52 protein-coding genes and 1 tRNA gene (2 of these 53 only partly in view) are annotated in these 57,671 nt (G+C 37.2%); 15 read left to right on the forward strand and 38 right to left on the reverse strand.

Annotated elements, in window-relative coordinates:
- The 5 genes from FW768_RS12100 to FW768_RS12120 all read left to right on the forward strand — a co-directional run.
- A protein-coding gene (locus FW768_RS12100; protein ID WP_153395760.1) for an alpha/beta fold hydrolase crosses the window boundary here: on the forward strand, positions 1 to 264 show its final stretch. Its footprint begins 588 nt before the window's first position; the window shows 264 of its 852 coding nt (coding positions 589–852); its start codon lies beyond the left edge, outside the window; its stop codon occupies positions 262 to 264.
- Complete coding sequence (locus FW768_RS12105; RefSeq protein ID WP_153395762.1) at positions 264 to 734, forward strand: RNA polymerase sigma factor; 471 nt, start codon at positions 264 to 266, stop codon at positions 732 to 734. The genes FW768_RS12100 and FW768_RS12105 overlap by 1 nt, the downstream gene beginning before the upstream one ends.
- Positions 724 to 1,317, forward strand: a complete 594-nt coding sequence (locus FW768_RS12110) for a hypothetical protein (protein ID WP_153395764.1) — start codon at positions 724 to 726, stop codon at positions 1,315 to 1,317. Before FW768_RS12105 ends, FW768_RS12110 begins: the two co-directional genes overlap by 11 nt.
- Before the next feature lie 70 nt (positions 1,318 to 1,387).
- Positions 1,388 to 3,172 (forward strand): GEVED domain-containing protein, encoded by a 1,785-nt coding sequence (locus FW768_RS12115; protein WP_153395766.1) that lies wholly within the window; start codon positions 1,388 to 1,390, stop codon positions 3,170 to 3,172.
- Positions 3,173 to 3,285: 113 nt separating this feature from the next.
- A complete protein-coding gene (locus FW768_RS12120) occupies positions 3,286 to 4,161 on the forward strand; it encodes a CPBP family intramembrane glutamic endopeptidase (protein WP_153395768.1) in 876 nt (291 codons plus the stop codon).
- 22 nt (positions 4,162 to 4,183) lie between these two features.
- On the opposite strand, the gene FW768_RS12125 is transcribed toward FW768_RS12120, so the two are convergent.
- Together FW768_RS12125 and truA are read right to left on the reverse strand one after the other, a co-directional pair.
- The gene (locus FW768_RS12125; protein WP_153395770.1) at positions 4,184 to 5,941 is read right to left on the reverse strand and encodes an ABC transporter ATP-binding protein; all 1,758 of its coding nucleotides are present in this window, start codon (positions 5,939 to 5,941) and stop codon (positions 4,184 to 4,186) included.
- Positions 5,942 to 6,462: 521 nt separating this feature from the next.
- Positions 6,463 to 7,194 (reverse strand): tRNA pseudouridine(38-40) synthase TruA, encoded by a 732-nt coding sequence (gene truA / locus FW768_RS12130; protein WP_153395772.1) that lies wholly within the window; start codon positions 7,192 to 7,194, stop codon positions 6,463 to 6,465.
- Positions 7,195 to 7,303: 109 nt separating this feature from the next.
- On the opposite strand from truA, the gene lpxK reads away from it, so the two are divergent.
- The 6 genes from lpxK to FW768_RS12160 all read left to right on the forward strand — a co-directional run bounded on the left by lpxK (position 7,304) and on the right by FW768_RS12160 (position 13,418).
- Complete coding sequence (gene lpxK / locus FW768_RS12135; RefSeq protein ID WP_153395774.1) at positions 7,304 to 8,329, forward strand: tetraacyldisaccharide 4'-kinase; 1,026 nt, start codon at positions 7,304 to 7,306, stop codon at positions 8,327 to 8,329.
- The gene (locus FW768_RS12140) at positions 8,313 to 9,134 is read left to right on the forward strand and encodes a purine-nucleoside phosphorylase (protein WP_153395776.1); all 822 of its coding nucleotides are present in this window, start codon (positions 8,313 to 8,315) and stop codon (positions 9,132 to 9,134) included. Before lpxK ends, FW768_RS12140 begins: the two co-directional genes overlap by 17 nt.
- Positions 9,135 to 9,666: 532 nt before the next feature.
- On the forward strand, positions 9,667 to 10,182 hold the full coding sequence (locus FW768_RS12145) for a TlpA family protein disulfide reductase (protein WP_153395778.1): 516 nt from the start codon (positions 9,667 to 9,669) through the stop codon (positions 10,180 to 10,182).
- Between the two features lie 21 nt (positions 10,183 to 10,203).
- The gene (locus tag FW768_RS12150; protein ID WP_153395780.1) at positions 10,204 to 10,659 is read left to right on the forward strand and encodes a GNAT family N-acetyltransferase; all 456 of its coding nucleotides are present in this window, start codon (positions 10,204 to 10,206) and stop codon (positions 10,657 to 10,659) included.
- Positions 10,660 to 10,811: 152 nt separating this feature from the next.
- Positions 10,812 to 11,903, forward strand: a complete 1,092-nt coding sequence (gene dinB / locus FW768_RS12155) for a DNA polymerase IV (protein WP_153395782.1) — start codon at positions 10,812 to 10,814, stop codon at positions 11,901 to 11,903.
- A 42-nt stretch (positions 11,904 to 11,945) separates the two neighbouring features.
- Positions 11,946 to 13,418: an alpha-amylase gene (locus FW768_RS12160; RefSeq protein ID WP_153395784.1), complete on the forward strand. Its 1,473-nt coding sequence runs from the start codon at positions 11,946 to 11,948 to the stop codon at positions 13,416 to 13,418.
- A gap of 83 nt (positions 13,419 to 13,501) precedes the next feature.
- Here the strand turns inward: FW768_RS12160 and FW768_RS23540 are convergent, their stop codons facing one another.
- The 3 genes from FW768_RS23540 to FW768_RS12170 all read right to left on the reverse strand — a co-directional run bounded on the left by FW768_RS23540 (position 13,502) and on the right by FW768_RS12170 (position 16,137).
- Positions 13,502 to 13,669, reverse strand: coding sequence for a hypothetical protein (locus FW768_RS23540; protein WP_185151971.1), 168 nt, complete (start codon positions 13,667 to 13,669; stop codon positions 13,502 to 13,504).
- Between the two features lie 123 nt (positions 13,670 to 13,792).
- Positions 13,793 to 15,136 (reverse strand): carboxylesterase family protein, encoded by a 1,344-nt coding sequence (locus FW768_RS12165; protein ID WP_153395786.1) that lies wholly within the window; start codon positions 15,134 to 15,136, stop codon positions 13,793 to 13,795.
- Between the two features lie 98 nt (positions 15,137 to 15,234).
- Entirely contained in the window at positions 15,235 to 16,137 is a 903-nt protein-coding gene (locus FW768_RS12170) for a helix-turn-helix domain-containing protein (RefSeq protein WP_153395788.1), read from the reverse strand.
- A gap of 132 nt (positions 16,138 to 16,269) precedes the next feature.
- Between FW768_RS12170 and FW768_RS12175 the strand changes: the two genes are divergently transcribed.
- Complete coding sequence (locus FW768_RS12175; RefSeq protein WP_153395790.1) at positions 16,270 to 16,674, forward strand: cupin domain-containing protein; 405 nt, start codon at positions 16,270 to 16,272, stop codon at positions 16,672 to 16,674.
- Positions 16,675 to 16,707: 33 nt separating this feature from the next.
- Complete coding sequence (locus FW768_RS12180; protein WP_153395792.1) at positions 16,708 to 17,763, forward strand: NAD(P)-dependent alcohol dehydrogenase; 1,056 nt, start codon at positions 16,708 to 16,710, stop codon at positions 17,761 to 17,763.
- Positions 17,764 to 17,971: 208 nt separating this feature from the next.
- Here FW768_RS12180 and FW768_RS12185 read toward each other — a convergent pair whose 3' ends face one another.
- Positions 17,972 to 18,334, reverse strand: a complete 363-nt coding sequence (locus FW768_RS12185; RefSeq protein WP_153395794.1) for a winged helix-turn-helix transcriptional regulator — start codon at positions 18,332 to 18,334, stop codon at positions 17,972 to 17,974.
- Positions 18,335 to 18,508: 174 nt separating this feature from the next.
- Between FW768_RS12185 and FW768_RS12190 the strand changes: the two genes are divergently transcribed.
- Positions 18,509 to 19,387: an NAD(P)H-binding protein gene (locus FW768_RS12190; protein ID WP_153395796.1), complete on the forward strand. Its 879-nt coding sequence runs from the start codon at positions 18,509 to 18,511 to the stop codon at positions 19,385 to 19,387.
- A gap of 72 nt (positions 19,388 to 19,459) precedes the next feature.
- Here FW768_RS12190 and FW768_RS12195 read toward each other — a convergent pair whose 3' ends face one another.
- The 27 genes from FW768_RS12195 to FW768_RS12325 form a co-directional block, all read right to left on the reverse strand.
- Positions 19,460 to 20,746, reverse strand: a complete 1,287-nt coding sequence (locus FW768_RS12195) for an alkaline phosphatase family protein (RefSeq protein WP_153395798.1) — start codon at positions 20,744 to 20,746, stop codon at positions 19,460 to 19,462.
- 80 nt (positions 20,747 to 20,826) lie between these two features.
- Positions 20,827 to 21,672 carry a GNAT family N-acetyltransferase gene (locus FW768_RS12200; protein WP_153395800.1) on the reverse strand — a complete coding sequence of 282 codons (846 nt, stop codon included), beginning with the start codon at positions 21,670 to 21,672 and terminating at the stop codon, positions 20,827 to 20,829.
- A 176-nt stretch (positions 21,673 to 21,848) separates the two neighbouring features.
- Positions 21,849 to 22,595 (reverse strand): T9SS type A sorting domain-containing protein, encoded by a 747-nt coding sequence (locus FW768_RS12205; protein ID WP_153395802.1) that lies wholly within the window; start codon positions 22,593 to 22,595, stop codon positions 21,849 to 21,851.
- A 1-nt stretch (position 22,596) separates the two neighbouring features.
- Positions 22,597 to 23,103 (reverse strand): ankyrin repeat domain-containing protein, encoded by a 507-nt coding sequence (locus FW768_RS12210; RefSeq protein ID WP_231128681.1) that lies wholly within the window; start codon positions 23,101 to 23,103, stop codon positions 22,597 to 22,599.
- Between the two features lie 14 nt (positions 23,104 to 23,117).
- Positions 23,118 to 23,663, reverse strand: a complete 546-nt coding sequence (locus FW768_RS12215) for a YceI family protein (RefSeq protein WP_153395805.1) — start codon at positions 23,661 to 23,663, stop codon at positions 23,118 to 23,120.
- Positions 23,664 to 23,675: 12 nt separating this feature from the next.
- Positions 23,676 to 24,017: a c-type cytochrome gene (locus FW768_RS12220; RefSeq protein ID WP_185151972.1), complete on the reverse strand. Its 342-nt coding sequence runs from the start codon at positions 24,015 to 24,017 to the stop codon at positions 23,676 to 23,678.
- Between the two features lies 1 nt (position 24,018).
- The gene (locus tag FW768_RS12225) at positions 24,019 to 24,861 is read right to left on the reverse strand and encodes a DUF5777 family beta-barrel protein (protein ID WP_153395809.1); all 843 of its coding nucleotides are present in this window, start codon (positions 24,859 to 24,861) and stop codon (positions 24,019 to 24,021) included.
- Positions 24,862 to 24,994: 133 nt separating this feature from the next.
- On the reverse strand, positions 24,995 to 25,645 hold the full coding sequence (locus tag FW768_RS12230; protein ID WP_153395811.1) for a Crp/Fnr family transcriptional regulator: 651 nt from the start codon (positions 25,643 to 25,645) through the stop codon (positions 24,995 to 24,997).
- A 270-nt stretch (positions 25,646 to 25,915) separates the two neighbouring features.
- On the reverse strand, positions 25,916 to 26,221 hold the full coding sequence (locus FW768_RS12235; RefSeq protein ID WP_002976436.1) for a DUF3467 domain-containing protein: 306 nt from the start codon (positions 26,219 to 26,221) through the stop codon (positions 25,916 to 25,918).
- Between the two features lie 88 nt (positions 26,222 to 26,309).
- The gene (gene rpoC / locus FW768_RS12240; protein WP_153395813.1) at positions 26,310 to 30,575 is read right to left on the reverse strand and encodes a DNA-directed RNA polymerase subunit beta'; all 4,266 of its coding nucleotides are present in this window, start codon (positions 30,573 to 30,575) and stop codon (positions 26,310 to 26,312) included.
- Positions 30,576 to 30,697: 122 nt separating this feature from the next.
- Positions 30,698 to 34,519: a DNA-directed RNA polymerase subunit beta gene (gene rpoB, locus FW768_RS12245; protein ID WP_153395815.1), complete on the reverse strand. Its 3,822-nt coding sequence runs from the start codon at positions 34,517 to 34,519 to the stop codon at positions 30,698 to 30,700.
- A gap of 669 nt (positions 34,520 to 35,188) precedes the next feature.
- Positions 35,189 to 37,783, reverse strand: coding sequence for a T9SS type A sorting domain-containing protein (locus FW768_RS12250; RefSeq protein WP_153395817.1), 2,595 nt, complete (start codon positions 37,781 to 37,783; stop codon positions 35,189 to 35,191).
- A gap of 36 nt (positions 37,784 to 37,819) precedes the next feature.
- Positions 37,820 to 39,001 carry a hypothetical protein gene (locus tag FW768_RS12255; RefSeq protein WP_153395819.1) on the reverse strand — a complete coding sequence of 394 codons (1,182 nt, stop codon included), beginning with the start codon at positions 38,999 to 39,001 and terminating at the stop codon, positions 37,820 to 37,822.
- Between the two features lie 120 nt (positions 39,002 to 39,121).
- The gene (locus tag FW768_RS12260; RefSeq protein ID WP_153395820.1) at positions 39,122 to 39,574 is read right to left on the reverse strand and encodes a hypothetical protein; all 453 of its coding nucleotides are present in this window, start codon (positions 39,572 to 39,574) and stop codon (positions 39,122 to 39,124) included.
- Between the two features lie 326 nt (positions 39,575 to 39,900).
- Positions 39,901 to 40,269, reverse strand: coding sequence for a 50S ribosomal protein L7/L12 (gene rplL / locus FW768_RS12265; RefSeq protein WP_072997912.1), 369 nt, complete (start codon positions 40,267 to 40,269; stop codon positions 39,901 to 39,903).
- Positions 40,270 to 40,315: 46 nt separating this feature from the next.
- A complete protein-coding gene (gene rplJ, locus FW768_RS12270; protein WP_153395822.1) occupies positions 40,316 to 40,912 on the reverse strand; it encodes a 50S ribosomal protein L10 in 597 nt (198 codons plus the stop codon).
- A gap of 18 nt (positions 40,913 to 40,930) precedes the next feature.
- Complete coding sequence (rplA, locus tag FW768_RS12275; protein WP_153395824.1) at positions 40,931 to 41,623, reverse strand: 50S ribosomal protein L1; 693 nt, start codon at positions 41,621 to 41,623, stop codon at positions 40,931 to 40,933.
- An 11-nt stretch (positions 41,624 to 41,634) separates the two neighbouring features.
- Positions 41,635 to 42,078: a 50S ribosomal protein L11 gene (gene rplK, locus FW768_RS12280; protein ID WP_153395826.1), complete on the reverse strand. Its 444-nt coding sequence runs from the start codon at positions 42,076 to 42,078 to the stop codon at positions 41,635 to 41,637.
- A gap of 238 nt (positions 42,079 to 42,316) precedes the next feature.
- Positions 42,317 to 43,924 (reverse strand): zinc-dependent metalloprotease, encoded by a 1,608-nt coding sequence (locus tag FW768_RS12285; protein WP_153395828.1) that lies wholly within the window; start codon positions 43,922 to 43,924, stop codon positions 42,317 to 42,319.
- On the reverse strand, positions 43,921 to 44,673 hold the full coding sequence (locus FW768_RS12290) for a hypothetical protein (RefSeq protein WP_153395830.1): 753 nt from the start codon (positions 44,671 to 44,673) through the stop codon (positions 43,921 to 43,923). Before FW768_RS12290 ends, FW768_RS12285 begins: the two co-directional genes overlap by 4 nt.
- A 171-nt stretch (positions 44,674 to 44,844) precedes the next feature.
- Positions 44,845 to 46,473, reverse strand: coding sequence for a T9SS type A sorting domain-containing protein (locus FW768_RS12295; protein WP_153395832.1), 1,629 nt, complete (start codon positions 46,471 to 46,473; stop codon positions 44,845 to 44,847).
- A gap of 143 nt (positions 46,474 to 46,616) precedes the next feature.
- Positions 46,617 to 48,173 carry a tetratricopeptide repeat protein gene (locus FW768_RS12300; protein WP_153395834.1) on the reverse strand — a complete coding sequence of 519 codons (1,557 nt, stop codon included), beginning with the start codon at positions 48,171 to 48,173 and terminating at the stop codon, positions 46,617 to 46,619.
- 168 nt (positions 48,174 to 48,341) lie between these two features.
- A complete protein-coding gene (locus tag FW768_RS12305; RefSeq protein ID WP_185151973.1) occupies positions 48,342 to 49,577 on the reverse strand; it encodes a glycosyltransferase family protein in 1,236 nt (411 codons plus the stop codon).
- 190 nt (positions 49,578 to 49,767) lie between these two features.
- Positions 49,768 to 50,853 carry an IS481 family transposase gene (locus tag FW768_RS12310; protein WP_153391442.1) on the reverse strand — a complete coding sequence of 362 codons (1,086 nt, stop codon included), beginning with the start codon at positions 50,851 to 50,853 and terminating at the stop codon, positions 49,768 to 49,770.
- 110 nt (positions 50,854 to 50,963) lie between these two features.
- Positions 50,964 to 51,632 (reverse strand): hypothetical protein, encoded by a 669-nt coding sequence (locus tag FW768_RS12315; protein ID WP_153395838.1) that lies wholly within the window; start codon positions 51,630 to 51,632, stop codon positions 50,964 to 50,966.
- A gap of 6 nt (positions 51,633 to 51,638) precedes the next feature.
- Positions 51,639 to 52,286, reverse strand: a complete 648-nt coding sequence (locus FW768_RS12320) for a hypothetical protein (protein WP_153395840.1) — start codon at positions 52,284 to 52,286, stop codon at positions 51,639 to 51,641.
- Between the two features lie 10 nt (positions 52,287 to 52,296).
- Positions 52,297 to 52,911, reverse strand: a complete 615-nt coding sequence (locus tag FW768_RS12325; protein WP_153395842.1) for a hypothetical protein — start codon at positions 52,909 to 52,911, stop codon at positions 52,297 to 52,299.
- Between the two features lie 167 nt (positions 52,912 to 53,078).
- On the opposite strand from FW768_RS12325, the gene FW768_RS12330 reads away from it, so the two are divergent.
- Positions 53,079 to 53,327 (forward strand): hypothetical protein, encoded by a 249-nt coding sequence (locus FW768_RS12330; protein ID WP_153395844.1) that lies wholly within the window; start codon positions 53,079 to 53,081, stop codon positions 53,325 to 53,327.
- Positions 53,328 to 53,679: 352 nt separating this feature from the next.
- On the opposite strand, the gene nusG is transcribed toward FW768_RS12330, so the two are convergent.
- The 5 genes from nusG to FW768_RS12355 form a co-directional block, all read right to left on the reverse strand.
- The gene (gene nusG / locus FW768_RS12335; RefSeq protein ID WP_002976412.1) at positions 53,680 to 54,222 is read right to left on the reverse strand and encodes a transcription termination/antitermination protein NusG; all 543 of its coding nucleotides are present in this window, start codon (positions 54,220 to 54,222) and stop codon (positions 53,680 to 53,682) included.
- Positions 54,223 to 54,242: 20 nt separating this feature from the next.
- Positions 54,243 to 54,449 carry a preprotein translocase subunit SecE gene (gene secE, locus FW768_RS12340; protein WP_034723808.1) on the reverse strand — a complete coding sequence of 69 codons (207 nt, stop codon included), beginning with the start codon at positions 54,447 to 54,449 and terminating at the stop codon, positions 54,243 to 54,245.
- A gap of 16 nt (positions 54,450 to 54,465) precedes the next feature.
- A tRNA-Trp gene (locus tag FW768_RS12345) sits at positions 54,466 to 54,536 on the reverse strand.
- A 58-nt stretch (positions 54,537 to 54,594) separates the two neighbouring features.
- A complete protein-coding gene (tuf, locus tag FW768_RS12350; protein ID WP_039369540.1) occupies positions 54,595 to 55,800 on the reverse strand; it encodes an elongation factor Tu in 1,206 nt (401 codons plus the stop codon).
- Between the two features lie 266 nt (positions 55,801 to 56,066).
- Positions 56,067 to 57,671, reverse strand: the 3' portion of a protein-coding gene (locus FW768_RS12355) for an efflux RND transporter permease subunit (protein ID WP_153395846.1). The gene runs 1,494 nt beyond the window's last position; the window shows 1,605 of its 3,099 coding nt (coding positions 1,495–3,099); its start codon lies off the right edge, out of view; its stop codon occupies positions 56,067 to 56,069.

A 57,671-nucleotide genomic window follows, 5' to 3' on the forward strand; every position in this document is an offset into this window, starting at 1 on the left:
ATAAAATCAGACCGGAAAACTTTTGCCGGAATGTATTGTGATTTTTCCAATACGGATTTAAGGGAGAAAATCAAATCCATACAATGCCCTTCCCTTATTTTACTGGAATCTTACTTTATCAATTTCAAACCGGCTATTGAGGGACAGTATAAAAATTTAAAAAATGCTGACTTTCAATATGCATCCAAAGGATTACATTTTATTATGTATGATGATAAAGACTGGTATCTGAATCAGCTGAATAATTTCTTATCTGCGAAATAATGATATTTGAGAATATATACGAACTCTACTGGCAGAAAATATTCCGGCTGTGCATGGGATACATCAATAACGCAGAGCTCGCCCGGGATCTGGCTCAGGAAACGTTTATTATTGTATGGCAGCAGCTTCCGAAATTCAGAAATGAATCCAGCATCGGAACATGGATTTTCAGAATTGCCTCCAATAATTGTCTCCGCCAGATTGAAAAGGAGAAAAAATTCGCTAAAACAGAACTTCCCATAAACCTGGAAGAAAAGAAACAGGAATCTCTGGAACCCCAGATCCAGCTGCTCTACCGGTTTATTTCCGAATTACCGGAAACGGACAGGATCATTATCTCTCTGGAACTTGAAGAAATAAAACAGGTAGAAATTGCCCAGATTACCGGACTCTCAGAATCTAACGTCCGGGTAAAAATTCACAGGATAAAAGAAAAATTAACGCAAAAGTTTAAAGAAAATGGCTACTGATATTGATTTCAAAAATATATGGAAACAACAGGCTTCCAACAAACCCAATATGGAAGAACTCCTTGGCAGACTGAAAAAATTCAGAAATGAAAACCTACGCAGGCTGATTCTTACTAATATTGCCCTGATCGCCACCTGCCTCGGCATTGCATTGATCTGGTTCCGCTACCAGCCTCAAATGATGACTACAAAAATCGGAATCGTACTTGTTATCCTGGCAATGGTTATTTTTCTGCTTGCCTATAACCGAATGTTCATGTTTTTTTACAAAACTGATACTACTCAATCCAACAGTGAGTATCTGCAAAGCCTGTATGCTGTGAAGAATAAGCAGAAGTTTATGCAAACGACTATGCTCAATCTTTATTTCATCATGCTGTTTCTGGGAATCTGTCTGTATATGTATGAATACACTTCATTGATGAAATTTTCTTCCGCTGTATTAGCTTATGGAGCTGTTTTGGCCTGGCTTGGTTTCAATTGGTTCTATATAAGGCCTAAAACGGTAAGAAAACAACAGGAAAAACTGAATGGACTGATCAGCAAATTTGAAGAGCTCAACAATCAGTTTAAAGAATTATAAATCAGGCAGTATTCATTATATGGTATTTTTTATTTATTTTTAAAATTGAAAAATTTAAATCGAAAATACTATGAAAAAATTATTATTTCTTCTTATTTCCGGGGGATTATGCACGAGTTTTTATTCACAGAAGTTGGAATTCCAGGAATGTGGAACGGATGAACTGATGAAAAAGCACTATGAAAGGTTTCCCGAAGAGAAAGCCCGTGATGATGCTTTCAATCTTGAGCTCTCCAAACTGATCAAAAGTGGAAAACTTGCATCCAAATTCAATAAAAATCAAGTCTATGAAATTCCGGTTGTAGTACATGTTGTTGGAGATGGCAGCGCCATAGGAACTCCTAATAATAAATCTGATGCGGATATTATAGCGTGGATTAATTATACCAACGGCGTTTTTGCAGGAAGCTCATCCAGCGGAATGGCAGGAACCAGTGCTGTGCTTCCGGTAAAATTTGTTTTTGCCCAAATAGACCCCAGCTGTAATGCTACCAACGGAATCAACAGAATCAATGCTTCCCATCTTCCGAAATACGTAAGCGGCGGTGTCAACAATGATAATACCACTAATGCTGTAACCGCATCGGACATCACAGCTCTCGGAATGTGGGATACCGGCAAATATTATAACATATATGTCGTAAAAAGACTGGCTTCTAACTCCGGATTACTGAATGGCTTTGCGTATTACCCGGGAGGAACCAATGATTATTCTTTCATGTCGACCAGTGCCTCAGCTGTAAATGCCCAAACTTTGGCCCATGAATTCGGACACGCTTTAGGCCTGCGCCATACCCATGAGGGCTACAATACCTCTACCGGAGACTGCCCAACCAACACAGATTGTACCCTTCAGGGAGATCTTGTATGTGATACTGAGCCGATGAAAAGTCTTTACCACTCTTCTGTTCCCAATACCTGCCAGACCGGGCAGATCAATCCATGCACCAGCCAGGTGTATGCCGGTGGTGAAAAAAATGTGATGGCTTACACGTTCTGTTTCCGAAATTTATTTACACAAGGACAGACAGACCGTGCTACAGCGCAGCTTCTGCAGTACAGACAATCATTAATCAATTCTCCGGTAGCATCTTCAGCAATTCCGGCTAACAGTTCTGTATTAGCCACAGCTTGCGTTCCTGCTTCTATCACCACGCCGGGGAACTTTAATATCGGAGTGACTGGTGTACAATTCGGGAACATTAATAACTATTCTTCTCATTATAAACAGGCAGCTAATAACTTTTATGAAAACTTTACCGGAACGTATTGTTTAGGAACATCAAAAACCACTATTCCATCAGGAACATCTACTGCTCTTACTGTGATGCCGGGCTTAAGTAATCCGCATATCATTAAAGCTTATATTGATTACAATAATGACGGACAGTTCAATGAAACAACTGAATTGGTTCTTAATCAGAGCAACATAAGCAATGGTTCTTCGGCTACAGCTTCCGTAACTCCACCTGCCACTGCAGTACTCAATACTCCGCTAAGAATGAGGGTAATTGGTGATTACAACGGTACAGCAGTTACCGCCTGCTATACTCCAAGATATGGACAGGTAGAAGATTATTCGGTGATTATCAGTCAGAATAATTCATTATCTGCAAAGGATACAGCCAGAAAAAATACGGTTGATATTTTTAAAGATGAGAATTTTGTGTATGTAAGAAGTGATATCAAAATAAATTCTCTGCACATTTATGATGCTTCAGGAAGGCTTCTTACGAATCAAAATGGTATTAAAGCTACAGAATACAGATTCCCGGTCAGTCAAAAGAATAGTATCGTGACTGTAACAGCCGTTCTGGAAGATGGAAAAGTACTGACTAAAAAACTGAAGTTCTAAGACTCATGAACCATTAGATCATTTATAAAAAATAAGTTCTGTGCTGCACAGGACTTATTTTTGTTATTTTCGTCTGTAACAAATTTGTCCTGTGAAAATATAAATAGAAAAAAATGACTCTTCAAAAAACTCAGGCTATATTGACCGATTTTCTATCTTTTTTAAAGAGACCTGATGATATACAACTAAAGCCTCCCCTCAAAGAACGTTACAGGATGATCTTTACCTTATTGTCTTTGGAACTTATCCTCAATCTGACTTTGATTAGCTTTTTAAATTATGGAATACAAAAGTTCATCACTTTAAAAACTGACCGGTTGGAATATAGTGAAACCTTTATATCTTCTATAATCTGGTTTGTCATCATAGTTCCTTTGGCTGAAGAAGCTGCTTTCAGATATATTCTGAGGTATAACAGGCTGTTTTCCAAAATTATTAAAAGAGACAAGTGGAACCGTATATTTCCTTTTGCAGTCTATAGTCTCAGTATCTTCTTCGGCCTCATCCATATTTTCAATTATAATAATGATACGGCTCTTTTTTATATACTATCTCCGTTAATTATTTTCAGCCAGTTATTTGGCGGCTTTATTCTCAGCTTTATCAGGGTAAGGCTAGATTTTTCTTATGCTTATTTTTACCATACGCTTTGGAATTTTCTTTTTATTGTACCCATTCCCTATATCACTTTGCTTTTTACCAATCCACATATGGATACCGGAGCCGGGCAAAGTTATAATCTGGAAATTAAAGAACGTTTATTTTTCAATAAGCAGGATAAGCAATCCATCAAAATAGACTCTTCTGCAGGTAAAATATATAAAATTGAATCTAAACAATATTCATTTCAGCATATTTTAGATACTGTTTATGGCCGTAATACATACTATACTGATGATTTTCTCCTTGACATGAAATTCAGATCCCGAAACGGTGTTTCGAAGGAGGATTTTAAAAAGATCCTGGAAAAGGAATATGACATTGAATAGAGTCGAATTAATGTATTCCCGTTTATGCTTCTTTTTCTTCTTCCAACTCTACTTCGTGACGCAGCTGGGCTTTGTATAGAGTGGCATAATATCCGTTCTTATCAAGAAGTTCCAGATGTTTTCCCTCTTCCACAATTTTCCCATGTTCCATGACGATGATCTTATCTGCTTTTTCAATGGTTGAAAGCCTGTGTGCAATAATAATGGAAGTTCTGTTTTTCGTGATTTTTTCAGTAGCCCGCTGGATTAGTTTTTCACTTTCATGATCAATAGATGATGTTGCTTCATCCAAGATAAGAATTTTAGGATCAGACAGGTAGGCTCTGAGGAAAGATAAAAGCTGTCTCTGCCCTAAAGATATAGAAGAACCTCTTTCACTCACAACATACTCATACCCGCCCGGAAGTTGTTCAATAAACTGATCCACTTCAATTTCTTTTGCACCTGCCTTTATTTTTTCCAGTGTAATGCTACTGTCTCCAAAGGCAAGATTTTCAAAAATACTTCCATGGAACAGGAAAACATCCTGCAATACGACCCCGATGTGACTTCTCAGGTTATACAGTTCATAATCTTTCAGATCTACATTATCAATCAGGATCTTTCCGGAATTGATATCATAAAGCCTTGTAATTAAGCTGATGATGGTAGATTTTCCAGCTCCCGTAGCTCCTACAATCGCCACCGTTTCTCCCGGATTTACTTTAAAATCGATCCCTTTCAATACTTCCTGTTTTTCATCGTAGGCAAAGTGTACCTTCTGGAACTCTATTTTTCCGTCAAAATGGTCTTTTTTCACGGTCCCAGTATTCGGCATTGAATTCTCTTCATCCATCAGTCCCAGTACTCTTTCCGCACCTACAATACCTCGCTGGATATTATTAAAACGGTCAGCAATCTGCCTTAAAGGACGAATCAGCATAGAAATATACTGAATAAAAGCAATCACTACCCCGGCACTTATTGTAATATATCCTCCATAGAACAGAATAAATCCGATGAAAAGTGACGAAATAAGTTCTACCACAGGGAAAAATAATGAGAAAATAAAAACAGTCCTTAAAAGGGCTCCTTTCAGGGTAATATTGATATCATCAAACTTTTTAAATTCTGATTCCTGTCTGTTGAAAACCTGAATAATAGACATCCCTGCAAGCCTTTCTTGAACAAAAGAGTTCTGATTAGATGTCCAGTTTCTCTCATCTCCGAAAGCCTTTTTCAGCCTTTTCTGGAAAAATCGGGTAATCACTACCATTAAAGGAAGAATTGCCAGGGTGATATAGCTCAGATGTACATTGGTACTGAACATCATCACCAGAACAAAAATAATTCTGAGGATATCCCCAAAAACCATCAGAAATCCATCTGTATATACTGTAGCAATAGTTTCCACATCCCCTACAGCACGTGTTACCAGCTGTCCGATAGGAGTTTTATCAAAAAAAGAAGTCTTGAAATAGATTAGCTTGGCGTATAACCTCTGTCTTATATCACGGATAACATTCTGAGAAATATAGTTGGAAAAATAGACCAGAAAAAAGTTCAGAACAGTTTCTGCAAATACCAGCCCTACCAATATATAAATATGTTTCATCATCAAAGCTTTGTCTTTAAGCTTGGTAATGTCATTATCCACCACTTCCATGGTAAGATAAGGTCTATAGGTAGAAACGATGGATAGTATAACGGAAATTACTAATGTAAGGATGAACCAGGAACGGAATTTCATCCCGATAAAGAACAGCCTCCTTATAATCCCCCAAGTATCTTGTTTTTTCATTGTTCGAATTGAAGAAAAGAATTAAAAATTCTATGCAAAAATAAGACTTTATAATTTGTCTGCCTTTACAACTTCAGCAAATCCTCATAGAAAATTTTAGATAGGCATCATTTACAATATGAATAGTTTTGGCTTTTTCCGGATTTCCTACCTTAGATTGACTCCGGCCTGAAAATGTGATTCGTTAATCTATAATCTTCAATATGCTGGTTTGTTCAGCGAATCTTCTTCCAGCGTCTGCCAAAGTACCATCCGACTAGTAAAGCCACAATAGCAGAAAAAATCCAGCCCAGAATATTCACCAGAGTGAATGAATGGAAATCAATATCCTGCGAATAGTGATTGGGATCCTGTATGACACCTGCTATTCCGTACGTAAGACCAAATATAAACTGTAGCCCGAAACACAGAGCAATTCCTAAAAAACCATAAAGCCATTTCTTCTTTCCGAAACGGGCTGCCAGCTTCTCGTAATAAAAAATATGGCTACAGCAATAAGTCCAGAAATCATAGATTTGGGTTTAAAATTCGTATCCTACATCCACCAGATAGAGCCCATGTCCTGGAGCAGAGGTTCCTGCGGCATTACGGTTTTTATCTTCAATAACTTTACGCAGATCTTCCGGCTTTATTTTTCCGGTACCAATCTCCACCATGGTTCCAACGATAGCCCGGACCATATTTCTAAGGAAACGATTCGCCGAAACCGTAAATTTCAGTTCTGTCCCGTTCTGCTCCCACTCCGCTTTGTAGATCTTACAGATATTGGTTTTATTATCAGTTTTCAACTTGGCAAAACTTGTAAAATCTTCATATTCAAAAAGAATCTTACAGGCTTCATTCATTTTATTAATGTCAAGAGGTCTTTTCCAGTGCTGCCATGCCGACTCTTGGGTAAAAGGATTTTTAGCAAGGGAAATATAATATTCGTAGGTTCTGTAAGTAGCATCAAAACGTGCATGGAAATCATCCTGTACGAGAAAGATTCTTTTCACCGCAATATCAGGAGGCAGGAAGCTGTTCAACTTGTGCGGAAGATTTTCGTCCAGCACTTTTTCTGTGTCAAAATGGGCAAATATTTTTTTAGCATGAACTCCGGTATCTGTTCTTCCGGCTCCTGTGGTTTTAATTTCTTCCCTCAGAATCGTGGAAAGTGCTTTCTCCAGCTCTTCCTGTACAGAAACAGCGTCCGGCTGTATCTGATAGCCGAAATAATTTTTTCCGTTGTAAGAAAATTCTATAAAGTATCTCAATGTATTTCAATAACTCCACAAAAATACTTTAATTTCACGAAATAATTGTTGAAAAGTCTTTGAGAATCTTGCATCAAATCCCTGCAAAAATTCCTATTTTTGCAATCGTATGAAAAGATGGTACCTTTATCCTTTCTCCCTTGGTTATCATTTGGTAACGGGTATCCGAAACACAATGTATGATCTGGGAATTTTTAAGTCAACAAAGTTCAAAACACCGATAATTAATGTCGGGAACCTTTCCGTGGGCGGAAGCGGAAAATCGCCTATGGTGATGTATCTTGCCCAATACCTGTCCAAACATTACAGGACCGGTGTTCTTTCACGTGGTTACGGAAGATTAACCAAAGGCTATGAAGTAACCAATTACGACAGTAATTATAAAATGGTGGGCGATGAAGCCATGCAGCTTTTTGAGCGTTTTAAAAACCGCTTTGTAATCGCTGTTTCGGAGAAAAGAGTTCCGGGAGCCCAAAAGGTAATTGAAGATATGGACCTTGATGTTCTTGTTCTGGATGATGCCTTCCAGCACAGAGCCATTAAGGCCGGGTTCAATATTCTGATGACGGATTTTAACGACCCGTTTTTTAAAGACCATCTTCTTCCTGCCGGAGACTTAAGAGAATCCAGGGCCGGTTCCAAAAGAGCAGACATCATTATGGTCAGCAAATGTCCTGATGAACTGACGGAGGAAACAAAAAGATATTACATTTCAAGGATCAGACCTTCTCATAACCAAAAAGTTTTCTTTTCATCCATTGGTTATGATGAAAACGTATACGGAAAAGATAAAATGCTTCCGGACAATAATCTGAATTATTATGACATTCTGCTGATCACAGGAATTGCCAATCCAAAACCTCTTCTTGAGCATCTGGCAAAATTTTCACAAAGGGTGAAGCATCTGAAATTCAGGGATCATCATAATTTCACGGACGATGATATTAAAAAAATCAACGCAGAATACAAAAAACTGGGCGAATATAAACTGATCCTGACGACGGAGAAAGATTATGTACGTCTGAAAACTTTTGACTATCTTAGAGAAATTGTTTACTACTGGCCTATCAATGTCATTATTGATAAAAAGGAAGAATTCAATCAAATCATCTTAGATTATGTTAGAAAAAATTAAGCAGACCTCAGATTTCATTAAAAGTATTATTAAGGAAACTCCTGATTTCGCAATCGTATTAGGTTCAGGGCTTGGAAAGCTACAAGACGAAGTACAAGCCATTCATACACTGGAATACCATGAAATCCCCAATTTCCCGCAGACTACCGTTGCCGGACATGGAGGAAAATTAATCTATGGAATCTTAGAAGGGAAAAAAGTTCTGATGATGAGCGGCCGTTTTCATTACTATGAAGGCCATTCTATGGAAACCGTAACATTTCCGATACGTGTTTTTCATCTGCTGGGAATTAAAAACCTTATCCTTTCCAATGCTTCGGGCGGAGTAAATCCGAATTACAGTGTAGCAGAGATTGTGATTTTAAAAGATCACATTAATATGATGCCTGAGCATCCGCTTCGTGGCAGAAATATTGATTCTTTCGGACCACGTTTTGTGGATATGAGTGAGCCTTATAACAAAAAAATGATTGAGGTCGCTGAAAAAGCGGCTAAAGAAAATAATATTAAAATTCACCAGGGTGTTTACGTAGGGCTGCAAGGGCCAACCTTTGAAACTCCGGCAGAATATGGAATGATTAAGGCCATTGGTGGAGATATGGTAGGGATGAGCACCGTTCCGGAAGTCATCATTGCCAGACATATGAGCATGGATGTTTTCTGTATTTCCATCATTACAGACCTTGGCGGTCCGGATATTGCCTATTCCGTTTCCCACGAAGAAGTCTTGAATGCAGCCAATAAAGCCATGCCGAATGTAATTACCGTTGTGAAAGGACTTATCAGAAATTATTCAGTAACTTAAAATTTATCGGGAATTTTTTAACCACAAAAGATTAACACTTAAGATTTCTTTTAAGAGACAAACTGTACGTTAGGAAGTGCTCTATGATTTTTATTGGCTCTGAACATCAATTTGCGTCATTGCCAATACCTGTAAGAGAAGTAGGGAGAATTGGAAAGCGCAAGGATTCAAGTTTTTGATCTAAAACTGCTTTTAAGGTGCAAAAAATCAAAGATTTTAACAAATTTTGCTCACTGATATTTTTTTATTCTGATTAGGCAGATTTCATGCAGCCTTTCTAAAAAACAGAGATAAAATATCGAATTTGAACTATTTTTTACGTCCGCTTCATCAAATCAACGCAGTTGATTCCCTCCTTTGCCTCCTAATATAAGCAATATTAAAATAAAACCTTTACGAATTATTTTATTAGTGCATTAGTGGCTAAAAATATCAATAGAAATTTTCAATTTCATAAATTTTTCTTAATTCATCAAAAATCGATTTCCGGTTGCCATTCATTGTTTAGATTTGTACCATGAAATTGTAAGAGATGAGAAAGTTGTTATTAATTTTTATGATAGGTATTTTTGGAATAAGCTATTCCCAAGAAGCTCCTGCTGTCCTTAAGAAAGGATTTTCTAAAGAAGCTTTGAAGCAGAAACTGGAAAATGAAGAGGGAAAAACGATTACCATTCAACAGATTTTGGATCAGCACAAAGGAAAAGTTTTAGTCATTGATTTCTGGGCCGGATGGTGCAGAGACTGTTTGCAGGCACTGCCAAAAGCAGAAGAACTGGAAAAGAATAACCCCAATGTAGATTTTGTGTTTCTGTCGCTGGAAAAATCAAAAGAGAGCTTTGATAAAAGTCTTGTGAGGTTTAATATGAAGGATAAAGACAATTATTGGTTTGCTACAGGATGGAAAAATGATTTCAATAATTATATTGATCTTAACTGGATTCCGAGATATATGATCATCAACCAGAAGTCCGGCATTGCCAAATATTACGCTATTTCCCCGGAAGATCCTGAAATCCAGCAAACCATAAATAGCCTTTTAAAGTAATCGATATTTTATTTTTCAACCATGATCATAAGAGAAGCAACAGAACAGGATTTAGAAATTCTTTTAACATTTGAACAGGGCATTGTCACAGCGGAAAGACCATTCAACAGTACCCTTATTGATGGGGAAATTCATTACTATGACCTGACCCATTTTATGAAATCTCCTGATGCTGTTTTAATCATTGCGGAAGAGGATAATGAAATCGTTGCATCGGGATACGCTCTCATTAAAAATACCGATAAGAATTATTATCATTTTAAAACTTATGCTTATCTGGGTTTTATGTATGTAAAACCGGAGTATCGGGGAAAAGGAATCAACAAGCTGATTACTGACGAACTGATTAGTTGGTCGAAATCAAGAAATATTTCAGAGATCAGACTGGATGTTTATGCTCAGAACGAACCTGCTATAAAAGCCTATGAAAAAGCAGGATTTGAGCCGCTTCTCCTCACGATGAGACTGAAAAGCTAGAAAACAAGAAGATAAAAGCCGGAAGATGATGATGTTTTACAAATTCCTATCCTCTTTTATTTGAAAATATTTTAATTGTAAAATACAGATCCCATAATCTTCCCACTCCCCCCTATTCATCTCTCTTCCCTCTAAAATCCTATCTTTGTACTATGGACCTGCCGCTTCGTAAGATTATTCATGTAGATATGGATGCATTTTATGCTTCCGTGGAACAGCATGACAATCCGGAGCTTAAAGGCAAGCCCATTGCAGTTGGCGGCCAGCACCGCGGAGTAGTTGCTGCCGCGAGCTATGAAGCCAGAAAATACGGAGTTCGTTCTGCAATGCCCAGTAAGACTGCCCGGGAAAGATGCCCGCATCTTATTTTTGTTTCGCCCCGCTTTGCCCGATACAAAGAAATTTCCAGAAAGATCAGAGAAATTTTTTATGAATACACTGATCTGGTGGAGCCGCTGTCTCTGGATGAGGCTTATCTGGACGTTACTGAAAATAAAAAGGGAATGGAATCTGCCAACCTGATTGCCCGTGAAATCCGTCAGAAAATTTTTGAACAGACCGGATTAACGGCTTCTGCAGGAATTTCAGTCAATAAATTTTTAGCGAAAGTAGCTTCTGACATCAATAAACCCAATGGCCAGAAAACCATTCATCCAGATAAAGTGGAAAACTTTCTGGAAGAACTTCCTGTTGAAAAATTTTACGGCGTAGGTAAGGTTACAGCTAACAAAATGTTTGGTTTAGGGATTTACAAAGGAAAAGATTTAAAGAAAAGATCCCTGGAAGAACTGGACCGGCTTTTCGGAAAATCCGGCAGGCATTACTATAATGTGGTGCGTGGCATTCACACTTCCGAGGTAAAACCTCATCGAATCCAGAAAAGTGTCGCTGTTGAAAGGACTTTTTTTGAAGATCTTTTTGATGAACAGCAAATTGATGAAAAGCTTGAAAATTTAGGACAGGAACTCCATCAGCGGTTACAGAAAAACAATATTCTGGGAAGAACTCTCACTTTAAAAATAAAATACCGGGATTTCTCTATGTTCACCAGAAGTATCACAAAAGAGGAGTATTTTTCTTCTCCGAAACAGTACTTCAATACCGGTAAAAAACTCTGGGAACTCCGTCCTTATAATAAACCAGTAAGATTATTGGGATTGTCTCTTTCTCATCTTAATACGGAAGAAAAAAAGCAGATTTCTATTCAACTAAAAATCCCGTTTGAAGAGTTTGAAAATCAGTAGTGAAAATTTTTCACTATCTTGTATTGGCCAAATTCATCATTTATGAACCCAACAATGATCCAATTTTTCCACTGGTATTCCGAAGGGGATAGCAAACTGTGGAAAGAAGCTGAAAAACAAGCCAAATTTCTTTCAAGCCTAGGAATAACTTCTGTATGGCTTCCGCCGGCTTATAAGGGTAATAGCGGTGGCTATTCTGTTGGATATGATGTTTACGATCTTTATGACCTTGGGGAATTCAACCAGAAAGGAAGCATTTCCACGAAATATGGTACTAAAAACGAATATATAAAGGCTATCAAAGCTTTAAAAAAGCACCATATAGAAATCATTGTAGATATTGTACTGGGACATAAAGCAGGAGGTGACGAACTGGAAAAGTTCAAAGCGGTAAAAGTAGATGAAAACAACAGGGAAAAGATGATTTCTGATATTACTGAGATTGAATCTTATACCAAGTTTACTTTTCCCGGGCGGAACAAAAAATATTCTGATTTTGAATGGAATTTCACCTGTTTTAGCGGTGTAGATTATGCTGAAGGTATGGAATCCCACATTTTCAAGATACAGTCTGAATATGGAAACGACTGGGAAGAAATGATTGATGATGAAAAGGGCAATTACGATTACCTGATGTATAATGACATTGAGCATCGCAATCCTTTTGTACGTGAAGAGCTGAATCATTGGGCAAAATGGTATTTTGATCAGACTGATTTCGACGGGGTAAGGCTGGATGCATTAAAACATATTTCTTTTGATTTTTATAAAGAGTGGCTTACGATGCTCCGCTCCAATTCCGAAAAGAATATTTTCGCGGTAGGTGAATACTGGGCTCCCGGCCATCTGCATCTTCTCCAGAAATATATCGAAGTCACGGAAGGCTGTATGAGTCTTTTTGACAGTTCACTCCAGAATAATTTCTATAATGCCTCAAAAGAAGGAGGTTCTTATGATCTTCGGAAAATTTTTGAAGGTTCTCTCACAGAAGCAGACCCAATGCACTCGGTAAGTCTTGTTGATAATCACGACACACAACCTTTACAGGATCTTGAAGCCCCGGTAGAAGCCTGGTTTAAGCCCATTGCCTATGCCCTGATCTTACTGCGGAAAGATGGTTATCCCTGTATTTTTTATCCTGATTTATATGGCGCTCATTATATCGATAAAGACAGCGCCGGAAATGATCAGGAAATATTTTTATCTAAAGTGGAAGGTATTGAAGAACTCCTTCAAGCCAGAAAGAATCATGCTTACGGAGAGCAGCGGGATTATTTTGAAGACGCCAATTGTCTTGGATGGATACGCACAGGTGATGAAGAACATCCAGGGTGTGCCGTGGTTCTGAGCAATAAAGACGCTTATAACAAGCCTATGGAAATGGGAAAAGACTATGCCGGAAAAAAATGTAAAGATCTGCTTAAAAGATTCAAAGATGTGGTTGTTATTGATGAAAACGGATGGGGAAATTTCCCGGTTCCCGCAGGAAATGTAAGTGTCTGGATCCCTGAATAAAGGTAAAAATGATAAAAAACTAAGGCATCCATAGAGACCACGTATGCCTTAGCTGATTCTTTAAACCATCTATTTTAATGATTCTAGCACTGAATACCTCGGCAGTTCATAAAATCGCTGGCCCACTCACAACAAAAGTTTTCCTCGTTATAGGTACAGCATACCCGGTTACCCCAGCGGTCTCCTGCTTTGAGATTTTTTAGTTTCTCCCTTTCAATTTTTCGTACATGTAAAAGGTTTTTTGTTTTCATAATGATCTATTTTTATGATTTAATTAAATATACATAAAATATCACCAACCTTTGAATAAAACTAACCAACGACATTCTTTTATCTGTCTATTTCAAAAGATAGCAGATCTATGCTGAGTATTTTTAAAGCTTGATTTTCCGGAGACTCAGAATTTCAGGCCTTTCAGATTCATCGGATACATGTCCGGTTCTGGCAAATTCTGCCCAGAGTGCACGGATTTTTTTCCCGTTTTCGTGGATATATTCCCAGGAAACATTTTTCAATAATTCTGCAGGCTTCCAAGCTGATTCATTTCCGAAAATTAGGGGAAGATCAATGCAGTGTGCTGCCCCGATCTGGTTTTCCTTTAATTTTGAATGAATTCTGAAGAGATAAACGTTTCCGCCTGCCTTGGCAAAATCTTCAGCAAAGTGCTCAGCCGGTTTTCCATAAATAAATTCTGTAGTTTTCTGGACCGTTTTATCAAGAATTTTCAATCCAAAACCTTTTCCGAAATATTTATTTAAAGCTTCGGAGGTTTTAAGATAAAATGCGGTTTCATCATTATTCAAACCGATCAGAACATCATATTTTCCGACACCTGATTTCCACTTTTCCACGGCTTCACTTTCATTACATAAAGGAGGAAAACCATATTGTGTTCCGAAGGGCATTGCCGCTTTCAGGCCGTATTTTATCACAGAAGGTACATATTTTCCGTACTCGTCCATCATTTTATAGATATCCGGTTCATCCTTCAATCCTTCTGTTTTCTTCAGAAATTCGGCAGACATTTTCTGTCTTTTGTGACGTAACCCTAAAGGAGCACTTTGAATAATAACCTTTTGAAAAAGGTTTTCCACTCCATCAGAAATCATAAGATGTGCTATAGCATCACCTCCTGAAGACTGTCCTAAAAGCGTAATATTTTCGGCATCGCCTCCAAAGTCAGAAATGTAATTTTTAACCCATTTCAACGCTTCTATGATATCAAAAAGGCCCAGATTCGGTGGTCTTGTTTCATCACCTCCTAAAAAACCGAAAAGTCCAAGTCTGTAAGAAACATTCACCACAATAATGTTCTGCTCCCTCACCCACTCTCCTGCATCAGCGGTAGGAAGATCTCCGCAGCCGATCTCATGCGAACCGCCATGAATCCAAACGACAACTGCAAGCTTTTGATTTTCGGTAAAATTTTCAGGTCGGATCACTGAAAGATACTGTGTTGATTCGTCCGGATTAAAATCATCAATCTGGGTAGGGCCAATCATCTTTTCTACCAGCAGACTAATCTTCTGGGGACATACCGGAGTTTTATCCGGAAGTATAATATCAGACCCTGAAGGTTCTACAGGAACAGGTCTCTGATATCTTTTCGAAAAGGCATAACGGATACTTTTGGCCTTAATAATACCATTTTCTTTTAAAGCAGTGATTCTTCCAAAACGGGTTTCAAAAATATGGCTTCCATTCTGTTGTGGTCTCATGATAAAACTGAAAAATTTTCTTATTTTAAATATAATAAATAAAAAATTTACCGAATGTCATGATCTGTAAAAGTTATTTATGAAACGGCTACTTGCTATTAATTAAGACTTTTATATTCGCTTGGAGAAATTCCTACTTTGGTTTTGAATAGTCTTGTAAAGTGCTGCGGATATTTAAATCCCAGATCATAAGAAATCTCGCTGATGGATTTGGAAGGACTCACAATCAGCTCTTTAGCCATTTCTATGAGCTTATTATGAATAAACTCCTGTGCGGAAATTCCTAATTCTTTTTTAATCAGATCCCCGAAATAATTAGCAGAAAGATTGAGCTGTTCTGCAAAATAATGCACCATCGGGAAGCCTATCGTTTTAGGATTATCGGATGTAAAGTAATCATCCACCAGTTTTTCAAATTTTCCGATCACCCCCTGATTGATATGGTCTCTGGTAATGAATTGCCGGTCATAAAAACGCATACAGTAGTTTAGAAATAATTCAATATTGTTTACAATTAATGATTTACTGTGCTTATCAATAGACTGCTCTAATTCGAGTTTAATATTCTTAAAGCATTCCAGAACGATTTCTCTTTCTTTTTCGGAGAGATGGAGTGCTTCATGTACATCATAAGAAAAAAAAGTATACTCATTGATGTTTTTACCAAGGTTGGTTCCTTTGATCAGATCCGGATGAAAAAGCAGGGCATATCCTCCCGGCTGAACGGATCTTCCATCATTGGTAACCCCGCTTACCTGCCCGGGAGCAATAAAAACCAATGTTCCTTCCTGGTAATCATAACTGTGTTTACCATAATGCATATCACCGCAAATCACATCTTTCAGAAAAACGGTATAAAAGGAATAGGTTCTCCTGTACTGGCATATCGGATCAGATTTTGAAAAATCGACCACACTTACCAGCGGATGAAGTGTTTCATGATTCGTCATTTTATTGTATTCCGAAATACTGCTGATCTTTTCAACGACCTGATTTTCCATAAAATAGATTTTAAATCTGATTCAAAATTACTACTTTCATTTGTACCATAGAATAAGGACTGTAAAATTGGTAAGTATTCCGGTAATCTGTATAAGCTCTGTTTTTACAAAAGTTTCGACTTTTGTATTGTTATGGAAATATTGAATACCAACATTTTTCCAAAAGGAGAAAAGGCGTCTGCTGATTATTTTTCAGGTGGTGCAGCATGGGTACATATTTTAAAACCCAATGCGGATGAACTGAACTGTCAGATTGCTCATGTCACTTTTGAGCCTGGCTGTAGAAATAACTGGCATTCTCATGGCGGCGGACAGATTTTAATTGTAACTTCAGGAACCGGTTTTTATCAGGAAAAAGGTAAGCCTGCACAAATCCTTCGTCCGGAAGATACAGTCAATATTCTTCCGGGAATCATTCACTGGCATGGAGCAGGTCCGGAAAGTGAATTTACGCATATTGCCATTAATCTGAATACCCAAAACGGTATTGTGGAATGGCTTAAGCCTGTAACCGATGATGAATATAATCATTTATAAATCATAATTTATTAACTTAAATACATATATAAAATGAGCACAATTACAGTAAAAGCCTATGGAGCAGAATCCAAGACGGCAGATCTGAAAGAAATGAATATTGAAAGAAGAGCGGTAACTTCCAAAGATGTAGAAATTGAAATTCTCTATTGCGGGGTATGCCACTCTGACCTCCATACAGCAAGAAATGACTGGGGCGGATCGCTGTATCCAGCGGTTCCCGGGCATGAAATTGTAGGAAGAATTACGAATGTGGGAAGCGAAGTATCTAAATTTAAGGTTGGGGATCTTGCCGCAGTGGGCTGTATGGTGGATTCATGCGGGCACTGTGACAGCTGCCAGCACGATCTTGAACAGTACTGTTTAAACGGATTTACAGGGACTTATAATGGTAAGGACCAACACTTGGGAGGCCATACCTTTGGAGGGTATTCCCAAAAAGTTGTGGTTGATGAACATTTTGTTTTAAGTGTTCCTGAAAATTTAGATTTAGCAGCAGTAGCACCGCTTCTGTGTGCAGGAATTACCACGTGGTCGCCTTTGAGACACTGGAACGCTGGTCCTGGCTCTAAAGTAGCCGTTATAGGGCTTGGCGGATTAGGGCATATGGCGATCAAACTAGCCAAGGGATTAGGTGCAGAAGTTACATTATTCTCCAGAACTCCAGGGAAGACCGAAGATGCCAAACAGCTTGGAGCAGACCATGTTGTTATTTCTACTGATGATTCACAGATGGATGCCGTAAAAGGAAAGTTTGACCTGATTATTGATACTGTTCCTTATGAGCATGATATCACTCCTTATATGCAGACACTCAGACTGAACGGAACGATTGTTCTTGTAGGTTTTGTTGGCGAATTCGAAAATGATGCAGTGAGCACAAGGCCAATGATCTTCCAGCGTCGTTCTGTTGCAGGATCGCTGATTGGAGGTATTGCTGAAACACAGGAATTACTGGATTTCTGCGGAAAACACAATATTGTTTCTGAAATTGAGTTGATCAAAATGCAGGATATTAATCACGCTTACGAAAGAATGCTGAAGAGCGATGTAAAATACCGTTTTGTAATTGATATGAAATCTTTATAGATCTCCATCATATAACAATAAAAGACTCTTTCAATTGGAAGGGTCTTTTTATTTTTTTAGAATTAGGTAGCGTTGTTGGTGTCTGTTGATTTTTATTAAATGGGCTGAAGCCCATTTCTATTGAATAAGGTTCTCTTTACAGGTCTTTTTTTTATCAAAAAATTTTCAGAATCCCGAGATATATTTTCATTTTTACATTCTAGACTGATCATTTTTTATACTTCCCTTCCATATCCTGAAATGCCCATTCTGCCATAGCATCAATGACTGTTCCTAATCCACTTCCGGCTTTGCTTAGTTTATAAGTGACATGAGGAGGAACAACAGGTCTGGCGGTTCTGATGATAAGTCCGTCTGCCTCCAGCTGTTTAAGATGTTGAATCAGCATTTTTTCGGTGACGGCGGGAATTGCTTTTTTCAGTTCACTATATCTTTTTTCACCTGTGGAAAGATTGAAAAGGATAATGGGTTTCCAGAATCCCCCGATTCTTTCCATAACATACATTACAGGGCAGTCCTGCAGCACTTTTCTGTTTTCCTGAATGGTTGAGCTTTCTTTGATTGCTGTCATAATAATACATACTTTAGGGTAAGTACTTGTAAAAAAGTAAGTACAAATATAACTTTGTATTCAGAAATAAAAAAATATTTATTATGAAATCGCAGTCATTTGATCAATCCATAAAGGTGAATCAATATCCAGCGATTATATATGACCATTAAAAACAATAAAAAAAATTTACATATGAAAATTGTCATCACAGGATCATTAGGAAATACAGCCAAGCCTTTAGCACAACAGCTTCTATCAGAAGGCCATGAGATCACCATAATCAGCAGCAGTGAAGCCAGAAAACATGATATTGAATCACTGGGTGCCATTCCTGCAATCGGGTCAATAGAAGATGTAGATTTTCTGGCCCAAACATTTGAAAGTGCAGATGCTGTCTTTTTAATGACACCTCCTGCCATCAGTGCTGTAAATATCGTTGAAAACACTATTAACGCAGGAAAAAATTACGCTGAAGCTTTGAAAAAAGCCAAGGTAAAAAGAGCCGTTATGCTGAGCAGCGTGGGAGCAGAATCTCCTGTAGAAAACGGTCCGATTAAAGGCCTCCATCATATTGAAAAACTCTATAGCAATGTAGAAAACACCTCTTTTACTTTTTTAAGGGCAGGGTATTTTTACACCAACTTTTTTAATGATATTCCTTTAATTAAAAATGCAGGAATCATTGGCGGAAATTATTCTGCAGAGATAAATATTCCTCTGGTTCATCCTAAAGATATTGCCAAAGCAGCCGCTGAAGAGCTTGTAAAAAATGAAACAGGTAAAAATATCCGATATATTGTGAGCGACACCCGAAACGCTTCTGATTTTGCTAAAGTTTTAGGAGCCTCAGTAGAAAAACCGGAATTACCCTGGATAGAGTTTTCTGATGAAGATGCTTTCAATGGAATGATACAGGCGGGACTTCCCCAGAATATGGCCGAACTGTATACAGAGATGGGAAAAGGAATGAGAACAGGCATTATACAAAAAGACTTTATTGATCACGGAGCACCTGTTACAGGAAATATTAAGCTCGAGGATTTTGCTAAAGAATTTGCGGATAAATTCTAAGTTTTATTTTTTGTTCTGGAACAGTTTCGGCGCACCTTTGGTGCGCCGAAACTCTTTATATAGCTTTGAATTTTACTTTTTTCTATCTTTCAATATTTCTTTCAGAACTTTTAATTTTCCATCGATCGGCTGATCCGTTTTTAATCCTAAAACTTCTGCAACTAAAGGATAGACGTTTACATTTTCAAACTCATTGACCTGCTGATTGTTTTTGAATTCAGGGCCCCAAGCATAGAATGTAGCTTTCATTTCCGGAACTATTCCAGGATTGTAACCGTGTTTTCCTGCTGACGTTTTCTTGTCTTTTTCCAAAAATATTTTTGGAGCTTTAGGAATGAGAAGGATTTGCCCGATTCTTTTATAAGTATCATCTTTAGTGGCAAAATGCAGATATTTGGGAAGTTTTTTATCCAGATACACTTCATAGTCAGCTGTTTTATGAGCTTTTAATTCCTTATATACCGCTTTTACTTCAGCAGGATTCTTTACATATACTCTTAACAGGGTCTGAGAGTTATAGAAATCAAATCTGTTTTTATCAAAAAGTATGGCTGGAATTTCCAGCGGAGCCCCGCCATCTACTTTAATCATTCCATGATCTGAAACAAAAATAAAGTTGACATTTTTTAAACCTAAGCCATTTACTTTCTGAACCAGATCACCAACAGCCTGATCAATTAAATGAACCGCGCTTTCAGTTTCCGGAGTATCTGGTCCATAGTGGTGGCCGCTTCCGTCAACTTCCGGGAAGTATAATGAGATAAAATGGGGCCTTTTATCTTCAGGCAGCTTCAGCCAGTTCACTACTTTATTTACCTTTTCAGAAGGAGTAAATTTTTCATGATAGGGATAATAATAAGAAGGCCTTATTCCTCCGGCATCACTTGCAGAACCTACCCACATTAAAGATGCAGATACCATTCCCTGCTTTTCGGCCAGTGCCCAAAGCGGAGTTCCGCCGTACCAGCTTCCATCTTCAGCATTCTTTTTATTACTCATCGCATAGGCTTCCTTTCTATTATAATCGTAGAAAAAATTGTCAATCAGACCATGATGAGAAGGATATAGACCTGTGATCAGACTCCAATGGTTAGGAAAAGTAATACTTGGATAGCTTGGAATCATTGCTTTGGCCTGTACTCCATTTTCAGAAAGTTGTAAAAGATGTTCAGCATGATATTTTTTGGCATAATCATACCGGAAGCCATCTGCTGAAATCATGATTACATAAGGTTTTCTCTGGGATTCTATACTATTGGTACGGCCGGGTATGATGATCTGTGCCGTATCTATAATGGTTTGCCGGGCAAAAGCTGTCAAAGAAAAAAAGAGCAGTAAAATTTGTATTCCTCGCTTCATTATTTAAATTTTGACAAAGTTACGGCCTGTATATCTGTCCGAAAAATGAATGAGGTTAAAAGTATATTAAAACTGAATTTTTAGAGATTTTTTTTCATTTCCAACTGCGATATCCAGTTTTTAAGACCAATAGTACTGCTCAAAAATGAAAAAGTTTCCTTTGACATATCATCTACATTATTTACCGATACTTCTGATCCTCCTGCTATTTGTGCTATCGCTTTGAAAAGCATTGTTCCAGCTCCTTGTTTTCTATGACTTTTATCGACAGCCAACTGATATATCTTTTTTGAAGAACGATTATAAATAGCGTATCCTACAAGCTTTGTATCCCTATAAGCTCCAAGAATAATACATTCTTTGAGTATATCGTCAAGAACAAAAACAGAAGCCTGCCATGAGGGGTCAATGTCCCAAAAAGAAAGGAAATTCTCCCATTGGAAGCCTTCCATTTCTCTTACAATAATATCAGGATTTTCTTTTGCCAGAATGATATTTCCTCTGAAGCAAAGTAATTTTCTTACCACATTGAAACCTAAATTTTCATAAGCCCGGATGGCGGGTTCATTTCCTTCAATGACTTCAAGCAATAATCTATCTGCATTTCTTTCTTGTAATACAGGAAGAATAAAATCGTACATTTTTCTTACCAGACCTTTTCCCCTAACCTCCGGAATTACTCCGGTTCCCGCATTATAAATTATTTTTTCACCATCTTCTGCCTTTTCTGCCTGTAGAATAAAACCTGCCAGGTGTCCGGAATCAAATACACCTACGGAGATATCCAAATTTATTTTTTCAGTATTTATTTTTGAAATAAGCTGTTCTTCTGTCAGATGAAAAGGAACGATATAATCTGAAAAAGAAAGGTTAAATACGGATAAAAGCTCCTTGATATCGGTTCCTGCTAAATTTTTAAATTCCATTGTTTTCTTGTTATTATATTTTTTTCTATGAAGAATTAATATTATTCAAAAATAATTTTCATACTATACAGATAGGGCAAAGGTATAAAAACAATAGACAAATCTTTTAGGTATTTATAGAAAAAGTCCCTCTACAGCAAGCTATAAAAGGGACTTCCATCTGTATAGAGATCTAATTACTCTTTGATAAGCTTTTCATAAGACTTATTTCCATCTTTTAAAGTAACTTCGAAATAATAAATTCCGGATTTCAGGTCGGAAATATTGATATTCTCTCCATCCGTATTTGCTGTTCTTACCTTCCTTCCTGTTGAGTCGTAGATCTCAACAGATTTTATTTTGTCTGCGTTTTTAATACTTACAGTTTCCTTGGCCGGGTTCGGATAAAGATTAACTTTCTTGTTCTCGGCAGCAACTTCACTGGTTCCTAAGGTAGTAGCTGTCATTGTTAATGTTGCATAACCTCTGTCTGTATTTCCATGATATCCTAAATCCTGATTACCTAATCTGCGTGCATAAAAAATATTGATTGTTCCTGCTGCATTAGGAATTGCAAAATCCCCTGCTCCACCGGAAAGAGATCTTGTAGCCACAATAGTTCTTATACTTCCTGACACAGTATTTGATGTTTGCGTCCAGTCCTGAGATGAATCAGGTGAAGGAGCATTAGGAACTCCACTGAAAGAATAGTCTCTATTCGCAGACGAATTATAAATGAACCCATCTGCACCAGCCCCCATTCCTGAATTACCGAAACCTATTCCCAGCATTGAATTACTATCTCCTGTTAAGGTAAGGGTTACTTTCGTAGGATCAGTCACTAATTTCACCGTCATGACAGGTGTCATTACCGTTTCTGACGAAAACTGCGCCCAGGCTAAACTTGCAAAGGCTAAACTAAGTGTTAGTAGAATTTTTTTCATATCAATTTTTTAAGAGTTTAATAATTTCGTTGTTATTGGTCTGTAATGCATATTCAAAAGGAGTCATTCCCATTGAATCTTTTTTGGATTTATCTGCTTTATATTTCAGCAGCAGCTCTACCAGATCTTTGTTTCCTGATTTTACTGCCCAGAACAAAGGTGTATATCCTGTAGCATCAGCAATATTTGGATCTGCATTTTTCTTTAGCAACCGTTCCACCAGATCTCTGTTGTACTTTATTGCAAGTCCTGCCAATGCAGTTCCTTCGCCACTTTTATAATTAACATCTTTTACATGGTCAATCAAAAATTGAGCAACCTCAATATTCCCTCTGTAACAGGCTAAAATAAGTGGCGAAAAACCATTTTCATTGACCTGGTTAATAATATCCGGGTTCTGTTTCATCAGATCCTTTACTTCGGTAAGTGTTCCGCTTCTGGCAATATCAAATATTGACTTTGCTTTCTCCTGAGCAGATACCAGTGAACCCAGAAATATTCCTAACATGAAGATCAGATTTTTCATTGTTGGAGCATTACGTAGTTATATTCAATATTTACATTCTCTGCTACTTTCTTAGTAACCATCTTCGGAATAGCTACTTTATAATCTGCAGGCTTCGCTATAAAACCGCCCTGCATATAGATTTTCCCATCTTTTGCATAGATTGTTGCTGTGGAAGAAACGGCTTTATCCACTCCGTGAAAATTTAAAGTTCCCTGAACGGTATACTTTTGTGGGCTTGCACTCAGCTTTGCCTTATCGAAGTTGACAACTTTCCCTTTGAAAGTCGTTTTCGGATATTTCGCAGTCTCGGCATAGCTTTCATTGAAATGTTCTTCCATTAATTTTGTTTTAAAATGAAAGTTCTTCACAGATGAAACTGATGCCATTTCTCCGGTATCTGCATTTAAAACAACAACATTATTGTCATCCTTCGCATAAATATCTTCGAATAAAGGTACTGAAGCCTCAAAACTTACTTTTCCCGTTTTAGAGCTGTATTTTTGTGCTGAAGCGTAACCAGCCGAAAGTAGTAATACACTTAATAATCCTAATTTTTTCATATCAAATATTTTTTAATTTTCAGTTAATCCGTCAGCTTTCCATTTAATAAAAATATTAATCTGTGTCTGAGACAAAGATCCGCCCTGAGGCATTTTCCCCGGATCACCGTTTGCTCTCTGTATTCTGTTGAGAATTCCTTCTATATTATTTTTTACATCATTATAAGACACCAGAGGTTTAAAACTTCCTGCCGAATGGCAACCTATGCAGTTATTATCCACAATTGGCTTTACATCCTGGTTGTATCTTACCAGTTCGACAATTGGCTTATTCTCAGATACTTCCTCGTAGGTTCTGCTGTCACAGGCAGTTAGTAAAACTGCTGAAAGCATTATGTATATGTTCTTTTTCATTTTAAAATACTCTGTAAAGATTAAATCCAAAGAAAATCTGCCCTTTGCCCCACTTTCCCACTGCATTGGTAAGATAGCCTATATCTGAATTGATCTGGGAATTGGTGAATAGCAGCTGGAAAATATGTCCTCCAGTTTCTATATCTACTCCTAATGACAGAGGGTTTTTATAAAAACTGTGATTATCAAAATTCACAAAATATTCTGCGTTTACAGAAACTCTTTTTGATATTTTATAGCGTCCTCCCAATCCGGTTAAAAACTGGTTCTTATCTTCTATTGTTGGTTCATATAGGTTTTTATGGACGTATGAAGGGATGAGCTGTAATGATAGGTTATCATTAAATCGTCTTGAGATTAAGGCTTGTGTAAGATAAGTGAGTCTGTCACCGAATTTAAGATAAGGATAAGTATCTTTACTAAGATCCGTATTTACTCCCATTACATTATAGCCAACGATATCCACCGGAAAGTTTTCATCTTGCTTGGTCAGTTTATATTTTAATGCCCCTTCGAAGGTTTTCATATTGGTTTCTCTGGAAAGACTTACAGAAACTGCATCTGAAACACCGTAGATAACACCTAATTTAGTGGATGCATTATCCAGTCCGAAAAAGTCTTTAAATCCTGTGCTTATGTCACCAAATCTATGGGCAACAACAATATACCATTCTTTTTTGGCAGCAAGTTTTGTAGATTGTGCCGTAACAATCTGAAGAGCTTTAAAAGCGGGCTGTGAAATTTCTGTATCGGTTTTAATAGTGTCAATATCTTTCAGCAGATCTTCCTGTCCAAAGGCAAAAACTGATGAAAATACTGACAAAAATAATAGAGTCTTTGTCATATACTACTACAATTTGAATTTAAATTATGATATGACAAACTTATAGAGATATCGATTCAAAAATGTGTGATAAAAGTCACCATATAAATAGTTTTTATCAATGATTAAACTAAAACCTTTAAAACAACATAAATTAGACTAATCTAACATTTTCATTTACAGCGACTTTTATTCCTTCCTTAGCCTGAACAATTTCTCCGTCACTTTCAATTTTCTTTAACACCCTGCTTACCACTTCCCGGGAAGTTCCTAAGCTGCTGGCTATTTCACGATGGGTAATCTTGATAGGATTATTTCCAGTTAAGGAGATCTGCTGTTTTATATAGTTCAAAACACGTCTGTCAAGCCTGTGAAAAACAGCTTCATTGACCATACTCATGACTTCCGAGAAACGTCTGTCGTATTCCCGGTAGAATAATTTATTGATTTCCGGAAACTGAATCAGCCAGTCGTGTATTACGGAAACAGGGATAAGCAAAGCTTCAGAATCTTCTTCTGCTATCGCATATACTCTGCTCACATAGTCTGTAAAAATGGAGGAAAAGGTCATAAGGCAGCTATCGTTGGGCCTGATGTAATAGTAAATAAGTTCCCGGCCGTCATTAAGGGTAAAAACTTTAATAGAGCCTTTTATCAGAAAAGGTACATATTTATTTTTCTGTCCTTCCCTTATAATTTCCGTCTTCGACTTTATATTGGTCATCACTGCATGTTTTTCAATTTCAGTTAAAAAACCACGACCTAAAAACCCAAATTTCTGGAGAATAAACTGGTCATTTATCATATCTTTTTTTGTGAGGTATTTTTAAGCAAATATATAAAATCGAGCAACTAATATGCGATATTAATAAAAATCTTTCATCATAATGTTAAAAATAACTAAATATTGGTATTTTTAATATATATTTTAAATTGAAAATTAAAATAATATGAATTTTATAAGGAAAAACCGAGAACTTATTTTGAAGATCATGGATCTATAAAAAGATCTATTAGCATTTAACAAAAATACCCCGGAAAAACCGGGGTATTCTATTTTATGATAAGAAAAATCTTAAGCTTGTACGTTGTTTCCTCCTAATACGAAAGGCTCAACTTCTTTGATTTCTCCGAACTGCTGCTCATAGTTAGCGATGTTCTGTTGAAGAGCGTTTAAAACTCTTTTAGCATGAAGAGGAGCAAGAATAACTCTTGATCTTACTTTAGCTTGCTGTACCCCCGGCATTAATTGGATGAAATCTACTACGAACTCAGATGGAGAGTGGTTTACCAATGCTAAGTTAGCATAGATACCAGCAGCTACCATTTCGTTTAATTCGATGTTGATGTTTCCGTCTTGTGGATTTTGATTGTTGTCCATTGTTATAAATTATGTTTTTAAAATTCGAAATTTGAGATTGTGAAAATATAAAAATAATTCCAAATCCCAAATTTCAAATCATTTAATTTTAGTTAAGGTCTTCGAATTCTTTCTTAGAACCTACGATAACATTCTGGTATTCTTTAAGACCTGTACCTGCAGGAATTCTGTGCCCTACAATTACATTTTCTTTAAGACCACCAAGAGCGTCTACTTTACCAGCTACTGCTGCTTCATTAAGAACTTTAGTCGTTTCCTGGAACGATGCTGCAGACATGAATGACTTCGTCTGAAGAGCTGCTCTTGTAATCCCCTGAAGTACAGGTGTTGCTGTTGCAGGAAGAGCTTCTCTTACTTCTACTAAGGCCTGATCTTCACGTCTCAGTTTAGAGTTTTCGTCTCTTAATTCTCTAGCAGTAATCATCTGACCTGGTCTGAATTCTTTAGAATCACCTGCATCAACTACTACTTTAAGACCGAATACTCTGTTGTTTTCTTCCAGGAAGTCATACTTATGCTCAAGAGCTCCTTCAAGGAATTGAGTATCACCTCCATCCACGATAGATACTTTAGTCATCATCTGTCTTACGATGATTTCGAAGTGCTTATCGTCAATTTTCACCCCCTGAAGACGGTAAACTTCCTGAATCTCATTTACTAAGTATTCCTGAACGGCTGTTGGGCCTTTGATTCTTAAAATGTCGTCCGGAGTAATTGAACCGTCAGAAAGTGGTGAACCAGCTCTAACGAAGTCATTCTCCTGTACTAAGATCTGGTTAGATAATTTAACTAAGTAAATTTTTCTTTCTCCAGTTTTAGCCTCAACGATCAATTCACGGTTACCCCTCTTAATTTTTCCGTAAGAAACGACCCCATCGATTTCAGTAACAACCGCTGGGTTTGAAGGGTTTCTTGCTTCGAATAATTCGGTAACTCTCGGAAGACCTCCGGTGATATCCCCTGCTTTTGCAGATTTTCTTGGGATTTTAATTAGGACTTTACCAGCCTTAATTTTCTCACCATCATTTACCATTAAGTGGGCACCTACCGGTAAGTTGTAAGCTTTCTGCTCAACTCCTTTAGAGTCTACCACTTTCAGTGTAGGTACGGCTTTCTTATTTCTGGATTCAGAGATTACTTTCTCTTCAAATCCTGTCTGTTCGTCAATCTCCAATTGGAATGAAATACCCTGGATAATATCCTCGTATTCTACCTTACCTGAAGTTTCAGCAATAATTACCGCGTTATACGGATCCCATTTACAGATTGTATCTCCTTTTTTCACTTTATCACCTGGTTTCACAGCTAATATAGATCCATAAGGTACGTTAGCTACCATTAATGGAGTTCTGGACTCATTATCAGCAACTAATCTGAATTCTGTTGAACGGGAAACTACAACCTCAGCTGTATTACCGTTTTCATCTTCAGAAGTAATGGTTCTTACTTCATCCATTTCAACGATACCGTCTCTTCTTGCAACGATAGATGGGTTTTCCGATACGTTTCCTGCAGTACCCCCCTGGTGGAAAGTTCTCAACGTAAGCTGAGTACCTGGTTCCCCAATTGACTGTGCTGCAATTACACCTACCGCTTCTCCCATGTGGATCACTTTACCTGTTGCTAGGTTTCTACCGTAACATTTCGCACAGATACCTTTCTTAGCTTCACAAGTTAATGGTGAACGAACCTCAACTGCTTCTAATCCGGCTTCTTCAATTCTCTTAGCTAATGCTTCGTTGATTACCTGATCAGCTTCAGTGATTAATTCATCACTTTCAGGATCATAGATGTTATGAAGAGATACTCTACCTAAGATTCTTTCAGAAATCTTTTCAACGATCTCGTCATTTTTCTTAAGGGCAGTAACTTCTGTTCCTCTCAGTGTTCCACAGTCGTCTTCTGTAACGATAACGTCCTGTGCAACGTCTACCAATCTTCTCGTTAAGTAACCAGCATCGGCTGTCTTAAGAGCGGTATCCGCAAGACCTTTACGGGCACCGTGGGTAGAGATAAAGTACTCTAGAATCGAAAGACCTTCCTTAAAGTTCGCAAGGATCGGGTTTTCGATGATCTCCGCTCCGGTAGACCCGGCTTTCTGCGGTTTCGCCATCAAACCTCTCATCCCTGATAACTGACGGATCTGTTCTTTAGAACCCCTCGCTCCAGAGTCAAGCATCATGTATACAGAGTTGAAACCACCTTGGTCGGTTTTCATTCTGCTCATGATCATTTCAGTTAATCCGGCGTTGGTGTTTGTCCAAACGTCAATTACCTGATTATAACGTTCTGTATCGGTGATTAGACCCATGTTATAGTTGGCTCTAATTTCGTCTACAGTTTCAATTGAAGTAGCAATCATCTGCTTTTTCTCAACAGGAACTACGATATCCCCTAGTGAGAATGAAAGACCTCCTTTGAATGCGTTTGAATATCCTAAGTCTTTCATTGCATCAAGGAACTTCACCGTTGTAGGGAAATCTGTATCAGCAAGGATCTTACCGATAACGTTTCTCAATGATTTCTTAGTTAAAAGTTCATTGATATATCCTACCTGCTTAGGTACGATCTGGTTGAATAAGATTCTACCTACAGAAGTTTCGATTAATCTTGTTACGATTACTCCATCTTCTTTAATAGGAAGTCTACATCTTACTTTAGCATTTAAAGACACTCTCCCTTCAGCATAAGCGATTTCCGCTTCTTCAGGAGAATAGAATGCAAGACCTTCCCCTTTTACTTTCATATCTTCTGTAGAGCTCAATTCTTTAGTCATGAAATAAAGACCAAGAACCATGTCCTGAGAAGGTACTGTAATTGGAGAACCGTTTGCAGGGTTCAGGATGTTCTGAGAACCTAACATCAATAACTGAGCTTCAAGGATCGCTTCTGGTCCTAACGGTAAGTGTACCGCCATCTGGTCACCATCGAAATCGGCGTTGAATGCTGTTGTTACTAACGGGTGAAGCTGAATCGCTTTACCTTCGATCATCTTAGGTTGGAAAGCCTGGATACCTAGTCTGTGAAGGGTAGGTGCTCTGTTCAGTAGAACAGGGTGACCTTTCATCACGTTTTCAAGGATATCATATACTACAGGTTCTTTTCTGTCGATGATTCTTTTTGCAGATTTTACTGTTTTTACAATACCTCTCTCGATTAGTTTTCTAATGATAAACGGTTTGTAAAGTTCAGCTGCCATATCTTTAGGGATACCACACTCGTGAAGCTGTAAGTTTGGACCTACAACAATTACCGAACGAGCAGAGTAGTCAACCCTTTTTCCTAGTAGGTTCTGACGGAAACGCCCCTGCTTACCTTTCAATGAATCTGAAAGTGATTTCAATGGTCTGTTTGATTCAGATTTTACTGCAGAAGATTTTCTTGTGTTATCGAATAATGAATCTACAGATTCCTGAAGCATACGCTTCTCGTTTCTCAAGATTACTTCAGGAGCTTTGATCTCCAATAGTCTCTTCAAACGGTTATTTCTGATAATAACTCTTCTGTAAAGGTCATTTAAGTCAGAAGTCGCGAAACGTCCTCCATCCAATGGAACCAATGGTCTTAGTTCTGGCGGGATAACAGGAAGTACACGCATGATCATCCACTCAGGCTTGTTGATCATTCTTGTATTAGCACCTCTTAATGCTTCTACAACGTTCAATCTTTTTAAAGCCTCAGTTCTTCTCTGCTTGGAACCTTCGTTGTGAGCTTTGTGTCTTAAATCGAAAGACAACGCATCAAGATCGATTCTTTTTAATAGATCTTCTACAGCTTCAGCACCCATTCTGGCGATGAATTTGTTTGGATCAGAATCATCAAGATACTGGTTTTCCACAGGAAGAGTTTCCATGATATCAAGGTATTCTTCTTCTGTAAGGAATTCCATATTTTCAAAATCGGAACCGTCTAATTTTTTAGCAATACCCTGCTGAATCACTACATATCTTTCGTAGTAGATGATCATATCCAATTTCTTGGAAGGAATTCCTAAAAGGTAACCGATTTTGTTTGGTAAAGAACGGAAATACCAGATGTGAGCAATTGGAACAACAAGATTGATGTGTCCGATTCTCTCTCTTCTTACCTTTTTCTCAGTAACTTCTACTCCACAACGGTCACAAACGATTCCTTTATAACGGATTCTCTTGTATTTACCACAAGCACATTCGTAATCCTTTACCGGACCGAAGATCTTTTCACAGAATAACCCGTCTCTTTCAGGTTTGTGCGTTCTGTAGTTAATAGTTTCCGGTTTCAGAACTTCTCCTCTGGATTCCTGAAGAATGGATTCCGGTGAAGCTAAACCGATGGTTATTTTATTAAATCTACTTGATTTATTTTTATTTGACATAATTTTTTTTAGATTTTAGATTTCAGATTTCAGATTTCAGACGAAATCATCATTCCAAATTCAAGGATTATAAAATTTTTAGAGTGTCATAGTCTGACATCTTGTGTCTGACATCTGATATCTTACTCCTCCAATCTTACGTCTAATCCAAGACCTTGTAACTCGTGAAGCAATACGTTGAATGATTCCGGAATACCTGGTTCAGGCATAGATTCACCTTTTGCAATCGCTTCATAAGTTTTCGCTCTACCAATCACGTCATCCGATTTCACGGTAAGGATTTCTCTAAGGATGTTGGATGCTCCGAATGCTTCAAGAGCCCAAACCTCCATCTCTCCAAATCTCTGACCTCCGAATTGAGCTTTACCTCCTAACGGCTGCTGAGTAATTAATGAGTAAGGTCCAATAGAACGTGCGTGCATCTTATCGTCAACCATGTGACCCAGTTTCAGCATGTAGATGATACCTACAGTAGCTGCCTGAGTAAATCTTTCTCCGGTACCACCATCATAAAGGTGAGTGTGACCGAATTTAGGAAGACCTGCTTTCTCTGTATACTCCGTAATCTGATCAAGACTTGCTCCGTCAAAGATTGGTGTAGCAAACTTCAATCCTAATTTCTGACCAGCCCATCCAAGAACTGTTTCATAAATCTGACCGATGTTCATACGTGAAGGTACCCCTAGTGGATTCAATACGATATCTACTGGTGTTCCATCTTCAAGGAACGGCATATCTTCTTCACGAACGATTCTTGAAACGATACCTTTGTTACCGTGACGTCCTGCCATTTTATCTCCTACATTCAGTTTACGTTTCTTAGCGATGTAAACCTTAGCCAGCTTCATGATACCTGCAGGAAGTTCATCTCCGATTGAAATAGCAAATTTCTCACGGTTTTTAACCCCTTGAATATCGTTGTACTTGATTTTGTAGTTGTGAATTAATTGTTTGATTAATTCATTTTTATCAGCGTCAACTGTCCAGTCTGAACCGCTAACGTTTACGTAGTCTTCCACTGAAGTTAATAACTTGTGAGTAAACTTCACTCCTTTACCGATAATTTCCTCATCAAGGTCGTTTTTCACTCCCTGAGAAGTTTTACCGCTTACCAGCGTATTTAATTTTTCAATTAAAGTGTTTCTCAACTCGTCAAACTTAGCCTTGTAAGTGTTTTCAATTTCTTCAAGTTTAAGTTTTTCTTCAGTTCTTTTCTTTTTGTCTTTAATGTTTCTGGAGAACAATTTTTTGTTGATCACCACTCCTCTTAATGAAGAATCAGCTTTTAATGATGCATCTTTTACATCACCTGCTTTATCACCAAAGATTGCTCTAAGAAGTTTTTCTTCAGGAGTTGGGTCAGATTCACCTTTTGGAGTGATTTTACCAATCATGATATCTCCAGGCTTCACTTCAGCACCGATTCTGATCATACCGTTCTCGTCAAGATCTTTGGTAGCTTCTTCAGATACGTTTGGAATATCTGCTGTAAGCTCTTCCATACCTAATTTGGTATCACGAACTTCAAGAGAGTATTCATCTACGTGGATTGAAGTAAACCAGTCTTCACGTACCACTTTTTCGTTGATTACGATCGCATCCTCGAAGTTGTATCCTTTCCAAGGCATAAATGCAACCACCAGGTTTCTACCAAGAGCCAATTCTCCGTTTTCAGTAGCATAACCGTCGCAAAGAACCTGTCCTTTTTCTACTACATCACCTACTCTTACGTTTGGTCTTAGGGTAATGGTAGTACTCTGGTTGGTTTTTCTGAACTTGGTTAGGTTATATGTTTTAGTAGCAGACTCGAATTGTACTAAATCTTCGTCTTCACTTCTTTCATATTTAATAGTAATCTTGTCAGCATCTACATATTCTACAGTACCTGTACCTTCAGCATTGATTAAGATTCTTGAGTCTTTCGCAACTTGTTGTTCCAGACCTGTACCTACGATTGGAGCCTGTGGCTTCAACAATGGAACGGCCTGACGCATCATGTTGGATCCCATCAATGCACGGTTCGCATCATCATGCTCCAGGAATGGAATTAACGAGGCGGAAATACCGGAGATCTGGTTAGGAGCAACGTCGATAAGGTTAACCTGGGCAGGTTCAACTACCGGGTAATCGCCATCCAGTCTTGCAATAATTCTGTCTGTTAAGAAGTCACCGTTATCACTTAATTCAACGTTTGCCTGAGCAATTACTTTGTCTTCTTCATCTTCAGCATTAAGATAGATAGGATCAGCGTTAAGATCAATCTTGCTGTCTTCTACTTTTCTATATGGCGTTTCGATGAAACCAAGTCTGTTGATTTTAGCATAGATTCCTAAAGATGAAATCAAACCGATGTTTGGTCCTTCCGGAGTTTCAATCGGACAGATTCTTCCGTAGTGAGTATGGTGAACGTCACGAACCTCGAAACCTGCTCTTTCTCTTGATAAACCACCAGGCCCTAGTGCAGAAAGTCTACGCTTGTGCGTAATTTCTGATAGCGGGTTGGTCTGGTCCATGAACTGAGATAGCTGGTTGGTACCAAAGAACGAGTTAATTACAGATGTTAATGTCTTAGCATTTACAAGATCAAGCGGAGTAAAGATTTCATTATCTCTAACGTTCATTCTCTCCTTGATTGTTCTTGCAATTCTTGAAAGACCTACACCGAACTGTCCTGCTAACTGCTCTCCAACCGTCTTGATTCTTCTGTTAGAAAGGTGGTCGATATCATCAACCTCAGCTTTAGAGTTTACAAGTTCGATTAAGTGTCTTACGATAGCAATAATATCTTCTTTTGTAAGAACCTCAGTTGTAGTAGGGATGTTAAGACCTAACTTTTTGTTTAGTCTGTAACGTCCTACTTCACCTAGAGAGTATCTTTGCTCCGAGAAGAATAATTTTTCAATAATTCCTCTTGCTGTTTCCTCATCTGGCGGATCTGCGTTTCTTAACTGACGATAAATGTACTCTACGGCTTCTTTCTCAGAGTTCGTAGGGTCTTTTTGTAATGTATTCTGGATGATAGAGAATTCGTTACTGTTTTCTTTGTGAATCAGGATTGATTTCACCCCAGCATCAAGAATAAGATCTAAGTGTTCTTTTTCAAGAATTGTTTCTCTGTCCAAGATGATTTCGTTTCTTTCGATAGAAACTACTTCACCCGTATCTTCGTCTACGAAATCTTCGAACCATGTGTTCAATACTCTCGCAGCCAATGTTCTTCCCTCTACTTTTTTAAGTGCTGCTTTAGAAACTTTCACTTCTTCAGCAAGATCGAAGATCTGAAGGATATCCTTATCAGATTCATAACCGATCGCTCTTAATAAAGTTGTTAATGGTAACTTTTTCTTACGGTCGATATACGCGTACATTACGCTGTTGATATCGGTTGTAAATTCCATCCAAGATCCTTTGAAAGGGATAATTCTTGAATAGTAAAGCTTTGTTCCGTTAGCGTGGTAAGTCTGTCCGAAGAATACACCAGGTGAACGGTGTAACTGCGTAACGATAACTCTCTCTGCACCATTGATGATGAAAGATCCACTAGGCGTCATGTACGGAACCGGGCCTAAGTATACATCCTGAACTACGGTTTGGAAATCTTCGTGTTCAGGGTCTGTACAATACAATTTAAGTCTTGCTTTAAGAGGCACTGAATAAGTCAATCCTCTTTCCACACACTCATCAATTGAATAACGTGGAGAATCTACCAGATAATCCAGGAATTCCAATACGAACTGGTTTCTGGAATCAGTAATCGGGAAATTTTCCTGGAAAGTCTTGTACAAACCTTCGTCTGTTCTGTCTTCCGGAAGAGTATCAAGCTGGAAAAACTCTCTGAAAGACTCAATCTGGATGTCCAGGAAGTCAGGAGTGATAATTTTTCCTTTAGCTGAAGAGAAATTAATTCTCTGATTCCCCCTAGTTGTTGCTGTTGTTTTACTCATAAAACTTTTAAGAAAGGGTTAAAAAATATTTTGATTAATTACAAAAATATCAGAAGAAAGTAAAGAAAAAGAGGCTGGAGAAAAGAAAAAGCAAGAAAATTTTGGCGCAATGATCAGGTCTTTATTCTTTATTCTCAATTCTTTAAGTCTTTATCCGACTTCTAACTGCAACGCTGGTATATCTTTTCACAGCGTAATGCAAAATATTTTTATTACTTTTGGGGCAGAGATCGCCGCAATATCTATATACACAAAATCCCCTTCATTTTAATGAAAGAGGTGATATTCAATATTTTATAGATATACAAACAATTATTCGCGCCAAAAGAGGGACAAAGGTACAAAATATTTTCCGCGTGAACAAATAAAACCACTTCATTTTAAAGTGGTTAATATTTTAAAACTTTTATCTTACTGTTTCCAGAAGGTACATGCCTATCCGTTGAAAACTGCTAATAATTTTGTTGTGGTATCATAAACCATCATACTTGGAGGCGGGGTTAAATCAACAAATATTTTATACATTATTAAATTACTCCAATACCATCTACGCTTAAAACCCTCAAAGCATAATTCTCAAAATACTAAACAATCAACAAAACAAAGAAACCACTCTTTCGAGTGGTTTCCTTTCATAAATAAATTATTATAAGTGAAAATATTTTTTTGTTATTTTACAATTACTTTATAAGATTTTACAGTTGATTTGGTTTCTATTTTGATGATATAGATTCCTGCAGGTAATGAAGAAGTACTAATCTCTGTATTTCCGTTGAACTGACCCGTTTTAATCAGCTGTCCCTGAGCAGAGAACATTGTATATATACCACCTTCTTCTGATTTTATATTAAGGTTTTCACCGGATTTTACAGGGTTAGGATAAATTTTAGCATCGCTGGAAGCCTCTGTAATTTCAGCACCTATCGCTTTACTTGTTTTCATCTGTTCGTTTTTCAGCAGAGTCGCATAAGGGGAAAGCGGAGAATTTGGAGCTCCTCTTCTTACAAGATCCGTATCTACCACAGCCTGAATACCATCTTTGTCCATATCGTTGATTCTGGAAATAAATCCACCACCAAGATCATCCAGGTTATCTTTTCCGATAGCGTACAGATCATATTGTGAACCATTGGAAGTAATATCAAGGAAATCAGGTTTATCATCACCATCTGTATTTTTAATCTGATATTTCATCACTCCGGAATCAGGATATGTCTCCAGAATATCAGCAATACCGTTTTGTCCTACTGCTATATTACTATCGATAATACCGTTACGATCAGCATCAATCTGATTGATCACCGAGATAGGAATACCTGATTCAAACAGATCCAGTATACCATCGTTATCGGAATCAAGATCACGGTAATTAGGAACTGAATCACCAAGAACCGGAACAACTAATAGATCTCCTTCCAGATCATCGTTTTCAAATTTGCCATCATTATCAGCATCTTCTATTGAATCCGGAATACCGTCATTATCAGAATCAAGATCACATGCATCTACAATTCCGTCACCATCTGTATCCAGTGTAGGTGATTTGTCGTTTACAACTGTACAGCCTTCTGCGCAGTCAGGAATACCATTACCATTATTATCAATGCTATCATTCCCGTTCGGACATTGGTCAAAGCAGTTCGGCACTCCATCATTATCATCATCTCTGCTCGCAAAAGCATTGTAGATATTATAGCTCTGAGGAAGACGCACAGCTGTACCGCTGTTAAAAGTCACTTTAATCCTGTTAAAAGGTTTTGTTGCTTTTCCTCCCACATAAAACTTATTGGAATTTGTAGTAAAAAAGTTTCCACTGATCAGACTTCCCGTGCTGGTAAAGGTATCCGTCTGGGTATTTCCGTTATACAATGTTACTGTGATATTTTCCAAAACACTTACCCCGATCAGATTAGCAGCTTTTTCCAGAGTAAATCCGGCATAGGTATTGGCAGGCATCACACTATTGGTACTTACCGTGGCATAAGCCGAGAAGATACTGAAAATGGAAGCTGCCGGAATAGTTGCTGTTGCATAATTAGACGGATTGTTATCTACAATATTCCCTGAATTGCTCATTTTTGCAAGAATAAGCCCTAAGAATCCAGGTCCGGACGTCCAGCTGGTTCCTGTTACCAGATTTCCCGGGATTGCGGAACCGCTTGTCTGGATTTTATCATCACAGTCGCAGGCTACAGGCTCTTCGAACGCATAATATACTTTTAAAGAACCTAGATTCACGCCTAATGTCTGCGTTATTTTCAAGCGCACTTCATTAAATGGTTTGGTTGTAGTAACCGTTACTTTTTGTTTTCCTGATCCAAATCCAAGCACTTTAATATTGATAAGACCTCCACCATCAGATAGTGTTCTGGAATCCTGAAGCTGGCCATATAAATACGTTTCAACGGTAATGTTTTTTAAGAATTCAGCACTTAAAAGCTTTCCTTCATCATCAGGAGAGATCACAAATCCGGTTCTGTTCCCGGCAGGATACACCTGATTTTTATCTAATACTCCTACAGAATATGATCCTAAAAGTCCGGCAGGAAGTACAATTGAACCGTAAGAATTTTTATCTCCATCCCCTATTCTTTCTCTGTTCTGAACAAATGAAAGTGGTGCAAGGAAACTGCTGCTTCCGGAAACATTTCCGTCTACTCCGCTTCCCGCAATGATATCATCACAAATTCCATTCGTATCAACAGGCACTTTAGCCGGATCGAATGCAAATGCATAATATACATTCATTGCACTGAATATCGAAAGTACATTGGTCTGATATAACCTTACCTCATTAAATTCTTTTGTCGTCTTAAAATGCAGGAAAATTCTGTTCTTATTTCCTCCGAATGCAGGAACCGAAAGAAGTGTACTGCTGGTAGTACTCTCCTGAAGGACTCCATTTTTATAAGTACTGATTTTCAATGAACTTAAAAGATCTACGGTAATAAAGCTGGTTCCCAGATCTACATTAAAACCTGTAATATATCCTGCTGGATAGGTAACATTCGTATTTTTTACAGATATACCGTTTCCGCTAATCAGAGAGGCAAAGTTCCCCATGCTTACTTTATTGTCCAGATCTGCGTCTATTACAGGATTCATGTTCCCGTTATAACATGCAAGGCAAATTCCTGAATTATTAACAGGTTTTGCTTCTACCCCCATCCCGCGGATAGGCTCATAGCCTTGTTGTGCAAATGCGATGGCAGACATTACTACCATCAGCATCACAGCTAATTTCTCGAATAATTTTCTTGTCATTTTGTTTATTTTTATTTAAAATTGTGTGTGTTTCTATTAAAGGTTCTGCCATACATAAGTGGAAGCTCCGGTTTGTCTGCATCCTACGAAATTCCCCACTGATGATGATACTTCATAAATGATAGTTCCGGCATTGGAGGCATCGCATGTAGGCCTTGGGCTGCTTGAACTAAATGTATTCGCTTTAATGAGAATCGCTTTACTTACTTCAAGATCTGCAAAATTATTCCCATTGGGTGCCATATTGATTCCTACATCAGTAGCAGCTGTTCCTACTGCACCCTGTCCTGAAAAAACATGCATTACATTACCGTACACCGACTGGTTTGAGGAAGCCTGTGCAGAAAACCCAACAGCTAAGGCATAGCCACTTCCCGAAGCCGTAGAATTGGCTCCAAAAGCCATATTGCTTATACTGGCTGTATTTCCGGTACCTACAACAAGCCCTCCGTCATTTGTATTGCTGTTTCCAATAGTAATGCCTGATGTATTGATGAGATTATTCCCATTTCCAAATATTAAAGTAGTGGCACCGGTTCCGGTATTATTGCTTCCGATAATTTTGGCACCGCTGGCGGCCGTATTTTTCATCCCAATGGCTATTCCGGGAAAATTTGCAGCCTGTGCTGAAACGGTATTATCCCTTCCAAGAGCAACATTCGAAGAGCTTGTATTTCCCAGTGTATTATTGGATCCCCATGTAAAAGAAGCATAGGGCCCTGAGGCATTCATGTTTCCACCCTGTAAAGTTCCATTAGTATCCAGAGTTCCTTTGACATTTTTATTGGTAGCCAGCACCAGATTCTGCCCATCTGCTGTTCCCAAGTAATTTCCTGTAGTGATATTCGTACCTAAGGTTGCTGCCGTGGCTGTAGTTCCTATATTTCCGGCTGTATGCCAGTCTGCTCCGAACTGTGCCCATTTCGATCCGTCGAAATAATAATATCCTGGTGATAAAACCGCTACAGTCTGCCCACCAGGATTAGTATCTGCCGCCGTTACATATACAATAGCCCCTGTCTGAGCATTGGTATATGTTTTTAATCTCAGCTGATCTCCAGAAAGCCTTGGAGCAATAACTCCGTCTAATTTACCAGCTATGGCTGGAAAGCCGGTAACATCAAGGCTCGCTTTCGGATCATTTGTATTGATTCCTACTTGTGCGATTGCCCAAGAACTTAAAGAAAATGCTGCGATCGTAAATAATTTGCTTTTCATTTTTTTAGTGATATTTGTTGTTTTTTTTGTGTGTTTTTATAGAATATAGCGTCGAAAAACCTTTCCCTACTTGGGAAATGAATAAAGTATAAAAAAGCAGTAAGAAACTGCCGGATCAGGTTAAGAAAAAGATTTATCCGGAATTTTAACGATAGATATAAAACCTTTTGACTGTTTGAGATCTGCTGTAAATAATATATCAGATCTTAAATATTGTGTGGTTTCAGCATTTATTTTTAATCTTATTCCATATAACGGAATATCGTCGGAAAAAAAATATTTTGGGAATTCAGAAAAATGACGATAAGTAAGTTTTGAAAAAATATTTTTGTTTAAAGAAGATAAGAAACTATAAGTATAGGGTACAAAGAAAGAGTGTTTCAGATTATGATCAAAATTCACCTTATCCTTCAACTGATCAAATCCAGAAAGCAGGTTATTTTTCACACCGCCTCTCTGACTGTCTTCATCTGAAATACTATAAGATGTACCGGAATAAGAAAATAATGAAGCTGACCATTTTGAAAATGGCTCATGCTCTATATTTAGATTTCCTATAATCAATGCTGCCAATATGCCTATCGAACAGAATGCAATATGATTACAGAAAAGAAGATAATTTCTTTTCAAGTGAGTGTGTTTTTTTCAGTACAAATATAATAAATTTTCAACAAAAACAATATTTTAACAATTATTTTTCACTAAAAAGTTATTTCTATAAAAAAATAATCAATTAATTATGTTAAATAATACTGAATCGATAAAAATAATTAAATACCGTCGGTTATCCTGCAATGATATTTAAATATAATTACCTATAAAACACCTACATGGGATATGAAGAACACAAAAAAAGCCTGAGTAAAATACTCAGGCTTATTATTTTATAGTAAAATGAATTATTTCAATTCTACTTCAGCACCAGCTTCTTCAAGTTGCTTCTTAAGAGCTTCTGCTTCGTCTTTAGAAACACCAGTTTTGATTGGAGCAGGAGCACCATCTACGATGTCTTTAGCTTCTTTAAGACCAGCACCAGTTAAATCTTTTACTAATTTAACGATAGCTAATTTAGAAGCACCTGCAGACTTAAGAATTACGTCGAATTCTGTTTTTTCTTCAGCAGCTTCACCTGCACCACCTGCAGCAACTACTACAGCAGCAGCAGCTGGCTCAATTCCATACTCATCCTTAAGGATAGCAGCTAATTCGTTTACGTCTTTTACTGTTAAGTTTACTAGCGTTTCAGCTAAATTTTTTAAATCTGACATTGTTGTAATGTTTTTGTTGATTATTTATTTAATTTCTTGAGTGTAATTATTCAGCACTTGGAGTTTCTTCCGTGCTTTCTGCAGCAGGAGCTTCTGGAGCAGCCTCAGCAGGGGTTTCTTCTACAGCAGGAGCAGCAACCTCTTCAGTTGTAGCTTCTACAGCTTCAGATTTGTTTTGAAGAGCAGAAACAACTCTTTGAATTGGAGACTGAAGTAATCCGATGATTTCACCGATCATTTCTTCTCTAGACTTGATGCTTACTAAAGTATCAAGATTGTTATCACCAATATAGAAAGTTTCTTGAACAAAAGCAGACTTCAATGCCGGCTTCTCATCTTTCTTTCTGAAATCTTTGATTAATTTCGCAGGAGCATTTGCTGTCTCAGAAATCATAATCGCAGAGTTTCCTTTGAAAGACTGGAACATTTCAGAGAAATCTACTCCATCAATCTGCTCCATTGCTTTTTGTAAAAGTGTATTTTTAACTACTTTTACTTTGATATTTTGTTTGAAAGCCTGTCTTCTGAAGTCAGAAGATTTTGCAGCGTTCAATCCTTCTAGATCTGCTACGTATACTACTTTTGCATCCTGAAGCAAGTCTTTGATCTCTTGTATTGCTACAACTTTTTGGTCTTTTGTCATTGTCTTAAGGATTTAATATTAGTTAACAGATTTAGTATCAATTGCAATACCTGGGCTCATTGTAGAAGACAAGTAGATGCTTTTCACATAAGTTCCTTTAGCAGCAGTTGGCTTCATTTTGATCAATGTCTGGATTAATTCCTGAGCATTTTCTTTGATCTTAGCAGCATCGAAAGACACTTTACCAATACCGGCATGGATAATACCATACTTATCTACTTTGAAATCAATTTTACCAGCTTTTACTTCAGTTACTGCTTTACCAATTTCCATAGTTACAGTTCCTGATTTAGGGTTTGGCATTAAACCTCTTGGTCCTAATACTCTACCTAATGGTCCTAATTTACCCATAACAGCTGGCATAGTAACGATAACGTCAACATCAGTCCAACCGTCTTTGATTTTTTGAAGATATTCATCAAGACCTACATAATCAGCACCAGCTTCTTTAGCCTCTGCTTCTTTATCTGGAGTTACTAAAGCTAATACTTTAACATCTTTACCAGTTCCGTGAGGAAGAGATACTACACCTCTTACCATTTGGTTTGCTTTTCTTGGATCTACTCCTAATCTTACAGCGATATCTACAGAAGCATCAAACTTTGTAGTGTTCACTTCTTTTACAAGAGCTGAACCTTCTTCAAGGTTATAGATTCTTCCTTTTTCTACTTTGCTTAAAGCTTCCTTTTGCTTTTTAGTTAATTTTGCCATTTCTTTAAGTTTTAAGCGTTAGCTGGTTTAGTTCCTGTTACTCTCAATCCCATAGATCTAGCAGTACCTGCAACCATAGAAAGAGCTGAATCCAATGTAAAGCAGTTAAGGTCTGCCATTTTATCTTCAGCGATTTTCTTAACCTGATCCCAAGATACAGAACCTACTTTGTTTCTGTTTGGTTCACCGGAACCTCCTTTGATTTTAGCCGCATCCATTAACTGAATTGCTGCAGGTGGAGTTTTGATAACGAATTCAAAAGATTTGTCTTCGTATACTGTAATTACTACAGGTAAAACTTGCCCTGGCTTATCTTGGGTTCTTCCGTTAAATTGCTTACAAAACTCCATGATGTTCACACCTGCAGAACCCAAAGCTGGACCTACTGGTGGAGAAGGGTTAGCTGCGCCACCTTTCACCTGAAGCTTTACCATTTTAAAGACTTTCTTAGCCATTTTATTTTTTTTTAGTTTGAATAATTAATGAGTTTGGAAGCATTTATTATTCAGCAGGTTAATGCACTCACATAACAATAAACCTACTTTTCGGACTGCAAAAGTATAAAATATTTTTGAAATAGCAAATAATAATTATCTAAATACATGAATAAAAGTCAAATATGCAGTTAAAAAAATTACTGTCCATTTCTGAACAGTAATTAACCTTTTATGAATAATTATGTTTGTTTGCTTATTATTTTTTAATGAATTTTTCGGTGATCGTTTTATTTTTCGTTTTAATTTCCAATAAATACATTCCCGACGGAATAGACTGTACATCTATTCTTTTAGTTTGTCCTGCATGATTGATGATTCTATTTCCTGAGGCATTATAAACAGAAACAGCCAACACTTCCACATCAGTCTGAATATTAATAAAATCACCGGTAGGATTAGGATAAATTTTAAATGAATCCGAAGCAGCCGGTTTTGCTTCTCCATTCACTCTTGCTTCCGGTTTGATAACCTGATTCTCTACCGTATTTTTAGTAACCGGTAACGGAGTATTATCTGCATAAACATAGAAATACCCGTTATCTATTTTGGTATCCGGTAAAATTAGGCAGTAACCGGTTCCTTCTACTTTTATTCCATTCCAGGAAGAATCGTTGGCCGACCTTACATCAGCACCTTCAATGATCATATTGCTTCCGCTTTTGACAACCACCCTGCTCTGAGGGGCCATTATCAACTTACAGGTTACTTTTAAGCTTGAATTATTATCAATTTTCACATTGGAATAGTTCCTGAAATTAATATCCCACAGCTCATTAGAATTTACATTTAAATAGGTATTTTTAAATGAGTTTTCTGTAAAATACTGTCTTACACTGGTTACAGAAGCGGTCTGAAACATCATAGAAACATCTTCAATACTCAGATAACTATGATTTCCCGCCGAATAACTCATCAGGTTTGCACCGCAGTCGTGATGATACAGTCCCAGGTTATGCCCTAATTCATGAACCATTGCTCTTGCTCCCATATCAGAATAATACCACTGTTTTACCGTTTCCCAGGTAGGGTTGCCCAAAGCCGGGTTACCTACAGCAAACTGTTTCCTGTGAAGAAAACCATTATAGATATCCGGCCACAGCTGTCTTGATTTTGCATCAAACTGATTGGTAAACGGGAACTCAGAAGCTGCCCAGCCTAAAGGTGTCTGGCTGAAGTTTCCATTCTGGTATTCGGTATAGATCTGTCCGTTATTGGGAAATGTAATATTTATTCCCTGAGGTATAGCTGGATCATTATCGTAATAAGAATAGTAATAGGTACTTCCCGGCATTAAAATACTATTATTATCATAAGGGTTATTATTGGCCGGATTAAAACCTGTAACGAGAAAATCCCATGCAGGATCTACTTTCCAGATTTTATTGACGATTACTCTTATCTTCGTATCAGAGATCTGCTGTGTAGGATTTTCACATGTGCTATCCGGGCTCCCCAGATTGGCCAGCCGATAATTGATCATATCTACAAAACTGTTAAGAAATGCCGTATGTTCAGGATTATTCTGTTCAAAATTACCAGTTCCGTCTGGTTTGGTAGGAAAAATAAAATTCAGCTTCACATAGATAACATCATCGGTTACCTGTGGAATGTACTTCGGATTGTCATGATAATGATAGGCATACAATGAGGTATTACCACAATTCGTACTGTTTTTCTGTAATTCTGTGGGAAGATTTTTACTGCTTACATCTATTACGCAAGCTCTTGATTGAGCATCTGCCTGCTGTGATTTGAAGGTAACGAATAGATTGCATACAATTAAGAAAAAGAGAATTTTTTTCATAATTTTTGTTTTTCTAATTGCTGTATTTTTTTGTCCTGCTTTTCAAGCTTTTCATTCAGATCAATCAGATGTAATGTCAGTTCCTCTACTTTTTTCAATAAAAGGACATTCATTTCCTTTAATTCAACACCGTTTTTTACCACTTCATCTGCAGAAGGAACTTCAGGCAGGTGTTTATTTAATGTGATAAATTTCTTCACTTCATGTAAAGGCAGCAGTTTATAGCTGTCACTGAATACATAATCCGCCCAGCCATTAGCACTGGCAATTTCAACTTTAATTTTTTCAGTTTTAATTCCATCCTTCACAAATAGTCTGTAGTTATTACAGTCTGTGCACGAAGACAAACCAGCATTGTAGGCATTCACTCCCATCAGAATCTTCCCGTTTTCTCTTGCTGAAAATATAGGATACTGCCAGTTAGCTGTAGATATTGTTAAAAGTCCAACATCATTAGGCTGGCTATAAGTACTTTTAATCCATACCACATCTGTTCCGCTGTTCTTGTTTTGAGTGTTATCAATAATATCAATACCGTCTCCATCAACTGTATTAATATTGAAAAACATCCTGCCGTCAGCAATTCTGAATCGTTCAGCATTATTGGTCTTAAAGACGATGTCTTTATTATCTGTTGTACCGATAAAGTTAGTTGCGGGATCTGTACCGGAATTACCAGTTAACGACCAGTTCTGAGCTTTATTAAAAGCCATACATGACAAGAATGTCAAAAGAAAAATTTTCTTCATGTTATTAATTTTTAAGTTTAGGTTTAGTTTTATTCTATAAATTTAAATAATATTTCCCTAATTAAAGATATACTTTAAGAAAATTTAATCTGTTTTTATCCCGCAAAAAAAGAGCACTTTTCAGTACTCTTTTTCCCATTTTTATTTAAGCTCTGCATTTATTCTTTCATTTTACTTTTTAATGAATTTCAAACTTTCCTGCACTTCTTTAATTTTAAGAATATAATTGCCTTTTAAAAGATCTTTTACTTCTATTTTCCCCTGATTTATCATCCCTGATTTTACCAGTTGACCGGCTGTATTATAGATGTTAAATTCCTTATCTTTCAATCCTTCTATATGAATCACATCTACTGCCGGATTAGGATATATTCTCACAGAAGAATCTTTATCGGAAGTTTCATGAATCGCTAAATTTAAGCCTGGAAGCTTAAGGTTCTGTGCATATATTGCAGGGCTAGCATCTGTTGTTTTCTGTTCCTGAAATACAATAACCGCCTGGTTGTTTATAGGTTTTAATATGCTGGCATAGGCTTTAGAGGCAGGGAAAGTGGCAAAAGGAAGATATTGTTCAGTCCAGGCAAAATTACCGCTGCCGTCCAGCTGCACAGCGTTCAGTGAAAAACCAAGAGGTGAAGAATCTGCTTTTTTACGTACAACAAAGTAAGGCATATCACTCAACAGGATAAGTTCCCCGTAATGAAACATCGAAAGGTCATTAATAGGAAAAACCTGTTTTCCATGATCTGTAAAAAGCCTCGCTCCTGTATTTTTATCAAATTTCTGTACAAACTCCCCGTTTTGTCCCTGGCTGGAAGTACTGTAATTTGCGATAGCCCATACATAAGGAGATCCTGGAGCAAAAGCCATTTTAAGATCCTTTTCGAAATAGGTCTGATTAGTATCAAAATCCATCCCTGCTGTTCCCCATGGAAGGCTTCCGTCTGCATTAATTTTCTGTAAGTACCCATCAAATCTTGAAGATTCACCGGTGGTGTATCCATAATATACAACACCCCCGTCTGCTGCTCCGCTGTATTTTGCATTATAGGCTACAGATTTGGTAGAGATCTGTTTTGCATTGTTCCAGATAACAGCTCCATCCTGGCTGAGTTTCTGTGCAAATAAATAACTTGTTGTTCCAAAAGACATCTGTTTGTGGAAAACAATTTCAAACTGATTATCAGAGAGTTCAAAAAGATCGGCAGGAATAGTATTTTTAGCAGCGTCATCAGAAATGATCTGAACGGGATTTTCCCATACAGGCTGTCCTGCAGAGTTAAACCGTTGCACTTTTGTATATTTTTGACTTGGTGGATAATATCCTACAATAATATCTCCATTGGACAATGGCAGAATGGTAGGCAGATAGGCTTCTCCTAAATTAATTCCGTTAGGCCACATTGATGTTCCTTCAGGGGTAATTTTGAAAACATATCCTTTGGTTCCCGTTCCTGTTCCTGTAACACCAATGTAAAAATTACCGGAGGCATCTACTGCTGTTCTTTCAAAAATAGTATAAGTACTCATCGGAATCTGGTTACTGAGCATAATGCCATCATCGGGAAGCATTTTATTTCCGTTCGTATCAAGGATCTGCAGCCATAATTCGAAATTTACAGGGGAGGGAACGCTTTTCCAATATCCTATATAAGTTTTCCCGTCATTTGTTGTTGCAGCAAAGGAGGACCCGGATCCGGGATTGGTTACAAGAAGGTTTTGATCCAGTGCGGAATTCCATTGTGCTCTTCCAAAGAAGCCAATTGATGTAATCATCAAAAGAGTAAGTAGTTTTTTCATTGCGCTATTATTTTAAGTATGAAACAAAGGAAGACAATCTTCCTAAAAATCATTTAAAATCCCCCACATGCTTACCACTTCACTTTCAAAAAGCACCACCCTCTTTCCACACACATCAAAATACACAACTGATAAACAACAGTTTACATTTCATTTAAATATTGAGCCAGATCTTCCTTGGTATTGGTAAGATTTAATTTTTTACGCAGTCTGGTCCTGGAATTTTCTATTGTTTTCGGAGTAACATTCAGAAGACTTGATATTTCTTTGGTTGATAATTTAAGTTTCAGCATGGCTGCCAGCCTCTTATCGTAGTTGGTGAGTCCGGGATGCTTTTTGTCCAGATTTTCATAGAATGATTCATGAACATTTAAAAAATGATATTCAAAATCTCCCCATGAATCCTGCTTGGTGCTTAGTTTAATTTCATTAATGATTCCTGAGATTTCATTGATCTCCTGATCTCCGAATTTTGATTTAAGTACATTGATCTGTTCCAGAATAGATTTGAAGATGCCTTCTATCTTAGACTGTTCCATAGATTTATACACCAGCATTTTTTCTTTCATCTGATTGTCTATCTCCAATTCACGTTCTCTGTTTTCAATCAGTTTCTTTTCTAAGCTGAGTTTTTCTGTCTTGTTTCTGTAATTAATAAGCAGTAAAATACAGATCACCAATATCAGCAGAAGAATAATCCCGGTTACCATGTACAAGATATTCTTTTTGTCCTGCTCTATTGTATCCAGTCTTTTCTGCATTTCATAATCATGCTTTGCCTTCAGCCTTTCTACATTTACCGCTTTCTCTTCTACATTCAGTAACTCTCTAATGGAATCATACCTGCTAAATGTTTTTGCTGCCGATTTATAATCCTTATTCAGCAGGTAAGCTTTGTAAAGTGTTCTCAGATAGTTGGTCTGGTCAAAACTTACTGTATTGGAAGCAATATCTTTTTCAATTTGTTTTGCATACCATAAAGCATTTTCAGGATTTTGTGTCTGAATATAGAAATTAGCCAGATTATAGTGTACCTGATAATTTGACTTACTATCTTCGATATGATCTTTTGCTAAAATATGATCTGCTTCCAACAGATAATTTTCGGCTTTGTTAATATTTCCTTCTAAAAAATTAAGCTTCCCAAAATTTGAAAACACAAAAGCTTTTAAAACCGGATCATTATGTACTTCGAAAGCCATCAGCGCCTGTTCAAAATAATATCTTGACGAATCCAGCTTGGATAATACCAAATAAGCATTCCCTAAATTATTGAGTGATTTTATGGTTTCGGTTTCTTTTTTCTGCTTCCTGTAAAAGTTCAGCAGCTTTTTATAATAGGTAACTGCACGTCTGGTATCATTAAGCTGGGAATAGATGTAAGCAAAAACGCCATCTACTTTTGCTGTTTTTTCACCGTCTTTATCCAGAAAGATATGATAGGCTTTTGCAGCATAATCCAGTGCCATATCAAAATAGTTCATGTCACTGTAAATTTTAGCTGCTTCCAGATAAAAATTTCCTAAATCATTCTCCGAAACTATTTTCCGGGCACTTTGTATATTGAGTTCAGCTTTTGACCAGTCTTTAAATTTCAGTTCATTGGCAGTCTTCATATACTGCTCATAGCTTTTCTTATTCTGTCCTGAACAAAAGAAGACTGAAAATAATAACAGTATTAAAAGCAATGGATTTTTCATAAATCTATAATTCCGTATAAAATTATAAAATCATTTGAACAAATGATATTCATCACGAATTAGTTTAGCAGATTCTTAAACCAATTCAAGATATTACAGAAAAACTATTAAACAAAAAGATCATTTTTGAGCAAAATGATCTTTTTAATTTTTATACAGGTGCATTCATTAACTTAAATTCCCTCCCTGCTCTTTAACAGATTCTTTTTTTATATTCAGATACTTCAAAAATATAAACAGGGAAATTACAGAAGTCTCTATCCATTCAAAATCCAATTTAAATCGGATATTCGCAGCGTGTCCTATCAGATAAGGAAATGTAAATCCTGCAAATACTACCGTTAAAAACAGGAAAAGGGGTTTGTTTTTTCTGAAGAAATAGCCAAGACTCACTACGAATAGTAAATTGATCCCAATCACATACAGTTTTCTTCCGATAAGAACAGATAGTCCATTGTTATCAAAATACCGTTTGGGAACAAACCATAAACTTATAAAGTTATTAAGTCCCTTTTTTAGAGGGGCCATTTTATCTGCTTCCACAATTTTTGATACGGCCTCTTCAAAAATAGGTTCATCCGCAAATTCATTATGAACTGCAATTTTCTCTTCAATGAGTTTCTCCTCTTCTTCTGTCATGAATTTATTACCGGGCAAAATCTGATATTCGGATTCATATCCTAAAAATACATTCTGCCAAACAGGAGATTTGCTCACAATAAGCTGATCAAAAGTAAGATAGTTCCTGATTACCCAGGGAGAGTAAAGAAGTACGGCTATGAAACTAACGGTCACGCTCTGTTTTATAGATAATTTTTTATAAAAACACAAAACCAGAATCAGTACGGCCATTATAGGAACTGCCACAACCTGTGTGAGCGCTACAAGGGCTGTCATTACTGAGAAAATGATCAATTTTCTATAGATAACTAATTGTGTCCATATTATAGAGTAAAAATAAATCCAAGCTGCAAAAAGTAGTATAAACAGATTGGTTGCCTCAAGAACATTAGAATAGTAAAAATAGGCAGGAGAGAAAATAAAGAAATATGCTGCCAGAAATCCAGCTGTTTTGAAATTAAAATTCTCGAATATTTTAACAATAATTACCGGGATCACAAAATAGAATACATGCTGGATGATAACAATGCATTTCACCGCTTTTACGGTACCGAATATCTTTATAAAAAAGCTTAAAAACAATGGATAAACAGGAAGTTTATAGACAGAGCTTCCAAATCTGGACTGCATAGAGTATACGCCGTCACGAGCCAAATTTTCAGCAATGGACCAGTCTTCAAAAAACTCAGCATTAAATTTTGTATATACTGAGAAGAGAATTTTAACTGTAAGAATGAAAAGGTTTAAGATAAGGAACGTTTTCCAATTCAAGAAAAAATTCACCAATCGTATTTTTGAATTACCTAGCATATATAGATTTCTAAAAAGCAAAAGTAAAGAAAGATGGAAGAAAAACAGAAGATTTTACTCCCATTTTTTATGATGGACACGTTTAGAAAACAAAAAAAGTCATATCGTAATGTGTAATAGCCACGACTTTATCTGACAGTTAGGGGTTAAAAATAATTGTCAGTTATCCAATATTATCCTTACTTCCAAAAGTAAGGATTTTTTGTTCCTCTGCAAGAGTTTCCAATAATTTCTCTTTTGCAATAGTTTTACTATCTAGAAACGTCTGCATCGGTGTTTTACCGTAACAATGTTTTCCTGTATGCGTTCTTTCATTGTTGTAATACGACAACCAGCTGTTCAGGTCTAATTGCAGTTCTTCAATACTTCTGTAAATTTTCTTTCTGAAAGCTATGGCATAAAACTCGTCCTGTATCGTCCTGTGAAAACGTTCACAAATACCATTGGTCTGAGGGCTTTTAGCCTTGGTCTTCGTATGATCGATATCTTCAATGGCCAAATAGAGCTGGTATTCATGCTGTTCTCTTATTCCACAGTATTCCGTTCCTCGGTCTGTTAAAATTCTGAGTAAACGAAGTTCCTGCTGCTCAAAGAAAGGGACTACCTGATCATTAAGCATGTCAGCAGCAATAAGAGCATTTTTACGGTCATATAGCTTTGCAAATACTACCTTTGAATATGTATCAATAAAAGTTTGTTGATAAATATGTCCAACTCCTTTGATATTGCCTACGTAATAAGTGTCTTGAGCTCCTAAATATCCAGGATGATGAGTTTCAATTTCTCCATGAGCTTTTTTCTCTTCCTTAGCCCTTTCTAGTGCTGAAAGTTGAGATTCAGTAAGGACTACACCATCTTGAGCAGATTTGGCTTCTAGGGCTTTCAATCTTAGTTTAAACGTATGTAGATCGTGTCTTAACCAAATACTTCTGACTCCACCTGGTGATACAATGAAACCTTTCTTTTTAAGTTCATTACTTACTCTAAGCTGCCCCAAAGCAGGGTTTTCAATAGCTATATCAACAACAGCTTTTTCAATGACTTCATCTACACGATTCTTTAATACTGGCTTTCTTCTGGAGATTTCCTGTAATGCTAATTCACCTCCTTGCTCATACAATTCTTTAAATCTATAAAAACTGTCTCGGGAATAGCCCATCACCTTACAGGCTTTGGATACGTTTCCTAAATGTTGTGCTAATTCAAGTACGCCTAACTTGTTTTTGATAATCTTTTGTTGTGTTGTCATAATACTTAATCTGTTTTAAAGTTATTTAATTTGATTATAACTGTCAGATTAAGTATTGACTAATTCACGTAATGTATGACTTTTAATGTAGATCGAAATCTTATTTTATATTAAAATCCTGAAGGCTTATTAATCGTTTGAGCTGAACCATCTGTTCCTCCCAGATCAGCATTTACATCGCTGATATTTTGTTTTGTGATTAATCTCTTATAAGCCATTAAATAAAGATCTACTGTAAAATTATCATAGGTTCTGGATGGAGGATTGGTATTGGTAGCAATAATCCTGCTATCAGTAAATTTTGCTTTGATATGCCATGTCCCATTGCTTTTGAAAGCGGTTACATCCGGAGAACCCTGTTTATTATCATTAATTCCGTTGTCTCCGTAATCCAGCATTACATTCGTAGAATTGTCATTCAGTTTAAATGAATAATTGTGAAGAACAACTAAGAAGTTATTGGCATCAATTTTAGTATCGTAATCTGTGATCCCGTTTCCGGAAACTCCTGTAAGGGTAAGCTTGATGTAATTAAACAATCCGCTGCTTTCCAGGGTTGGGTCATACAATTGAAGTCCGTTTTCTGAAGTTGCTAAGAAGCTTCCTCCTGTCATGGTAGGTTCTCCCGGGTTTCTCAGATACAAAGCATTTGTGTAACTTTTTCCGTTCACATCAAGAGTCTCTGTGGGCTTATCCGTTTTGATTCCTACCTTACCTGTCTGGGCATTCAAAAATAAACCCAAAGCCATTATTATAGTGATATAAATTTTCTTTCTCATATTTTTTTATTGAAGCCCCAGAGGGGTATTAGCAGAAACTCCTGAATAGATTGGCGAGGCAGAAGCCGAAACAGAACCATTGAATGTTCCCCAATCCTTGACTAATGATTTTTCGAAAACATTCAGTGTAAATGTCCATGTTCCGTTTTGTGAAGAAACAGTACCTGCTCCCTTGAAGCTTAAATTCACGGCATGGTAGTTTTTACCATTTTTTGAAAGTTTAGTAACTTCAGTAGAATAAGCTCCGTACGATTTAGGACTGGTACTTGTATTGGCAGCTGATACCGCATCAGTAAAAACAGCTCCTGTAATAGCAAGAACGTATTTATCCGCGTCTAATCCTGTATTCAGGCTAACTACTTCGTCCTGCTTCACATTTTTTAAAATAACAGTATACATATTTACAGGGGCCACATTACGAAGGGAAATATCGAGCATTTTCACTTTTCCGACAGGAGAACTGTCCTTGGAACGGGTAAGAAGCAGATAATTTCCTCTTGCCGGAGCATTTTCCGTATCTATTAAATAGGACTCAACCAAAGTTTCTCCTTCTACATCCAGCGTTCCTTTTGGGTTAGCAGTATTGATTCCAATTTGGGCTTTTATTCCTAATGAAGCAAAAGCCATACATAATAACAGGGTAATTTTTTTCATGATTGTATTTTTATTGAATTAACGGAGCTGCTGCAGCCCCTGTAGAAGAAGCTTTAAGGTCCTGTGTAGAACTTACATCTTTTGCATAGGATCTGTCAAAAACTAATAAATTAAGCGTCCATTCACCGGTAGGTAATGATGAAACCGGAGAGAATCCCTGGTAGTCTGCCTTAAGTTTCCATGTTCCACCTAAGGGATAAGCATAGATTTGGGGAACAGGTGTTACCCAATCTGTAGAAGATCTCACCGGCTGAGTAAAACCAAAAGAAGAGATAACTACAAAAAACTTTTGAGCATTAATCTTTGTATCAAACTGGTTTACCCAATCTTTATCGGAAGGATCACAAGTAATTTTAAACTGAATAAGATTGATGGGTGCAGGTGAATTAGGTACAAAGGAGTCGTTGTAAGCTGTAATTTTATTTTCCGGTGCGGGAGATTTAATAATAAAAGTATAATTCTCATTGGCACCTAGTTTTTCCATAGGCTTTTTGAAAACCATTCCAGATGTTTTCATTGTCCCGTTTACAGTCAGTTCTTTTTCAGGTGTGGTAGTATTTATGCCAACCTGAGCGTTCATAAGCACAGCACTTGCCACAAGCGCCATCGAAATAATTTTCGTCATTAGAAATGTGTGTTTATTGGTTACTTAACTTTTCAATTTTATATGATAGAACTCTGAATTAATTTATAGGCATAACAAACCCCGTACTCCTGCGGGGCATAGTATTCAATGGAGATCATATAAAATTTATGGATTAGTCAGGCAGTAACTTACAAGAAGTGTGCCACATGAATAATAATCAAAAAATAATTAATTATTATGAACAAAACAAGCAGTTTAATTTAAAAACATTGAATACAAAACTAAAAACAGCACAAATAATTATAATATCAACAACAACAAAAAGAATGTCTTTACAGATTGATAATGAATCAGGTGTAATATTGGAAAGAGCTCAATTCAATGAACAAATATTGAGGGAATTAAAATCAGACAGATCGTATCAAATGGAAAACTATGCTTTTTATAAATCATGAAAACAAAAAGTATAATAGCAGGATAGGTTCAAAACTTGTGAGGTAATAGATTTCCCGCAAGGATACACAAAGAATATTTATACAATGTGTAAATAAGGTAAACAAAGGCGTAAACTTGGTAAAGTAATACAAAGAAAACCCTTGTATTTCAAAAATAAGCGAAGCGGCTTTGTTTATCTTAAAAACGTCTGAAATTATTTATCCTTGTTTAACTCAGCGATTAATAAAAAACTTCCTATAAGTTTTTAAGCAAAGCCTTTTATTTTACTATTAAGATTCTAATTATAAAGAAAAGGGAATAAAAAAAAGACCGCTTATTCAGCGGTCTTTCTATATTTTATAGTAAGTTGTATTATACTTTTTCAACTTGCATGTAGCTCAGTTCCATTGGAGTTTTTCTACCGAAGATTAATACAGAAACTTCAATTTTCTTTTTATCTTCAAGAATTTTCTCAACTGTACCGTTGAATCCGTTGAAAGGTCCGTCAATTACTTTAACATTCTCTCCTACTACATATGGAATCTCAACATCGCTTGCAAATTCTGAAAGTTCATCCATTCTTCCAAGCATTCTGTTCACTTCAGATTTTCTCATCGGAACAGGATCTCCTCCTTTTGTTAAACTTAAGAAAGAAATTACACCAGGAATATTTTTGATAACGTGAGGAATTTCTCCCATCAGATCAGCTTCGATCATCAGGTACCCAGGATAGTAAGGTCTTTCTTTAGGAACTTTTTTACCGTTTCTAATCTGAATTACCTTTTCCATAGGAATAACCACTTGAGTAACGTACTGCTCAAACCCTAAACGTTTGATCTCCGTCTCAATATAGTTTTTCACTTTATTTTCCTGTCCGCTGATTGCTTTCAGCACATACCATTTCAATTCGCTCATTATGGGAAAATACTTTTGTTTTAGTTGAACACGTTAATTAGCATTCCAATTATGTTGCTGATTGCTTTAGAAAACAATTCATCAACTCCAAAGGTAAATAATGCCAAAATCACTGTCGCTATAGTCACTACAATTGTAGAAGACTGAAGATCAGACCACTTTGGCCATTCAACTTTATGTCTGAATTCGTTATAAGAACCTTTTAAAAAATCGACAAATGAACTCATACGATATTTATATTTGCACGGGCACAAGGATTCGAACCCTGATCAACGGTTTTGGAGACCGGTATCCTACCATTGGACGATGCCCGTAGATTTAAAAAGCTTCCGTAAAGAAGTTCCTTACGGAAGCCTTTTATATTTTAAGATATTAATCTAAGATTTCAGTAACCTGACCTGAACCAACTGTTCTACCTCCTTCTCTGATCGCGAATCTAAGACCCTCGTTAAGAGCGATTGGTTGTAACAATTCTACAGTGATCTCTAAGTTATCACCAGGCATTACCATTTCTACACCTTCTGGTAAGAAGATCTCACCTGTAACGTCAGTAGTTCTTACGTAGAACTGAGGACGGTATTTGTTGTGGAATGGAGTGTGACGTCCACCTTCTTCTTTAGAAAGGATATAAACAGATGCTTTGAATTTTTTGTGTGGCTTAACAGAATCTTTCTTAGCGATAACCATACCTCTCTTGATGTCAGTTTTTTCAATACCTCTCAACAATAGACCTACGTTATCACCAGCTTCACCTCTGTCTAGGATTTTTCTGAACATCTCAACTCCTGTAATTGTAGAAGTTAATTTTTCATCACCCATACCTACGATATCAACTGGATCACCAGTGTTGATAATACCTGCTTCAATTCTACCAGTTGCTACAGTACCTCTACCTGTAATAGAGAATACGTCTTCAATTGGCATCAAGAAAGGCTTCTCAGTATCTCTTACTGGCTCGTCAATCCACTCATCAACTGCATCCATTAATGCTTCAACAGTTTTGAACCACTTATCTTCTGAGTCACCGTTAGTAGCTGCAGTAAGTGCTCCAAGAGCTGAACCTTGAATTACTGGAGAGTTATCTCCATCAAAGTCATAAGTAGCTAATAGATCTCTAAGTTCCATTTCAACAAGCTCTAACAATTCTGGATCATCCACCATGTCAACTTTGTTCATGAAAACAACGATCTTAGGTACGTTTACCTGACGGCAAAGTAGGATATGTTCTCTAGTTTGAGGCATTGGACCATCAGTTGCAGCACATACTACGATAGCTCCATCCATCTGAGCAGCACCAGTTACCATGTTCTTAACATAATCGGCGTGACCTGGACAGTCAACGTGAGCATAGTGTCTTTTTTCAGTTTCGTATTCAATGTGAGCAGTATTGATAGTAATACCTCTTTCTTTTTCTTCTGGAGCAGAGTCAATTGCAGAGAAGTCTTTTTTCTCAGCAAGACCTTTGCTAGCTAATACAGCAGAAATAGCAGCTGTAAGAGTAGTTTTACCATGGTCAACGTGACCAATAGTACCAATGTTCAAGTGTGGTTTGTTACGATTAAACGTTTCCTTTGCCATGATTTAAAATTATTTATTTATTGTTTTTCAAATTTTCGGTGTGCAAATATAATGAATTTTTAAATACGAAAACCTTTTTAATGAAAAAAGTTTCAATATTCAGATCCAATGAAGCACAAACCTTTTATTTCAATGTATTGAGACTGCAAATTTACATAAATTTCCCGATTGAAAAAAACTTTGCGAAAACTTTGAGGAAGCTTTTATGAAAAAGCCTGAAATACAGAATATTTCAGGCACAATAATATAATATAAATGAAAGAATACTAGATCTGCTGGGACTTTTTGGTCCTGTTGAAGATCCAGAAAATGATCGGGAAAATGAGTAAGGTAAGAACAGTGGCTGTAATAAGCCCTCCAATGATCACAATAGCCAGTGGTTTTTGTGACTCTGATCCGATACCGGTAGATAAAGCAGCAGGCATCAATCCTATGGAGGCCATCAATGCGGTCATAATTACAGGTCTGGTTCTGGATTTTACACCGCTTAAAATAGCATCATCTATCATAAGTCCGTTTTTCACATTCTGATGGAATTCCGTAATCAGGATTACCCCGTTCTGTATACAGATTCCTAAAAGGGCAATCATTCCTACCCCCGCAGAAATTCCAAAGTTGATTCCTGTAACATGGAGCGCAATAATTCCACCGATAAGGGCAAAAGGCACATTAGCCAGTACCAGAAGAGAGTCTTTCATATTCCCGAACAGGATAAATAATAAAAAGAAAATCATCAGTATACTCACCGGAACCACCTGGGTAAGTCTGTGGGAAGCCCGCTGCTGGTTTTCAAACTGCCCTGTCCATCCGATAGAATAGCCGTCCGGTAGTTCAATATGGGCTACTTTTTTCTGAGCATCGGCAATCGTACTTCCCAAATCACGGTCGCGGATTGAGAATTTAACACCAATATATCTTTTGATGTCATCTCTGTAGATAAATGCAGCCCCATTATCTTTTACAATACGGCTGATTTCTTTTAAAGGAATCTTAGCTCCATCCTGTGTAGGCACCATCAATGCAGCAATATCATTCTCATCTTTCCTATATTCCTGAGAATAGCGGAGACGAATAGGAAATTTTCGTTCGCCATCAAACATTTCTGAAGCTGTTTTTCCTCCGAAAGCCATTTCCAGCACGGCCTGTGCATCTGCCGGCATCACTCCGTAAGCAGCCATTTTATCTCTGTCCAGAATCACACTTACTTCCGGCTGGCCTATATTTTTAATGATTCCCGGATCTTTTACCCCTTCTACATTTTTGATCTGTGCCAGCACTTCTTCTGCCAGCTTATCCAGGGTTTCCAGATTATCTCCATAGATTTTGATTCCGTTTTCCGCTTTAAATCCGGCTACTGCTTCAGCAACATTGTCAGAGATCGGCTGTGAATAATTGAATGTAATTCCCTGATAATTTCTGAGTTTTTTATCGATCTCATCAATCAGTTCTTCATAGGTGATCTTGCGTTTCCATTCTTCTTTAGGTTTAAGATTTACGGCAAACTGTACAAATCCGAATCCATTAGGGTCTGTTCCGTCGTTGCTTCGGCCTGTCTGCGCCAGAACATCTGTTACTTCCGGTACACTCATAATATCTTTCTTGAGAAGATCTGCTGTTTTCAGTGATTCTTTTAATGATGAACTCATCGGCATTTCCGCTGTGATCCATAATGAACCTTCGTTAAGCTGCGGCAGGAATTCAGTTCCTAAAAACTTTCCGGAGAACAATGTTACTGCCAGAAATGCAATAGCCACAATAAGGCTCATCCTTTTATGTTTAAAAGTATAGTTGAAGCCTTTTAAAACAATTCTGTCCCAGAAATTAACAAACGGATTGTTCTTTTCTTTTACATTCTTATTTAATAAAATATG

The sequence above is a fragment of the Chryseobacterium vaccae genome, assembly GCF_009602705.1.
Lineage (GTDB): Bacteria > Bacteroidota > Bacteroidia > Flavobacteriales > Weeksellaceae > Chryseobacterium > Chryseobacterium vaccae.

Coding starts and splice junctions, on each gene's coding strand:
- FW768_RS12255 (WP_153395819.1), bottom strand. CDS start 39,001: ATGAAAAGCAAATTATTTACGATCGCAGCATTTTCTTTAAGTTCTTGG.
- FW768_RS12300 (WP_153395834.1), bottom strand. CDS start 48,173: ATGAAAAATCCATTGCTTTTAATACTGTTATTATTTTCAGTCTTCTTT.
- FW768_RS12220 (WP_185151972.1), bottom strand. CDS start 24,017: ATGAAAAAGAACATATACATAATGCTTTCAGCAGTTTTACTAACTGCC.
- FW768_RS12230 (WP_153395811.1), bottom strand. CDS start 25,645: ATGATAAATGACCAGTTTATTCTCCAGAAATTTGGGTTTTTAGGTCGT.
- FW768_RS12205 (WP_153395802.1), bottom strand. CDS start 22,595: ATGAAAAAAATTCTACTAACACTTAGTTTAGCCTTTGCAAGTTTAGCC.
- dinB (WP_153395782.1), top strand. CDS start 10,812: ATGGACCTGCCGCTTCGTAAGATTATTCATGTAGATATGGATGCATTT.
- FW768_RS12125 (WP_153395770.1), bottom strand. CDS start 5,941: ATGAAAAAACAAGATACTTGGGGGATTATAAGGAGGCTGTTCTTTATC.
- FW768_RS12115 (WP_153395766.1), top strand. CDS start 1,388: ATGAAAAAATTATTATTTCTTCTTATTTCCGGGGGATTATGCACGAGT.
- tuf (WP_039369540.1), bottom strand. CDS start 55,800: ATGGCAAAGGAAACGTTTAATCGTAACAAACCACACTTGAACATTGGT.
- FW768_RS12290 (WP_153395830.1), bottom strand. CDS start 44,673: ATGAAGAAAATTTTTCTTTTGACATTCTTGTCATGTATGGCTTTTAAT.
- FW768_RS12295 (WP_153395832.1), bottom strand. CDS start 46,473: ATGAAAAAACTACTTACTCTTTTGATGATTACATCAATTGGCTTCTTT.
- FW768_RS12140 (WP_153395776.1), top strand. CDS start 8,313: ATGTTAGAAAAAATTAAGCAGACCTCAGATTTCATTAAAAGTATTATT.
- FW768_RS12250 (WP_153395817.1), bottom strand. CDS start 37,783: ATGACAAGAAAATTATTCGAGAAATTAGCTGTGATGCTGATGGTAGTA.
- FW768_RS12235 (WP_002976436.1), bottom strand. CDS start 26,221: ATGGACAACAATCAAAATCCACAAGACGGAAACATCAACATCGAATTA.
- FW768_RS12150 (WP_153395780.1), top strand. CDS start 10,204: ATGATCATAAGAGAAGCAACAGAACAGGATTTAGAAATTCTTTTAACA.
- FW768_RS12210 (WP_231128681.1), bottom strand. CDS start 23,103: ATGTTAGGAATATTTCTGGGTTCACTGGTATCTGCTCAGGAGAAAGCA.
- FW768_RS12180 (WP_153395792.1), top strand. CDS start 16,708: ATGAGCACAATTACAGTAAAAGCCTATGGAGCAGAATCCAAGACGGCA.
- FW768_RS12110 (WP_153395764.1), top strand. CDS start 724: ATGGCTACTGATATTGATTTCAAAAATATATGGAAACAACAGGCTTCC.
- rplA (WP_153395824.1), bottom strand. CDS start 41,623: ATGGCAAAATTAACTAAAAAGCAAAAGGAAGCTTTAAGCAAAGTAGAA.
- rplJ (WP_153395822.1), bottom strand. CDS start 40,912: ATGACAAAAGACCAAAAAGTTGTAGCAATACAAGAGATCAAAGACTTG.
- FW768_RS12310 (WP_153391442.1), bottom strand. CDS start 50,853: ATGACAACACAACAAAAGATTATCAAAAACAAGTTAGGCGTACTTGAA.
- FW768_RS12195 (WP_153395798.1), bottom strand. CDS start 20,746: ATGAAGCGAGGAATACAAATTTTACTGCTCTTTTTTTCTTTGACAGCT.
- FW768_RS12330 (WP_153395844.1), top strand. CDS start 53,079: ATGAATAATAATCAAAAAATAATTAATTATTATGAACAAAACAAGCAG.
- FW768_RS12285 (WP_153395828.1), bottom strand. CDS start 43,924: ATGAAAAAAATTCTCTTTTTCTTAATTGTATGCAATCTATTCGTTACC.
- FW768_RS12185 (WP_153395794.1), bottom strand. CDS start 18,334: ATGACAGCAATCAAAGAAAGCTCAACCATTCAGGAAAACAGAAAAGTG.
- nusG (WP_002976412.1), bottom strand. CDS start 54,222: ATGAGCGAATTGAAATGGTATGTGCTGAAAGCAATCAGCGGACAGGAA.
- FW768_RS12320 (WP_153395840.1), bottom strand. CDS start 52,286: ATGAAAAAAATTACCCTGTTATTATGTATGGCTTTTGCTTCATTAGGA.
- FW768_RS12190 (WP_153395796.1), top strand. CDS start 18,509: ATGAAAATTGTCATCACAGGATCATTAGGAAATACAGCCAAGCCTTTA.
- FW768_RS12225 (WP_153395809.1), bottom strand. CDS start 24,861: ATGACAAAGACTCTATTATTTTTGTCAGTATTTTCATCAGTTTTTGCC.
- FW768_RS12170 (WP_153395788.1), bottom strand. CDS start 16,137: ATGGAAAATCAGGTCGTTGAAAAGATCAGCAGTATTTCGGAATACAAT.
- FW768_RS12200 (WP_153395800.1), bottom strand. CDS start 21,672: ATGGAATTTAAAAATTTAGCAGGAACCGATATCAAGGAGCTTTTATCC.
- rpoC (WP_153395813.1), bottom strand. CDS start 30,575: ATGTCAAATAAAAATAAATCAAGTAGATTTAATAAAATAACCATCGGT.
- FW768_RS12215 (WP_153395805.1), bottom strand. CDS start 23,663: ATGAAAAAATTAGGATTATTAAGTGTATTACTACTTTCGGCTGGTTAC.
- rplL (WP_072997912.1), bottom strand. CDS start 40,269: ATGTCAGATTTAAAAAATTTAGCTGAAACGCTAGTAAACTTAACAGTA.
- FW768_RS12315 (WP_153395838.1), bottom strand. CDS start 51,632: ATGAGAAAGAAAATTTATATCACTATAATAATGGCTTTGGGTTTATTT.
- secE (WP_034723808.1), bottom strand. CDS start 54,449: ATGAGTTCATTTGTCGATTTTTTAAAAGGTTCTTATAACGAATTCAGA.
- rpoB (WP_153395815.1), bottom strand. CDS start 34,519: ATGAGTAAAACAACAGCAACAACTAGGGGGAATCAGAGAATTAATTTC.
- lpxK (WP_153395774.1), top strand. CDS start 7,304: ATGAAAAGATGGTACCTTTATCCTTTCTCCCTTGGTTATCATTTGGTA.
- FW768_RS12145 (WP_153395778.1), top strand. CDS start 9,667: ATGAGAAAGTTGTTATTAATTTTTATGATAGGTATTTTTGGAATAAGC.
- FW768_RS12165 (WP_153395786.1), bottom strand. CDS start 15,136: ATGAGACCACAACAGAATGGAAGCCATATTTTTGAAACCCGTTTTGGA.
- FW768_RS12120 (WP_153395768.1), top strand. CDS start 3,286: ATGACTCTTCAAAAAACTCAGGCTATATTGACCGATTTTCTATCTTTT.
- FW768_RS12105 (WP_153395762.1), top strand. CDS start 264: ATGATATTTGAGAATATATACGAACTCTACTGGCAGAAAATATTCCGG.
- FW768_RS12325 (WP_153395842.1), bottom strand. CDS start 52,911: ATGACGAAAATTATTTCGATGGCGCTTGTGGCAAGTGCTGTGCTTATG.
- FW768_RS12160 (WP_153395784.1), top strand. CDS start 11,946: ATGAACCCAACAATGATCCAATTTTTCCACTGGTATTCCGAAGGGGAT.
- rplK (WP_153395826.1), bottom strand. CDS start 42,078: ATGGCTAAGAAAGTCTTTAAAATGGTAAAGCTTCAGGTGAAAGGTGGC.
- FW768_RS12175 (WP_153395790.1), top strand. CDS start 16,270: ATGGAAATATTGAATACCAACATTTTTCCAAAAGGAGAAAAGGCGTCT.
- FW768_RS23540 (WP_185151971.1), bottom strand. CDS start 13,669: ATGAAAACAAAAAACCTTTTACATGTACGAAAAATTGAAAGGGAGAAA.